The following is a 56884-nucleotide window of genomic DNA, read 5'->3' as shown; positions in this document are numbered from 1 at the left end:
TACAGTGCCCGGCTGGCTGAGCATCAGGGGCGGCTGTCGGCACGCATCGGTGATTTGTTCCAACTGGTCAGCGAGGCTGACTTTATTCGCCAGTTGGCCAATGAGACCGTGACTGATGTCGGCCATATCGAGCGGGCGCTCAAAGCCAAAGCCACGCGCACCGGGCGTGTTTCGGCGCGGATTATCGACGACATGCTGGCCGGGATCATTCTGATCGACACGGCCGGCGCGGCGGTCGGCAAGTGCAACGGGCTGACGGTGCTGGAAGTGGGTGATTCTGCGTTCGGCGTTCCCGCGCGAATTTCGGCCACGGTGTATCCGGGCGGCTCGGGGATTGTCGATATCGAGCGTGAGGTTAATCTCGGCCAGCCGATTCACTCCAAGGGCGTGATGATCCTGACCGGGTTCCTTGGCAGCCGTTACGCGCAGGAATTCCCGCTGGAGATTTCCGCCAGCATCGCGCTTGAGCAGTCGTACGGATACGTGGATGGCGACAGTGCCTCGTTGGGTGAGGTGTGCACGCTGATCTCAGCGCTGTCGCGCACGCCGCTCAAGCAGTGCTTTGCGATCACCGGCTCGATCAACCAGTTCGGTGAAGTTCAGGCTGTGGGTGGCGTCAACGAGAAGATCGAAGGTTTCTTCCGCCTTTGTGAGGCGCGTGGGCTGACGGGCGAGCAGGGCGCAATCATCCCGAGTTCCAACGTCTCGACGCTGATGCTCGACGAGAAAGTGCTGAACGCGGTGCGCGCTGGCCAGTTCCATATCTACGCCGTGCGTCAGGTGGATGAGGCGCTGAGCCTGCTGGCCGGTGAGCCTGTGGGAGAAGCGGATGAGCGCGGTCAATTCCCGGCGGGCAGCGTTAATGCGCGGGTTGTCGAGCGTTTGCGCGCGATTGCCGAAATGGGCATGGGCGAGGAGGAAAAAGACGAAAAACAGGACAAGGACGAAAAAGTGGTCAAAGCTGTAGAGGAGAAACCTCAAAAGCCTGTACCCGCCAAGGAGAAAAAGCCCCGGGCGCAAAAGTCCGAAGGTTGATTGAACAGGGGCGTCGGAGCCGCATCACATGCGGCGCAGTCGATGCTGGGGAAGCCCGCTGATTTGGACGTTTTGCGCGGCTTTCCCACGGTTCATCCACACAGTTATCCACAGGTTGAGTGAATAACTGTGTGACCCTCCTGCATGTCTTGGCGGTGACTGGCAAGTGGCCAATCTTGCGAGGGTTGCCGTCATGTCACGAAGCCTATGTCTCACCCGTCAATGCCTGGGCATGGTCACACGCATCGAGTGCGTGGTGCTGCCATTGGCTGGCGGTAATGGGCTCTGGACCCTGATTTGCGCGGCGGGTCTGTCCGGTGAGCAACCGACGGCCATAAAGGCGCAAGGCCCATTCTGCGGGCCTTTGGTGGCCGAAGGGGTCTTGGCTGGGATTGCCGATAACCTGATCGTGCACGGCTATTGTGAATGTTGTGACCTGCCTATCTGGCGTCTGCACATTCAAGCGCAGTTACGGCAATTGAACGGAGAGCGTAGACGTAATTTCGGCGATTACCAGTTTCATCCAGAAACTTAATTCGCTGTTGTACAGGGATGGCGCTACCCTTCGCGGGGCTTTAAATCAAGGCTTTTTACCGATTAAAGCGCTGCACTTGAAAAATGTTATCCACATTTGCCCAAGATAATTTTTTAAAGGTGTTTCAGCGCCTTTTTTGGCGGGACATGGCTGGGTATACTCCGCTCCGGTTCAACCTTTGTGAGACACCATGGAACGCTTAATTGAAAACGCGATGTACGCATCGCGCTGGTTGTTGGCGCCGATCTATTTTGGCCTGTCGTTAGGGTTGTTTGCCCTGGCGCTCAAGTTCTTCCAAGAAATTTTCCACATTCTGCCCAGCATCTTTTCGATGGCTGAGGCGGATTTGGTGCTGGTTATTCTGTCGCTGATCGATATGGCGCTGGTCGGCGGGCTCATCGTGATGGTGATGCTGTCGGGCTACGAGAACTTTGTCTCGCAACTCGACATCGAAGAAGGCCGCGAAAAACTCAGCTGGTTGGGCAAGATGGACTCCGGTTCATTGAAGATGAAAGTGGCCGCGTCGATCGTGGCGATTTCATCGATCCATCTGCTCAAGGTGTTCATGGATGCCAAGAACATCCCGGACAACAAGTTGATGTGGTACGTGATCATTCACATGACCTTTGTATTGTCGGCCTTCGCCATGGGTTATCTGGATAAGCTGACCAAGCACGACCACTGATCCGGCAGCAGTAAAACGCCCATCAAACCGCCCGGCCGTTGCAAAACGGACGGGCGGTTTGCATTTAGCCTTGAGCTTTTATTTATTTGTACAAGAATTAGATTTGTATAAGTTATGTATAGCTATCGAGGCGGCGATCATGAATCTTCAAGAATTGCGTGGGCATGCGTTGGCGGGTGAGGTTGATGAGCTCAACCTGATCTCCATCGAAGGCGGTATCTATGTGCTGGAGGTGCAGATGGATGGCATCGCCTATGGCTTTACCGATGCGTCCGGGAAATCGCAGCATATGCGCTCTATCGAGCATGCCCGTGATGTGCTTCACGAGTTGCCCAGGCTGCCTTTTAATCTGGTCCACGCGGTGGTGCATGATGAGATGTGCGGCATGCCGGACGGCCCTCAGGATACCTTGCGCGTGCCCATCTCGATGAACTCGCAGTGGTAGCCTTTCCAAAACGCGTTGCTGTGCTCCTGTGAACATTTGAACGGCGAGTGATCTGCGCCGTTCGGCAGATGGCTTTTGGCCCTCGGTAGCGCCCTTGGTTGTGATCCGGCCTGATCGCCAACTCATTGATCTGGCTCAAATAGATTTACCTTCGCGGTGTCGGGTGTTCGGCTGGGGCGGCCTTTGCTTCTGTGCTAGGCTGGCCGACCTTTTCAACCCCTCTGCGGAGCGTTACATGTCCGAACTTAATCTTGCTACTGATGAAACCCGCGTCAGCTACGGCATTGGCCGTCAGTTGGGTGGCCAACTGCGTGATAATCCGCCACCGGGTGTTAGCCTCGACGCTATTCTGGCGGGCCTGACCGACGCTTTCACTGGTAAAGAAAGCCGCGTCAGCGAAGCTGAGCTGAATGCCAGCTTCAAGGTTATCCGTGAAGTCATGCAGGCAGAAGCTCAAGCCAAGGCAGAAGCTGCTGCTGGTGCAGGCAAAGAATTTTTGGCCACAAACGCTGGCCGTGATGGCATCACCGTTCTGGCTTCGGGCTTGCAGTACGAAGTACTGACCACCGGTGAAGGCGCCACGCCGACCCGCGAAGACACTATCCGTGCGCATTACCACGGCACCCTGATCGACGGCACTGTGTTCGACAGCTCCTACGATCGCGGCCAGCCAGCAGAGTTTCCGGTTGGCGGCGTGATCGCCGGCTGGACCGAAGCCCTGCAATTGATGAAGGCTGGTAGCAAGTGGCGCCTGTACGTGCCGAGCGAGTTGGCTTACGGCGCGCAAGGCGTTGGCAGCATCCCGCCGCACAGCGTGCTGGTATTCGACGTAGAGCTGCTCGAAGTTCTGTAAGTCGAAGCGGCAGACGCTGTACAGGTCTGCCCGGAGATTCCCTGCCGACAGCGTTGCTGGCGGCGGGGCTCTCGTCTGTCAGCTCAAGGGTGCAATGCCTGCGAGTAGCAAAACAGAAACAGATTGCGCACCAACTCCTTGATCACCACTGGCTCGTTTGAACTGAGTTCATGCAAGTCCAGGCCGCCTTGTTCGCGGAAGGCTTCAAGTGCTTCATCTTCCAGGCTCGCACATACTTTGCCGGTGTCGCGTTCGAGAATACGCACATAAGGTTGTGGCCGGTCGAGCCATGCATCAATCAAATAGGTCATGAGTGTTCTCCTTGGGTACGCCAATGAGAATAATTCTTATTCAATAAATAGCAAGGGTCAATTGGACATCTATTGATTTGCGTCAGGCGCAGGCCGACGACTGGCAGTTCAGTTTAAGTTGGAGGCAGAGAGCGGCGCCTCGGTTAAGAGGTCGAGCGTGTGTGCAGGGAGAGAAGAGGGCGCCTGACGAGGCCGCAGATGCGACCTCGTCAGTCTATGTGCTTAGTGGGTGCGGGCTACAGCGAAATGGCTCAGCTCAATCAGCGCCTGGCGGTATTCGTTGTCTGGCAGTGCATCGAGGCAAGCGATGGCGCGTTCGGCGAAATCACGAGCTTTCTGGGCGGTGTAATCCAGTGCGCCAGCGGCTTCGACAGCATTGCGAATGCTTTCGAGGTCTTCGATGCCGCCTTTTTGAATCGCCTGGCGAACCAGAGTGGCTTGCTCGGCGGTGCCTTCGCGCATGGTGTAGATCAGCGGCAGGGTTGGCTTGCCTTCTGCAAGGTCATCACCGACGTTTTTGCCCAGCGCGGCCGCATCGCCACGGTAGTCGAGCAGGTCGTCAACCAGTTGGAAGGCTACGCCAAGATGGTCACCAAAGGTGCGCAACGCTTCAGTTTGCTCGGGCGTTGCCTGGGCAAATGCCGCTGCGCTGTGGGTCGAGGCCTCGAACAGCATGGCAGTTTTGCCGCGGATGACTTCCATGTAAATCGCTTCGGTGGTGCTGGCGTCGCGAACTTTCGACAGTTGCAGCACTTCACCTTCGGCAATCACGCGAGTGGCCTTGGAGAGAATCTTCATGACCGGCATCGAGCCCAGTTCGACCATCATCTCGAACGAGCGCGAATAGAGGAAGTCACCTACCAGAACGCTGGGTGCATTGCCCCATTGTGCGTTGGCGGTTGAGCGGCCACGGCGCATGTCGGACATATCGACGACGTCGTCATGCAACAGGGTCGCGGTGTGCAGGAACTCGATAGTGGCGGCCAGCAGGCGCAGGTTTTCATCCTGCACGCCAAGGGCTTTGCCGCTGAGGAGCACAAGCAGTGGGCGCAAGCGCTTACCGCCGGCCGAAATAATGTAATCGCCGATTTTCTCTACCAGCGGTACACGCGATACTAGTTGTTGGCGAATGATGCCATCAACAGCGGTAAAATCGTCCGCCACCACGCGGTAGAAAGCTTGGGGTTGCATTAGTTGCGCAGGCTCCTCGTATGTAGCGCGGCATGCTATGGGGCAGGCTAAGGCCTGTCAAGGCAAGAGCTTGGGGGACTTGCGCTGGTTAAGAAGCTTGCGTACAATCGCGCACCCTGAACTTCCCCCTGGGCATTTCCCTGCCTTACGCAATTGCAAGGGCGTCCTTCCGGCCCCAAGCAGCCATGCCAGTCAATAGCTATTCCTATAAAGCACTGGGTGAGCAGGATTAACGGAGATATACCATGTACGCTGTAATTGTTACTGGTGGCAAGCAATACAAAGTCACCGAAGGCGAATTCCTGAAGATCGAGAAACTCGAAATCGGCACTGGCGAATCCGTCACTTTCGATCGCGTTTTGTTGATCGGCAACGGTGACGACGTTCAAATCGGCGCACCAGTTGTAGATGGCGCTAAAGTTGTTGCAGAAGTTGTGTCGCAAGGTCGTCACGATAAAATCCGCATCATCAAGTTCCGTCGTCGTAAGCACCACATGAAGCGTCAGGGCCACCGTCAGTGGTTCACTGAGATCAAAATCACCGGTATTTCGGCCTGATATTAATCAAGCCAAGACGCCGCTGAAAATGCAGTGCTTTTAGTACGGTTTTCAGGGGTTTCTGACCCTTTATAGGAGTATTGACTCATGGCACACAAAAAAGCTGGCGGTTCCACCCGCAACGGTCGCGACTCAGAAGCCAAACGCTTAGGCGTTAAGATGTATGGCGGCCAGGCTATTAAAGCAGGCAACATCATCGTGCGTCAGCGCGGCACCCAATTCCACGCTGGTTACGGCGTTGGCATGGGTAAAGATCACACTCTCTTCGCTAAAGTCGAAGGCGTGATCAAGTTTGAAGTAAAAGGCGCCTTCGGTCGTCGTTACGTGAGCGTTGTCGCGGCCTAATCGCGAGAATGTGAAAAGCCCCGTCCATGCGACGGGGCTTTTTTGTTTCTGTATTCTAGGGGTTCTTGCCAAACTGTCCTGGCAGTGCGCTTATTATTAAGTGCTGAGCTTAATTGAGCTTTTGGTGCAGGCGACGTGCTGATTTCGGCACGCGATGCTTTCATTAGGGTTTAAGGGCAATTTTGCAAGCACCCAGTGTTCCTTGTTTGTTAACCCGCTTTTTTTGCGGGAGGCGTACCCATGAAATTCGTCGATGAAGTATCGATATTTGTAAAGGCTGGCGATGGCGGCAATGGCTGCATGAGCTTTCGCCGTGAAAAATTCATTGAGAACGGTGGCCCTAACGGTGGCGACGGCGGTGATGGTGGTTCGGTGTATATGGTTGCCGACGAAAACCTCAACACCCTGATCGACTATCGCTACACCCGTCGTTTTGATGCCCAGCGTGGCGCTAACGGCGGCAGTACTGATTGCACCGGGCGCAAGGGTGAAGACCTGTTCCTGCGCGTGCCGGTTGGCACCACCGTGATTGACTCCGGTACTCAGGAAGTCATTGGCGACCTGACCAAAGCCGGGCAAAAGCTGCTGGTGGCTCAGGGTGGCTGGCACGGTCTGGGTAATACCCGATTCAAGTCCAGTACCAACCGTGCGCCGCGCCAGACTACGCCGGGCAAGCCGGGTGACTCGCGTGACCTGAAGATGGAGCTCAAGGTGTTGGCCGATGTGGGCCTGCTCGGGCTGCCAAACGCAGGCAAGAGCACGCTGATTCGGGCTATCTCTGCGGCCAAGCCAAAAGTGGCAGATTACCCGTTCACCACCTTGATCCCGAACTTGGGTGTGGTCAGCGTCGATCGCTACAAGAGCTTTGTGGTGGCTGATATTCCGGGGCTGATCGAAGGCGCTTCAGAAGGGGCGGGTCTGGGTATTCGCTTCCTCAAGCACTTGTCGCGTACGCGCTTGCTGCTGCACCTCGTTGATATGGAGCCGCTGGATCTGACTGATCCGGTGGAGGCTGCACAGGTTATTGTCGACGAGCTGACCAAGTTCAGCCCGGCACTGGCCGAGCGTGATCGCTGGCTGGTGCTGAACAAGGCCGACCAGATGCTCGAAGAAGAGCGCGCGGAGCGCGTGGCTGACATCGTTGCGCAGTTGGACTGGAAAGGCCCTGTGTACGTGATCTCGGCTATTTCCGGCGACGGTACTCAGCGGTTGTGTCAGGACATCATGACTTACCTTGAGGCGCGTGCCGAGAAGATCGCCGAGAATCCGCAGTTCGCGTCCGAGCTGGCTCAACTCGATCAGCGCATCGAAGATGAAGCCCGTGCCCGCTTGCAGGAGCTGGATGATCAGCGTGCCCTGCGTCGTGCTGGAGTCAAGAGTGTCGATGATGTCGACGAAGACGACTTCGATGATGAAGATGACGACGACGGCCCGGAAATCATATACGTCCGGGATTAAGCAATTATTCAACGCCGCTTAACAGCGGCGTTTTTGTGTAGAGTTGATCCGTTGCAGGGCATGGGTTCTGCAAATCTGTAGTGCGCTTTTTGGTTGGGGTTGGAACAAATGCGTGACAAGGTGACGAGTGCGCGGCGCTGGGTCGTCAAGATCGGCAGTGCGCTGCTGACGGCGGATGGCAAGGGCCTGGATCGCGACGCGATGAGGGTCTGGGTGCGGCAGATGGATGCACTGCGTGCGTCTGGTGTTGAATTGGTGTTGGTCTCATCGGGTGCGGTGGCTGCGGGCATGAGCCGCCTTGGCTGGAAAACCCGACCGAGCGCCATGCATGAGCTGCAGGCTGCCGCAGCCATTGGCCAGATGGGTCTGGTGCAGGCGTGGGAGTCGAGCTTTGCCGAGTTTGATCGTCGCACTGCGCAGGTTCTGCTGACTCACGATGACTTGTCTGATCGCAAGCGTTACCTCAATGCCCGCAGCACGTTGCGTACGCTGGTCGAGCTCGATGTGATTCCGGTCATCAACGAGAACGACACGGTGGTGACCGACGAAATCCGTTTTGGCGATAACGACACACTTGCGGCGCTGGTGGCCAATCTGGTCGAGGCCGACTTGCTGGTGATCCTGACTGACCGCGACGGTATGTTCGATGCCGACCCGCGGCACAATCCTGATGCCAAGCTGATTTATGAAGCGCGTGCCGATGATCCGGCGCTTGATGCAGTTGCCGGCGGCGTTGGCGGTGCGTTGGGGCGTGGCGGGATGCAGACCAAGTTGCGTGCGGCGCGACTGGCAGCGCGTTCCGGTGCGCATACGGTCATTGTGGGTGGTGCGATTGATCAGGTGCTGGCGCGCTTGGGTGCGGGTGAGCGTCTGGGGACCTTGCTTGAGCCGGAGCGCGGCATGTTGGCAGCGCGTAAGCAGTGGCTTGCCGGGCATTTGCAGACCCGTGGAACTCTGGTACTCGATGAAGGCGCAGTGAAGGCCGTGGCCAAAAATCGCAAAAGCTTGCTGCCAATCGGCGTGAAGGCTGTCAAAGGCAGTTTCCGGCGCGGCGAGATGGTGGTGTGCGTGGCAGCGGATGGTCGTGAGATTGCGCGCGGCCTGGCGAACTACAGCGCCTTGGAGGCGCAAAAAATTATCGGTCAGCCGTCAGATGCCATTGAGCGTTTACTGGGCTATGTTGATGAGTCCGAGTTGGTTCATCGCGATAATCTGATTCTGGTTTAAAGGGAGTGCGTGCGGATGCTGGGATTTAGCAAGAAACTGGGCTTGTTCAGCGTTTTGCTGGCAGCGCCGCTGCTGGCATCCGCCGAGGAAATCGGTGAGGTCTCGACGGTTTTCAAATGGATGGGGCCGAACGACAAGATCGTCCTTGAAGCGTTTGATGACCCTAAAGTTGAAGGCATTACCTGCTACCTGTCGCGCGCCAAGACTGGCGGCATTAAGGGTGGCCTGGGCTTGGCTGAGGATCGCTCCGAGGCATCCCTTGCGTGTCGTCAGGTTGGACCGATCAGTTTCAAGGGTGAGTTCAAAGATGGCGAAGAGGTGTTCAAGGAGCGCACTTCGCTGGTGTTCAAGAGCATGCAGGTGGTGCGCTTCTTTGATCGCAATCGCAATGTGCTGATTTATCTGGTGTACAGCGATCGGGTCATTGAAGGCAGCCCGCACAACGGCATCACGGCTATTCCGATCATGCCCTGGCCAACTAAATAGTGGCAGGCTGTTGCGCGCGCAGGCTGAGGTTTGCGCGCTAATAGTGGATTTGACTTTATTGCAGGCAACAAAAAACCGGCCGAAGCCGGTTTTTGCAAGAACTTACAGCTTATTAAGCTGCAGCTTGGCTGAGTGCCTTGATGTGGGCATTCAGACGGCTCTTATGACGAGCAGCTTTGTTCTTGGCAATGATGCCTTTGTCAGCCATGCGGTCGATGACCGGTACAGCTGCGGTGTAGCTAGTTTTAGCCAGCTCGAGATCTTTGGCGTCGATAGCCTTGACCACGTTCTTGATGTAGGTACGTACCATGGAGCGCAGGCTGGCGTTATGGCTACGACGCTTCTCAGCCTGTTTTGCGCGTTTTTTGGCAGAAGGTGTATTGGCCACCGTCAAGCTCCTCGAAAATGGGGGGTTACAAACAAATAAGGCCGCGAATCATGCCGAGATGAATCGCTGCTGTCAAGTCCAAAGACATTTCCTGGCGCTAGCCTGACAAGTGGCAGGCCGCTACACTCGATGCCTTCGTGAGCTTATGGATCGTCCACAGGCTCACTTGCTCTAGCGGAAAAATCATTATCTCATGAATTTGCTTAAGTCGCTGGCCGCTGTCAGCTCATTGACCATGCTTTCGCGTGTTCTAGGTTTCGTGCGCGACACCATCATCGCCCGTACATTCGGCGCGGGCGTGGCTTCTGACGCATTTGTGGTGGCTTTTAAGCTGCCAAATTTATTGCGAAGAATTTTTGCGGAAGGCGCCTTTTCGCAGGCATTTGTGCCTATTTTGGCTGAATACAAGACCCAGCAAGGCGAGGAGGCGACCCGAACCTTCATCGCGTATGTCTCCGGTTTGCTGACATTAGTGCTGGCGCTGGTCACGCTGATCGGAATATTGGCCGCGCCCTGGATCGTGTGGATTTCAGCGCCGGGTTTTGCCGATGAGCCGGATCGGTTCAATCTGACCACCGATCTGTTGCGGGTTACCTTCCCTTATATATTGCTTATATCGCTGTCGTCGCTGGCGGGTGCGGTGCTCAATACCTGGAACCGCTTCTCGGTGCCGGCGTTTGTGCCGACGCTGCTGAATGTCAGCATGATAGTGTTTGCGCTGTTTCTGACGCCGTACTTCGATCCGCCGATCATGGCGCTCGGCTGGGCGGTGCTGGTCGGCGGCCTGTTGCAGTTGTGCTACCAGTTGCCGCACCTGAAGCGCATTGGCATGTTGGTCTTGCCGCGCCTCAACCTTAAAGACATGGGCGTGTGGCGGGTGCTCAAACAAATGGGGCCGGCAATCTTCGGGGTATCTGTCAGCCAGATATCCCTGATCATCAACACCATCTTTGCCTCGTTTCTGGTCGCCGGTTCTGTTTCATGGATGTACTACGCCGACCGTTTAATGGAACTGCCTTCCGGTGTGCTCGGCGTGGCGCTGGGGACAATCTTGCTGCCGGCGCTGTCGAAAACATACGCCAGTGCGGATCACGGTGAGTATTCACGGCTGCTCGACTGGGGGCTGCGCCTTTGTTTTGTGCTGGTGTTGCCGAGTGCGGTGGCGTTGGCGCTGCTTGCCGAGCCGCTGACGGTTTCACTGTTTCAGTACGGTAAGTTCAGCGCGACGGATGCGCTGATGACCCAGCAAGCGCTGATCGCCTATTCGGTCGGTTTGCTCGGGATTATTCTGGTGAAGATTCTGGCGCCCGGGTTCTATGCGCAGCAGAACATCAAAACGCCGGTAAAAATTGCCCTGGTAACATTGGTGTTCACACAGCTGATGAACCTGCTGTTGATCGGCCCGTTGGCGCACGCCGGATTGGCGCTGTCGATTGGTCTGGCCGCTTGCCTGAACGCCGGTCTGCTGTTTTGGCAGTTGCGCAAACGCAATATTTTTCAGCCGCAGGCGGGCTGGCTGGTGTTTCTGCTCAAGCTGGTGGTCGCTGTGCTGGTAATGGCGGCGGCGTTACTGGGCGTAATGCATTACATGCCGGTCTGGTCGGAGGGTACGATGCTCTGGCGGCTGCTGCGTTTGGGCGTGCTGGTGGCGGCAGGTTTAGCCAGTTATTTCGCGACCTTGCTGCTCTTGGGCTTCCGTCTGCGCGACTTCTCCCGCCGAGCGGTCAGTTGAATGGCAACAGGGTTTATTTGGTGCCTGTTGTCTGCGGGCGCGTGAAGGTATAATCGACCACTTTATGAGCAAGAAGCGCGTTATGCAGCTGGTTCGAGGCCTCCACAATTTACGGCCCCAGCATCGGGACTGTGTCGCCACTATCGGCAACTTCGACGGCGTCCATCGTGGCCATCAGGCTATCTTGGCGCGCCTTCGCGAGCGTGCGTCCGAATTGGGCGTGCCCAGCTGCGTGGTGATTTTCGAGCCGCAGCCGCGTGAATTCTTCGCCCCAGACACAGCGCCAGCCCGCCTCACGCGGCTGCGCGACAAGCTTGCCTTGTTGGCGGCTGAAGGCGTCGACCGCGTACTGTGTTTGGCTTTCAACCCGCGCTTGCGTGAGTTGAGTGCCGCAGAGTTCGTGCAAAAAGTGCTGATCGACGGTTTGGGCGTGCGTCATCTCGAAGTGGGTGACGACTTCCGCTTTGGCTGTGATCGTGCCGGCGACTTCGCGTTTCTTGCCGATGCGGCCGCGCGTGAAGGTTTTACCGTCGAGGCGGCAACTACCGTCGAGCTGGACGGTATTCGCGTGAGTAGCACCCGCGTGCGCGAAGCGCTGAGCGTGGGTGATTTTGAGCTGGCTGAACACCTGCTCGGGCGTCCGTTTCAAATTGCCGGGCGCGTGCTGCATGGGCAAAAGCTGGGGCGCCAACTGAACGCGCCTACAGCCAATATTCAGCTCAAGCGCCGTCGTGTGCCGCTGACCGGTGTGTATATGGTCAGCATCGACATTGATGGCCAGACGGTTGCTGGCGTCGCCAATATCGGCGTACGCCCAAGCGTCAAAAGTGACGGCTGTGCCCACTTAGAGGTGCACCTTCTGGATTTTGCCGGTGATTTGTATGGCCGGCGTTTAACGGTGGCGTTCCACCGCAAGCTGCGTGATGAGCAGCGTTTTGCCTCGCTCGAGGCGCTGAAGACGGCAATTGCTGCCGATATTGCCGCCGCCCGTGCCTATTGGCAGGGCTAACCGCTAAAGTGAAGAGCCTCTGATGACCGACTATAAAGCCACGCTAAACCTGCCTGATACCCAGTTTCCGATGAAGGCTGGCCTGCCGACGCGCGAGCCGCAAACCCTGCAGCGCTGGAACGATATTGGTCTGTATCAGAAGCTGCGTGAAATGGGCGAAGGCCGTCCAAAATTCCTCCTGCACGATGGCCCTCCCTACGCCAACGGCAGCATTCACATCGGTCACGCGGTTAACAAGATTCTCAAAGACATTATCACCCGGTCGAAAACGCTAGCCGGCTATGACGCGCCTTACGTTCCGGGCTGGGATTGCCACGGCCTGCCGATTGAGCACAAGGTCGAAACCACCTTCGGCAAAAACCAGCCAGCAGACCTGACCCGCGAGCGCTGCCGTACGTATGCCGGCGAGCAGATCGAAGGCCAGAAGGCTGACTTCATTCGTCTTGGCGTTCTTGGCGACTGGGAAAAGCCCTACCGCACCATGGACTTCGCCAACGAGGCGGGCGAAATCCGTGCGCTGGCTGAAATGGTCAAGCAAGGCTTTGTATTCAAAGGCCTGAAGCCGGTTAACTGGTGCTTCGATTGCGGTTCGGCGCTGGCTGAGGCCGAAGTTGAATATCAGGACAAAAAGTCCGACGCCATCGATGTTGCATTCGTCTGCGAAGACGCCGACAAGCTAGCCGCCGCATTCGGTCTGGCCAGCTTGCCCAAGGCTGCAAGCATCGTTATCTGGACCACTACGCCGTGGACCATTCCCGCCAACCAGGCACTCAATGTGCACCCCGAGTTCAACTACGCGCTGGTTGATGTCGGCGACAAGTTGCTGCTGCTCGGCGAAGAGCTGGTTGAAAGCAGCCTTGAGCGTTACGGCCTGCAAGGCAGCGTTATCGCCACAACCACCGGTGAAAAACTCGAGCTGATCCGTTTCCGTCACCCGTTCTATGAGCGTCTGTCGCCGGTGTATCTGGCTGACTACGTCGAAATGGGCTCCGGTACTGGCATCGTCCACTCGGCTCCGGCTTACGGTGAAGACGACTTCCGCTCGTGTAAAGGCTACGGCATGAGCAACGACGACATTCTCAGCCCGGTGCAGAGCAATGGCGTTTACGTTGAATCGCTGCCGTTCTTCGGCGGCCAGTTCATTTGGAAGGCCAACCCGAACATCGTCGCCAAGCTTGATGAAGTCGGCGCGCTGCTCAAGCATCAGCCGATCCAGCACAGCTACATGCACTGCTGGCGTCACAAAACTCCGCTGATCTATCGCGCGACGGCGCAGTGGTTCGTCGGCATGGACAAGCAGCCCAACGAAGGCGGCACATTGCGTGAGCGCGCACTGGGCGCCATCGAGAAGACCGAATTCGTTCCGGCCTGGGGTCAGGCGCGTCTGCACAGCATGATCGCTGGCCGTCCGGACTGGTGCATCTCGCGTCAGCGTAACTGGGGCGTGCCAATCCCGTTCTTCCTGCATAAGGAAAGCGGTGAGCTGCACCCGCGCACCACTGAGCTGATGGAAGAAGTTGCCAAGCGCGTTGAAGGCGAGGGCATCGAGGCCTGGTTCAAACTAAACGCCGCCGAGTTGCTCGGTGACGAGGCCAACCAGTACGACAAAATCAGTGACACGCTGGACGTCTGGTTCGACTCCGGGACCACCCACTGGCACGTGCTGCGCGGCTCGCACAACATGGGTCACGAAACAGGCCCACGCGCCGATCTGTACCTTGAAGGCTCGGATCAACACCGTGGCTGGTTCCACTCATCCTTGCTCACCGGTTGCGCGATTGACGGCAATGCGCCGTACAAAGAGCTGCTGACCCACGGCTTTGTGGTGGACGAGAACGGCCGCAAAATGTCCAAGTCGCTGGGCAACGTGGTCGCGCCGCAGCAAGTCAACGACAGCCTGGGTGCGGACATCATGCGCCTGTGGGTATCGTCGACCGACTACTCCGGCGAGATGGCTGTGTCCAACGTCATCCTCCAGCGCAGCGCCGACTCGTATCGCCGTATCCGTAACACCGCACGCTTCCTGCTCTCGAACCTGAGCGGCTTCGATCCGGCGCAACACGCGCTGCCGGTAGACGAAATGCTGGCGCTGGATCGCTGGGCACTGGATCGCGCATTGCTGCTGCAGCGCGAAATCGAAGAAGCCTACGAAAACTATCGTTTCTGGAACGTGTACCAGAAAGTCCACAACTTCTGCGTGCAGGAACTGGGCGGCTTTTACCTCGATATCATCAAGGACCGTCAGTACACCACCGCGGCAGACAGCGTGGCGCGTCGCTCGTGCCAGACTGCACTGTTCCATATCGCAGAAGCGCTGGTACGCTGGATCGCGCCGATTCTGGCCTTCACCGCCGACGAAATCTGGCAGTACCTGCCGGGCGAGCGCAATGAGTCGGTCATGCTCAATGGCTGGTATCAGGGCCTGACCGAGCAATCGCAGGACGTCGAGTTGAATCGCGAGTTCTGGGAGCGGGTCATGGCGGTCAAGGTCGCGGTGAACAAGGAGCTGGAAAATCAGCGCAAGGAAAAAGCCATCGGCGGCAACCTGCAGGCTGAAGTGACCGTTTACGGTGAAGAGAGTCTGATCGAAGCCTTGGGCAAGCTGGGTAATGAGCTGCGTTTCGTACTCATCACCTCCACCGCAAGCCTTGCGCCGCTCAGCGCTGCTCCGGCAGATGCGGTTGAGACTGAAGTGGCTGGTCTCAAGCTTAAAGTGGTGAAGTCGGCTCACGCCAAGTGCGCCCGCTGCTGGCACCACCGTGAAGATGTCGGCGTGAATCCGGCGCATCCGGAAATCTGTGAGCGCTGTGTCGATAACATCGAAGGCGCTGGCGAGGTTCGTCACTATGCCTGATGCCAGCCGTTTCGGCAGATTGGCTTGGTTGTGGTTGAGCTTGCTGGTGTTCGTTATCGATCAGGCCAGCAAGTTCTACTTCGATGGCACGCTCGAGATGTACGAACAGATTGTGGTGATCCCGCAATATTTCAGCTGGACGCTGGCCTACAACACCGGCGCTGCTTTTAGCTTTCTGGCCGGTGAATCCGGCTGGCAGCGCTGGCTGTTCGCCTTGATCGCGTTAAGCGTCAGCGCTGTGCTGGTGGTCTGGATGAAGCGTCTGAAAAGCGATGAGACCTGGCTGGCAATCGCGCTGGCACTGGTGCTGGGCGGGGCGATCGGCAATCTGTTCGACCGCATCGTGCTTGGCCACGTAGTCGATTTCATTCTGGTGCATTGGCAAAACCGCTGGTATTTCCCCGCGTTCAATATTGCCGATAGCGCCATTAGCGTAGGCGCAGTCATGCTTGCGCTGGATATGTTTAAAAGTAAAAAGTCCGGAGAAGTAGCCCATGACTGATGTACGTATTGGCCCGGACAAGGAAGTTACCCTGCACTTCGCCATCAAGCTGGAAAATGGCGATGTTGTGGACAGCACGTTCGAGAAAAAGCCTGCGACCTTCCGCGTTGGCGATGGCAACCTGCTACCCGGTTTTGAAACCTCGCTGTACGGTTTCAAGGCGGGTGACAAGCGCGTGGTCGAGATTCTGCCGGAGCAGGGCTTTGGTCAGCCTAATCCGCAGAACCTGCAAGTGATGCCACTGAGCAACTTTGCCGATATGGAGCTTTCGCCCGGTTTGCTGGTGATCTTCAACGACGCCGCCAATGCCGAATTGCCTGGCGTGGTTAAAAGCGTTGAAGGCGAGCAGGTGACCATTGATTTCAACCATCCGCTGGCTGGCAAGACGCTGAGCTTTGAAGTCGAAATCATCGACGTCAAAGCGGTTTAAATAGCCTGCCTGCAACCGCAGGTGCGCTCCCGTTAAGCAAGGCTGCCGATAACAGCGCAGCCCTTGCAAGCGGGCCAACTGATGCACCGCGTGCCGAGAATTATTATGCATATCAAACTCGCTAATCCTCGTGGTTTCTGTGCTGGCGTAGACCGCGCCATCGAGATTGTTAATCGCGCGCTCGAAGTGTTCGGGCCGCCGATTTATGTGCGCCACGAAGTCGTCCACAACAAGTTTGTGGTCGAGGATTTGCGCGCACGCGGCGCGGTGTTTGTCGAAGAGCTGGATCAGGTGCCAGACGATGTTATCGTCATCTTCAGCGCCCACGGCGTCTCTCAGGCTGTGCGCAACGAAGCCGAGCGCCGCGGCCTGAAAGTGTTCGATGCAACCTGCCCGCTGGTGACCAAGGTTCACATGGAAGTCGTGCGCTACAGCCGCGAAGGCCATGAATGCATCCTCATCGGCCATGCCGGCCACCCGGAAGTCGAAGGCACGATGGGCCAGTACGACGCCAGCAACGGCGGCGCTATTTATCTGGTTGAAGACGAAGACGACGTAGCCAGGCTTGAGGTGCGCAATCCCGAGTCCTTGGCGTTTGTCACCCAGACGACGTTGTCGATGGATGACACCAGCAAAGTGATCGACGCCCTGCGCCGCAAGTTCCCGAGCATCGGCGGCCCGCGTAAAGACGACATCTGCTACGCCACCCAGAACCGTCAGGACGCTGTTAAGCAACTGGCTGATGAGTCGGACGTTCTGTTAGTGGTCGGCAGCCCCAACAGCTCCAACTCCAATCGCCTGCGCGAGTTGGCCGAACGCATGGGCACGCCCGCCTACCTGATCGACGGCGCCGAAGACCTCAAGCAAGAGTGGTTTGCGGGTGCAGGCAACGTGGGCATAACTGCAGGCGCCTCGGCCCCGGAAGTACTGGTGCGCGGCGTGGTTGATCAGTTGAAGGCCTGGGGCGCCAGCGCTGAAAGCGAGTTGGACGGGCGGCCGGAGAACGTGACGTTCTCGATGCCTAAAGAGTTGCGGGTCAAACAGCTTTAAACAATCGAGCGTTGACTCGAGGTTAACCTGAAAAGCAAAAGGCCAAGCGAAAGCTTGGCCTTTTTGTTTGTGTACGAAGCGCTTATTTCCAGCAGTCGTTAATCGAACTGGCGCTGCCGGTTTTGCTTCTTTCAGCCTTCTGGTTCAAACCCAGCGTGCCGCACTTGGTGTCTTTGGTTTGCTGGTTCTGTGGCACCACAGTCAGCGTGTAGGTATTGCTGGTCACATCAGCAATGTTCAGCTGATAGAGATTATTGGTCGAGTTCACTGGCACGTTGAGCTTTGCAGCGGTATCGGCATAGGTGTTGTTCTGCGCAAAGTAACGCTCTTGGCGTGCAGCCGCCTCGCTCAGAAGCGCTAAGCCTTCTGAGCGATTACCGCGCAACACATACTCGGTGTAGCTGGGGTAGGCAATCGCGGCAAGAATGCCGATGATTGCCACCGTTATCATCACTTCAATCAGCGTAAAGCCAGACTGCTTTGCTTGTTTCATTTCTTGGCCTCAGGGCTGGTTTTCAGGTTGTACACGCCACAGTTGGCGGCCGCTCGAGTTGCTGCCCGCAGCGATTGCGGTAGAACTGCCGTCGGTGTGGTACTGCAAGCCATCGTTGATGCTGGTGCCGCCTGCTGGCGTTTCGTGGCCAGAGACAACATCACCGTTTAAGCTGTCGTTGGCGTTCACCTTGCCATCGCCGTTCATGTCGAACACGTTATACAGCGTGCGTTGGCCGGTGGTCGGGTTAATACCATACGTGAAGCCGTCAAGGCCCGCTGCACAGGTGTCAGGGTTCGGCGTGATGGTCGAGAAGATCAAGCCGTCGCCGTAAATCGTCATGTTGGCAACCACACGCTCACCTTTGGCTACACCGGAGGCTTTAAGGTCGAGGTACCAGCCCCAGGTTTTAACGTCTGAATCTGATGTGCTCGTGGCGCCATCGTTGTACCAGGAGATGCTGTTATCGCTGAGCACGCGCACAGCTGTCGGCGTGCCATCCACCGACATACTTTTTTCTGTCATTGTCTGTTGCTGCAGGTTCGAACGGTCGAGTGACGGCATGCTGCTGACGTTTTGACCCACAGTGTTGCGATCCCAGATGCCATACACCGTTTGGGTGTCATTGGAGATCTTGTCGTTACTGTTGAGATAGCTACCGGTGCCGAACGTCACCAGGTAACCGACAGACGTCGGGTGCCTGGCCAGTGTCGGGGCACTGGTGATCGGCTGGCGCTTAGCCGAGCTTGTGGAACCGTCCTTGGCAACGTAAAGCGGCGCGCCGCCAAAGGAGACACGGAAGCGATTGCTGATGCCGCTACAGCTGCTGGTGCACTTGTCGAACGGCGCACTGGCACTGGTGTCATAGAGGTCGAAGCGCCACATGTTGCCTTGCAAGTCACCGGCGTAAACGTAGTCGGTGATTCCGTCGGCGTTGAAGTCCGCCGTGCGCACACTTGAAAGCCCGTTGGTGTAAGCCTCGCCTTGAGCTGTGAGGTTCTTGATCACTTCTCCAGTTTCAATGTCCTTGAGGAACAGCACAGCGCGGCCATTGTTGTTGTTGGCGCTGTTGTAACCGTTGGCGAACACAGCTGCCCACTGGCCACTGTTGAGGCGGGTGATAATCGGTTTAGGAATGCTGTAGCCCATGTTGTTATGGCCATCACTGGTGAACTCCCAAAGCAATTTAGGCGCGCTTGGGTCAGTGATATCCAGAGCGAACACTTCACGGCCACCCGCGCCCAGGCTGCCGACAAGTACCGTGTGCCAGGCATTGCCGTAATACACATCGGCAACTGTCGGTGTGCCGTCCACGAAGTATTGGTGCACGCCATCCGTGCCGCCGTACTCAGGCGATGTCAGCTTGTTGAGGTTATTGATTACGGCCGTTGGAATGAAGGCGAAAACCTCTGCGCCGGTGTCCGCATTGAAAGCATGCAGCATGCCATCGTTGGCGCCGACATAGATCATCGGCGTGCGGTCTTTCACCGAGGCCTGGAAGGCGGCATAGGTTGATGCGTCACCGTCCAGCGCGCCGGCGCGGTAGGCCAGATATTGAGCGCCTTTCACCAATACAGGAGATGAGTTGACGATGTCGCCCAGTTTTGTGCTGCGCACGCGGAAAGTGCTGCAACCCGTCTCTGTCGCGCAGCTTTCGCCTTTGATGTACTTCACTCGCGCCCGGCCGTAGTTATCGACTGTGCCGGTGATGCCGTCTTTATTGAGTGCGGTCTGGAAGTCGATGGTTTCAAACGACTTGTTTGCCAGACGATCCCAGGTGAAGTCACCCAGTTTTGTGGTTTGGCTGCTGTCAGCCATGTAGATCTTGCGCGTGGACGGTATTTTGCTGGCCGCATTCCACACGGTTTCCTTGACCAGTTGGCCACTGACCTCGGTTTGCTTTTCCTTGATCAGGTCGCCGGTCCAGCCGTCGATGTTGAAGTCCGTGCGATACACAAATGCATCATCTGTTGTTGTGCTGTCGCGCGGCACTTCAACTGTCGGGCTGCTCACCGAGCTGTTCTTTTGCGTGATGTCGTTGAATGCCTTGTCCAACTGCGCTTTTAGTGTCAACGCGTTGGTTACCAGGAAGTAGTTGTCAGGCACGCCGTCGTTGTCTACGTCCGGGCTGCCATCGGTGCCGTATTTCGCGGCGTACCAAAGCGGTCCTTCGAGGAAGTTCGCCGAAGCACCGGTTGGGGTGAATGTACGGCTGGAGGTAAGGTTGCTCAGCGTTGGGCAGTTGGCTCCGGACTTGGCGCACACACCTGCATCATAGCCGGGCGGAGTGTCGAGCTTGTAAGCGACGTTTGCACCGCCCTGGTCTTTAACATCCAGATAAATGCCGTCTTTGGTGGTGCCCGAGATTACATAACCCATGTGTTGGTCGATGCTACCTGCGGCGTATTCAGAGGTCAGGTTGATGACCAATTTGCCATTGGCGTCCAGCAGCAGTTCATAGAGCACGATGGCGTCCATGTCATGGTCTGCACCTTGCTCGACGTCTTCATAGTTGATGCGGAACTTGGCGTAAGGGCGCCCATTGTTAACCGAAGCATCGCAGTCTTTGCCAGCAGCAGGGCAGTTGGCATCGGTGTTGACGATGGTTTCAACGTAGTAGTCGACGATCTGGTCAGTCGGCTGGAAGTTGCTGGTGGCGCTAATGCCATAAGCGCCGCCAACAGACTTGGCAAACGGCACCACTGTGACCGACTGGGTTGTACCGTCGGCTGACTTGCCCACCGGGAATTTGATCGTCGGCAGGGGCGATGCCAGCGCCACGGCGTAGGTTTGCAGGTTCTTGTCGCCGCCGATTGGGTTGTTGGCGCCGAAGTTAGCCAGTGCTGCCGAGTAATAAGTACCTTGTTTACTTGGCTCTTCCGGAGCGAGACCGCGAACCGTGGACAGCTTTGTCACGGTCTTTTCAGTCGGCGCGCCATCTTCGTTGGTGGTCGTTGAGGCGCCGATGAAGACTTTTCGGCTACCACCGCCTTCTTTGGCCCAGACCTTGTCAGCCTCGGTCGAAACATTCAAACCGCTGAGTGATGCAGGATCACCCGCGCCTGTAACCGCAGTGCTCCATGCACTGCCAGGTACGTCGCCATCGTAAGACGGGTTGATGTCACTGATCACCGTCATTACAGGTACCGCACATTTTTCATAACCACCGTTAGTTGCTGTGGTGGTCTTGTACGGTGGCAGCCAAGTGTCGACAACCGGCAAGTTGAGCGGAGATTTGGCATCCACTGCGCTTGAGCTGTACTTGTAAGAGCTGGTAGGTGCAGTGGCCCCGGAGAAATAACGCATGGTTTCGTACATCATTTCGGCGACGGGGTTGCCCCACATGTAGCAGTTGTCGCTTTGCTGCATAGCGCGACCGGCGATCCAGCCGCAACCGTAACTCTGGTTGCTGTAATTGAAGTCGATGATGCGGAATTTATTGATGGTATCGACAATGCCATTGGCAATGCTGCCGCTCGCGCAATTGCTGTTGCTGCTGGCGCAGAATTGGCCGGTAGAGGCGTTGAATTCTTTGGTGAAGCTGCCGAGCTGACGACGCAAAACGCCACCACTCATGTTGTTCTGGAACGAGCCCGATGTGAGGCCGAAGAACATTTTATCGGCACTGCCGTAGTCATGCAGGATACCGGTTGGCTTGGCGCCATTGGCGTAGGCAACGCAGTTATCTTCACGCAGGGTTGCATCGGTTGGGCACACCTCAACCTTGATGTTGGCGTTAGTCAGCGTGCTCACCCCGGTGTCCGGGGTTTTCCAGTAGAGGAAAAAGTTGGAGCCGCCGGAGACTTCTTTATGGCGGAACTCAATGTCGTAGGTGACGCCTGCAGTCAAAGCCCGGTCGTTACTCGGGGAGCCAGCGCCGCCTGAACCTTGTTTGGAGTGTGCGCCGTAGTAAGACGCGATCACGGTGCCGTTGAGCTTAACGTCAACTGCGTCGTCGCCGTCTACCGAGAACTGATACATGCCTGTTTCGGTTGGCGTCAGCTTGGCGGTAATGCGGGTGATGTAGTTGTCTTGGTTTTGGTTCGACGAACATTGATTCGAGGAATACGGGTTAACGAAGTCCGTCGTAGTGTTGATATTGGTGAAGTTTGGCGTGCCGCTGCCGCAGAGTTTGTTCGGGTTGTTGAAGCGCGTGTTCATCTGCGATTCATTGGTGGGTGCACTGTCGGTGTCACGCCAAGTTGTCAGAGCCAAGTTGGACAACACGCTTGCTGGCACAATCGACCAGCCGCCGCTCGGGCCACGCGAAGTACAGGCGCCGCCGTCACACGCATCGCCAGCCACAGGGCGTTCCTTGGATACCCAGTTCCAAATACGGAAGGTGGTATTGGTAAGTGTGCGCAACTGCGGTACGCCACCGTCGGTGAGCGAGACCACGGCAAACAAGTGGCGATAGCCATTGGAAGGCTGGTTCAGCGGGGTGTAGTCGGTAATACGATAACCGTCTTTGCTCAGGCTCTGGTATTCCTTACCCCAGGTGTGTGCATCCTGGGGCACGAATGCCGCTTGTAACACTGTTTTAGTCGGCGTGTTGGTGCTGCCAGCGGTGTCCTCTACGCGGTAACCGCCGTAGAGAACTTTGCGCAGTGCGTCCATCCGTGACGTGGCCAGGTAGTTGAGAAAGTCACCGCTCCATTTACCCGAGCACTTTTTGTCGTTGGCCACGCTGGACGGTACGAATATGCCGTCGGTGTAGGTGTAGCAAACGTTGGAATTGAAGTAGCCGTAGTAGTCGATACCGCCGTTGGCGGCCGTCAAGTAGCCCTTGTAACCCACATCCAGTACACCGTCGCCGTTGAGGTCAGAGGCATCGTTGTAGGCTTCGTAAAAAAGCTTGTGGTCGCGGCCCATCACCAACATGTTCAGTGGCGGTACAGACTCACTGACGAACAATGGAACCTGATCAATATTGGTGTCGGCCTGTACGGCTTGGCTGGCAGCAAGCAGCCCGAAAATCAGAGCGGTGGTGTGCTTCATGTGAATCTCCAATTCGGGCTTCAGTTGAAAATGGCGGCAATAACGGAGCGGATACACAGGGCATCCGGGCCACACTCTTTACCGGCGGTGTTGTTGTCGTTAAACGCCTGGCCATTCACTTCGTAATAGTTGGTGCAATTCTTACCGCTGAGAATGTCTTCAGTCTGGGTGCAGTTAGCCTGCACGCTGCCAACGTTGGTGGCATCACGTACATACCAGCGCGCGCTGCGTTCAAGCGTGGTGGAGCCATCGGCACCTTTATAAGCAGTGGAAACAGAAAAATCGGTGTCGTAAGTGTTGGCGATTTCGGTGATGCACAGCGTCGTGGGGTTGCTGCCTGTGCAAACATCCGGTGGCACGCCATTGTTTTCGAGCCGCCACTCCGCTTCACGCAGGGCCGACTCGGCGGTGCTGCTCAGGCGCTTTTGCTCCATGAGATTGCCGGTAATCTGCGACTCGAGCGCCACTTCGCGCATGCTGCTGACGGCTAGCAAGGTGATAACCAGCAGCATAATCAGGGCGACGAAAAGCACCGCGCCGTTCTGTTTCTTGGGTAGGTCGTATGTGCGATGACTTCTCACGGCATTAGATTCCTGAGCATGATGCCGCTACTGGCAATCTGGTAAAGGTTGTTGTCCGGCGGTGTGCAAGGGTCGGTGTTGCCCATCAGGGTTTGCCAGTCGCAATACGCTTTACTGGTCATGCCTTGCGACAGGTTGTTTTGATCGGTAGTCAGCAACAGTGAATAGCGCACGCTGCGAATTGTGCTGGTGCCAGGGGTCTTGGTGTACGACGACACCTCACGTTCGCTGGCCGGCCCAATACCAAAGGTGTACAGCACCTGGCTGACGCCGTCTGCCAGAACCGCGTCATTGCAGACCAACTCGGCGTTGTTGTTTACGCTGAATTTCTCGACGAATTCCTGGCTTGATGTTGTGTAAGGCGTGGCGAAGTCGGCAGGCGTGGTAACCCCGGTGCCAGCGCAATCTACTTCGGTCGCATCGCGCGGCTCGAACCGCAGGCAAATGGTTGAGTCATCCACTTTAGTGACCACTTGCCCGGCTCTGAAGGTGCACGTGCCAGCGCCGGTAGTGGTATTGAAGGTGCCGGCAGCAAAAGCCTGCTCCAGTGAGTCGTCCGGGCGTCTGCGAAAGCCCGCTTTGGCCAGATGCTGTTCAAGCACCATCAGGGAGAAACGACCGTTCTCCTGATTTTGTGCTTGTCCTTGCTGGAACAGGTAGCTGGTTTTGTTATCAATGTAAATTTGGGTCACGCCCAGAATCAGGAAGCTGCTGATCGCCAGCGCGATGAGCAGTTCCACCATCGACAGACCTGCCTGCTTATTAACGGTGTTCATACAGGCTCCTAAAGCTCGGCGCGCAGGTGATAGTGGCAAATAGTCAGGTCATCGCCCGCTTGAGCGTTGGCGTCCATACATTCGTTTTCCTTGACCCGCCAGGCGAGCTGAATCTCGATGGCGGCGCCTTTGTCAGGGCAAACTGCCGAACCATCTGTGCGGCAAACATAGAAGTCGCTGGTGAGCAGGGCGCCCGCATCCGGCAAGGTCTGCGCTGCTTTTGCCGCCCAGCAGCCGAGGCGATCTTCAGCCGACGCTGGCAGCGGGTTGCAACTGGCCGGTGCATCCGGGAACGCCGTACCTTTTTTCTTGTAATAGTCTGAAGTGCTGGTAGGAACACCCTTCACATCGAGGATGGTCTGCCGGTCGCTGCGCAGGATTTCCATCAGCTCATCGGCGAGCAGCGCCGCCTGATTACGGACTACGGAGTCTTGGGTGTAGGTGATCCCTTTGGCTTGCATGGCGACCATGCCAAGCACGCCAATGCTGATGAGCACCAGGGTGACTAATACCTCGATCATGCTGAAACCGCGATTGCGCACGCGTGAAATCATGTCAGTCAGTCCCTGTTGTCGCCGCAGAGTGAGAGATACGCAGGCTGCCGGCATTCTTCACGGCAATCGAGTAGGTGTTGCTGGCATCCGCACCGCTGATGTTGATGTCGGAATTTGCGGCCGTTCCATCAGGCTTGAAGCTGATGGTGTCGAGGCTTGAGGTCACGGTGATATTGCTCGGAAAGGTCACGGTGCGGACAGTTTCGTTACCGTGTTTGGCGCTCCAGTTGCTGGCGTCGACCTTGCTCACCGACACGGTCATACGCTTATTCACGGCATCGCTGCGAGCGCTTTGCAGCAAGCTGAACAACTCTTCAGCCGAGCTTTTTACGCGGTTCGATTGCATCAGGTTGTTGAAGCCGGGTAGGGCCACTGTGGCGAATATCCCCAATATCACCACCACAATCATCAACTCGATGAGGGTGAAACCCGAGGCGTGTCGTCTTGCGTGCATAAAAACCTGCTCCTTTGCCGAGCTTTAAGGTTTGCATAGCACACAGACAACTGTCCTATATAACGGGATGAAAGGAGGTGGAACGCCGATGATCGGTTTCGGGCTGTTTTATGGGGGGACTTTACGCGGACGCCGCAGAGATTTTTGGCAGCGATTCAGGCCCGGATTGCAGGCGTTGAGTCATCATTGAGGGGGCGTTTCACAGGGTGACTATTAGCGTTTCGACTGATAAGGCTGAGCACAGCTGCGCCCCCATTTAGGCTTAAATTCCGTTGCAGCTACTCCACGCGTCAATTTCCTCAAAGCGGCCCGTAGCGCTGCGCTCACCGGTCGACTCCAGCTTCAAGAGGCCTTTGCCGTTGAGCATTGCTGTGGGGATGGCGATTATTCTGTAGCGGGTAGGCGATGAAGTGGTCAGCGCAAGGGTGAATTGCTTGCTGCCATCGGTCGGGCTTTGGGCGTAGCGGCCGAGGCTGGCATTTATATACGTGTTGTTTTGTGCCCGGTAGCGTTCCATCAGATTGGCGGCGCCGAGCATGGTTGCCTTGGCATTTTCGCAATGGCTGCGGCGGATGTAGCTGTTGTAACTGGGCAGGGCGATGGCTGCCAAAATGCCGATCACCACGACGGCGATCATCAACTCAATCAGGGTAAAGCCGGCTTGCTTGCGCATGAGATCCTTCTCTTGGCAGTTGCGCTTTCTGGCGACGCGCTGCGCGTCGCCAGAAAGCATCATTACAGTTGGGTGTTGTCCATCCAGTAGGTTTTGCCCAGCGGGATCATGTTGGCTGCCGTGGGCTCGACTGATGGATCGGGCAGCACCCAGCAGTTATCGCCGCTGCAAAACAGTTGCGGGTCGCCAGCAATGCCACTGCTGTTGCTTTCGGTTGAGCGGTCAGCATGGCTGCCGGTTTCGCCTACACCGACCAGTGTCGGTGTGGCGTCGCGTAAGCGCACCGAGTAAGCGCGGTTCCTGCCGCTCGAAGGGCGACAGCCATTCGGTAGCGTGGGCTCGTAGGTGTTGAAATTGACCGTCCCTCCCGCCGTCAGCGCTCTGGAAAGGATCTTTTCGCCGGTGTTGCCCATGGCGATGAACCAGCCTCGATCCGGATCGCTAAATGCATCCAGCGCCGTGGCCTGCTCCTGAGCGCTGCCCTGCTGCACCAGGTTTTGAGTCGCGTTATACAGCTTCCTTTCAGTCAGCACGCTTTGCGAGTCATCCGCAAAGACCGCAGAGGTTCGCAGTGAATAGAAACGGTCGCGAATGGTTTTGTTCAGCGGATGGCTGCGATAGCCGCTGCCAATGTTGATGCTGAGTGAACGCTGACCGTCCACATCCAGCACCGCAACATCTGGCGCACTGAAGAACTTGCGTGCATCTTCGGCGGCGCTTGCATTGCCCAAGCTGGCGAGTACACCGCCATTGCTGCCTGCGGTCACAAGGTTGGCGGCGCTGTTGCCATTATTGATGAAGAAGCGCCAGACCTGGCCACCCGTATCACCGACAAAGAACTGGTCGGCGAGTTTCTCGTCGTCACTGACCAATTCGCCGTTGGTCTCCTGAATATCGATGACGCGGATGTTTGAAGGGATGCTGTACTGCATCTTGTCGAGTTTCAGGGTATGCCCTGAGCGGTTACTGGCGGACCAAATCAGGCTGCCCGTTTTAGCATCGACGATGTAAATCGAGTTGCCCACGGCATCGGCGGTATAAACGCTGGTTGTGTAGTTGAGTTCATCCTGATTCTGGTCATAGCCCCCCGCAAAAATCAGCACATCACGAATCTCATCACCGACTTTGATCTTGGTTTTCTGGGGCACCGACCAGGTTTGTCCAAGTTGGCTGAAGCCGGGATACGAGTCGTTGATTTGCCAGAGAAGTTTAGGGCTGTTACGCCGGGTGATATCCAGTGCGTAGAGGTTGTTGCCGCCACGACGCTGGCTGGCGTAAGCGTATACAAACTCGCCTTTATTGAGCCCAGCGGAGCTGCCTGATGCAGGGTCGCCAAAAATCACCCCGTTATTGTTGAGGTCGTTGAACCAGATGGTTGCTGTGTTATCCATTCCATAGAGGTGAGGCGTGTCATTGGTGGATTGCTGGTCGGCGCGCAGAAAGCGGATATTGGGCAGCAACTCTTTAGGCATAAACCCAAATTGCTCGATGCCGGTGGCCGTATCAAAACCATGGATGAACCCTTCATTGGTGCCCAATATCGCAGTGATGTCAGGATCGCTGCAGCGGCCGTTGCTGTAGTTGCCTTTACAGCCATAAGTGACCTGGCGAGGCGATGAGTGCAGGGAGTCACCGAGTGCAAAACGGATCGTGCGGTTGTCACGCTCATACCCGTTGATATATTTCACCAGGTTGTCTCGTGCGCCCGCTTGAGTGGATTGAAGCCCGAACAGGGTAGGCGATATGTTGCCTGCATGTGCTGTTCTTAATGAGTGCAGTGTGTTGGCCTGGCCGTTAACCGGAGTGTTTTTGAAGGTGAAAATATTGCGATCGCCGGGTCTGGGCAGTTTTGCCGCCGCGCCGCCGAGTGTGACGTCTGAGCCATCCTGAATGCTATTCCAGAAGCTACGTGCGCTGTCATAGAAAAAACCGGTGTTCAAGTCGACTGCCGGTGCATCATCCGCATCGACGATAATCGCTTTAGTGCCTTCGGTCTTGAGGCGATAGCGCTTGAGATTGCCGGCCCATCGATTGGTGTTGCCGGGGCGGAACATCGAGAAGTACAGCTGATCGAGATTGTCTGAGCGGTTAAGGCTATTGATCGGCGCACTGGCATTTACAAAAGTGGTATCAGCCGACATTGCGGTGCTCAAAATGTTATTGAATACATCCGACAAACTGCTCGCGTTATTCGCGCTATAAGCGGTGCCGCCGCCCAAGCTCGCCAGCTGGCTGAGAAACCGGGTGGGGCCGGTATTGACCCCAGTGGAAAAGCCGATGGTGTGAGTGATTATGTTGTTAAGACCTTCGAGCGGTGATTGGTCCTGCTCATGCATCCAGCGGGCGAGGGTACGTCCGCACTTTTCAGATATTTTATTGCTGTCGCCCCGACACGCTCCCGCAAGCCTTTGGATGCTGGCGCGTGCAGCTTCACCAATGGTGTTCTCGGCAGGGCCGTTGAAGGCCGCACCGTCAGTGAGCAGGACCACATAATTGGGCTGACACGAGCTTTCAATCGGGCTTGGATTCTTGCCAAGGTGCTTACCCGGTATCTGTGTGTAATACCGCGCGGCTTCGTTAAGCGCGGGCACAATTTGAGTGCCCAAGTGCAAAGTCAGGGCGTTCACATGGCCACGCATGAAGTCACGCGAGGTGTATTTGTTTTCCCCCAGGCCGCCGTGACGCAACTTGATGCGTAATTGCACGGCAGACTCGGCGCCATGTTCGCGGCTCTTCAGTTGCGCTGAGCCGCTCACCGGTCTAAGCAGAAGAGCAAGGGCGTTATCGTCGCTCCACCTCGAATGATTGAAAACTGCCTGTAGCCGGTCTTTAAGCTCTGTAGTCGTGCAACGCTGTTGCACGCCGCTCGTGCCCACACCGCCAAAATCACAAGCGCCTGCTAGCTGGCCATACGTGCGTCTACTTAAATTATTGGTGTTCAGAGCAAGGGCCGCAGAGTTGCCAGTGTTCTCGAAGAAGACTTGAGTCCTGCCCGGAGCGTCAGTATTGGGCGTCGCCAGAATTTCGGCACTCATCACCTGGGCGTTTTTCTTCACCGGGACATGTTGAAAGCGACTGAGGAGAAACCTATGCGCAAACGGCAAGTGATTGCTGGTGATGCTGACCTGCCCACCGCTGCAGTTATTTGCATTGACGCAGGAACGCGGTCTGTTCTGCGAGCCGTCGTCTTTCTTGTTGAGCACTGAGATATTGATGATCGGGTTCAAGCAACCCTCATCGCCGTCGGAGAACGCCAGTCTCAGCACGGGCTTGAGGTCTTCTCCGTGATCAAAGCTGTAAGCCGTGCGGCTGCCTTCCCCGGCAGTTGGAGACAGGAAGAATGCCAGTGAGTTGTTGCCACACCAACCAGGCCTGTCGACGATGCCTTGAACCAGTTCGGTGACATCGGGGCCTTCAATGTAATTGTTTTCTGCGCTTGTTCGCCACGCATCCGGCGTCCAGTTGATCGACTTGGTTTTACTCCTGTTCATGAAGTTCTCCGTGCTGCCAAACACCTCAGTATCGGTGCCGTTCTGCGCAGCGATGGCGAAGGTAACCGGACGATCATCTGAGCTTGCGGGCACAAAGTCGATTCGTGCCGAGGTGAGGCGGGCGCCTTGTGGGATCGCCACATCCTCGAACCGCAGCCCTGTTGCTCGGTTGCTGTCTTCATTGCCTGACCAGCTGATTTCCAGGCGAGGGGAGTCGGCTGCACCGTCACCAATGTGCCAGGGATAACTTGCAGGCGTAGCCCCCCGCACACGCAAAGCGACATCGCCAATAGGATTGAGTGCAGGCGCTAGTTGCTGAAGCTTTTGTAATTGGCGGGTGAGGTCGAATGTAATCGTGTCGTGGTTGCGAGACGGGATTTGGCTGAGGTGCAGATCGGTGTTGCTAAAGTTGCGGCGACTTAGAGGGTTGCCCGCATTGATGGCGCTGGCCGTCTTGCTGTTTTCAAGCTTGATATTGAATCGGCTGGGGGATTGGGTTGAGGTGCCTTTGAGGATCAACTTGGCTGACTTGATCGTCACACCCTGTGGAACGTTGAGGTTGCGAAACAGTAGCAAGCCATCGTTACCGGACGCACCGTTGCTACTTTCAAGCTGGGTTTTAACGCCGCCCGGACACTCAGTGCTGGTGGCGTCCAGTTTGGCTGAGCAAGCAACTGAGTCGCCATTCTGATTGAGCACAAAGTACGACGAGAAATCGCTGTTGTAACCTGCGGATGCTCCCAGTGAGCGGCTGATACTGGATGGATCCAACTGTTGGCCAGTGGGCGCTTTAATGAAGCCCATAACCAATGTTTTATCACTGGCGCGGGTGGTTCCGTTGCTCAAGTAGCTTGAGTCGTCTCCACTTTGGCGCAAAGCCGGCGTGGCCAGTTTGTTGTTCATGGGCTGGTCGATATGCTGGACTTTCATCAGCATCCGCGACTTGGTTTTCGGGTTCGGCTGAATGGTCATCAGGCCGATATTGATGTCTTCAGCCGTATTGAGAAGGCCGCGGAACGCTTGCTTCATCTGCACCAGTCGCGAGCTGTTTTGGCCTCTGTCAACTGCGCTCATAGAGTCTGAGTTATCCAGAATAAACATCACGTTTGGGCGCGCTGTTGATTCAGGTGGCGGCTCGCCAAAGAAAATTTCAGTATCGTCGCCAGCGCTCAGTGGAATTTGCAGCGCCAATAAAAATGCAGCGGTGGTTGTGAGTGCGCGCGGGCGATTATTCGAGCAATTCATGCTGCTCTCCTTGATTAGTAGCGGACCAGATGACCTTGACGGTGCTCGGCTCGTGCGGGGTGCTCAGCGGGTGAGCAGCTGATATCCGTATCAACGCACGTATTGCTGCGACTGATGATGTTGAAACAGGCGAATTGAAAGGTGCTCGAATCTTCGGCTGCGTCCAGCGAATAGGCGGGCACTACTTTTTCGCAGGTTCCGGGGCTGGCGGCCTTGGCAATGAATTGCGCCACCTGGGTTTCATTGCTGCCATCGCTGCTGCGTATAAAGCTGACTGTGCCCAGCACATCGGGCGAGGCGGCTATCGTCAGGGATTTCTTGAAGTTTTCGATCCACGCCTGAATGCCATTTTCTGCAGCTTGAAAGGCGGTGTTTTGTTCCTGGCTGTTGGTGGCCATGCGTACCTGTAGCGACGACTGATACGCCGCCGCAATGGCGATAATGGTGAGCAGCAGCAACAGCGACAGACTGATCAGCAAGGCCGCTCCGGTTTGTTTATGGCGAGCATTCATCAGAGTCGATTCCTCAACTGATAGGTGTTGCTGTAGGTGCGGGCGACCTCGTCACGTGCATCGTTAATATCCAGGCTCACGCGCACGGCGCGGGTGTCAGCAAGCTGTTCGGGCGTCACTTCGCTGCTTTCAACCCACAAGGTTTTGCTGTCGGCCACAACGGCGAACTCAATGGCGTTGATGTGTGCGTGATCGAGCACGGGTTCGTCGTCCATGCACAGGCGGTTGGTTTCGCATTGGCTGTAGGTCACGCGCTTGAGAAACAGCGCTTCGCCTTGGCAGGTTTTGTAGTACGAGAACGGCACACCGGTGTCTTGCGTGGTGGCGTAGTTGAACGTAATGCTGCGGTCGCCCGCTTCAATGGCATCGTTGGGCAGGGTCAGGCCCTTGATTTTCAGTGTGCTTCTGGCCGAGCGGCACCCTTGATACCCGGCTCTGCGGGCATCGCTGCCGATAATCTCCAACGCGATCCGACCGCTTTCCTGTACGCGTGCAACCGCAACATTTGTGCGGTTGGAGGCCGATGTGCTGGCGAACAATTCGATTGCCCCGAGAATCAGCAAAGAGCTGATCAAAATGGACACCATCAGCTCTATCAGGGACATGCCCGTTTGCTTGCTCATAAGTCAAAACTCACGGCAAAGCTGGAGTCACCTGTTACGCCCTCAAGCGCGGAGGATTCCACCCAGATAATTTCGATGCTGTACTGGTTGTCGGTGCGGGTAATGTTGGCCCGAGCCCCGGGAATACTAGAGGCCAGCATGGTTTGCCATTGGTGCAGATCAAGCTGCGCCTGCTCAGTGTCCGTACAACCGTCGTCGCCACACTCGGGGCGTTCGCCCAGGCTGTAGTCGACCTCGAGTTGAGCGTCAGCGTCGAGCAGGTAGTCATCGGCGCTGCTGGCTAACGCATGGTTGAGGCGGGTGCGTTCCGAGAAGTCATACGCCAGCAAGCTGGCCTGGCCGCGTAAGTAAGCGCCTTGGCTGGCCTGTACGCTAGTCATCATCAACGTTGCCATGCCCAGTAAGCCGATGGATAAAATCACCACGGCGATCAGCACTTCAAGCAGGGTGAAACCGCGTTGCCCAGTGAGTCTTTTCATGAGCAAGACGCACCGCTGCAGGCCTGGCCGATGGCATTAATCTGGATCTTTCGCGCGAAGGCATCGCCGCGTGAATCGTTGAGCGTGAAGGAGGCCGCAGTGGTTTTACCGTCACCGCGATAGTCGATGCGCGGCCGTGTACTGGTGATGGTTACACCGGCGCTGCTCAACGGCACCACGCGCAGAATGTCGCTGCCCTGCGTGATTAAAATACCGGCGCTCCAGTTCGCATCATCTACGCAGGCGCTTTGATCACGGCTGGCAGCGCATACCGTGATGGTGCTGCGCAGCATGGCCGCTTCACTGCGGGCCATTTGCATCACACCGAGCAGGCTATTGGCGGTGCTGCTCAGGCGGTTATCGAGTATCAGCGAGCGAAAGCTGGGAACGCCGATAGTGGCCAGAATCCCGATGATGGCCACCACCATCAGTAACTCGGCCAGGGTGAAGCCTTTTTGAGTGCGCATTGGGTCTCCTCGGTTCCATCCGATAGCGCTAACCATGTCCATTAATTGCGCCACCCAATTCAACAGGTACGAGCGCAACGGTTAGCCAACGACGCCATTCAGCCGGATTTGGCCTGCGTGAGTGCGGTGAGGGTTCTCAATCCGGGGCGGCGAAAGGTCGGGAATTACTACAGGAAATTGCGTCAGGAGGATTTGCGCGACGCAGGTCGCAAATCTGCTTTGCGGCACCACCGTGATGATTGCGGTTTTGTTGCTGCCCCTCGCGGCGCTGACGGGCATAATTGGCCAATGTCGCAGCACATTTGTTCATACACAGCAACAAGAGAGGGTGCATGTCAGGGGTTGATGCAGTCGTAATTGGTGGTGGTGTAATCGGTTTGCTGACCACCCTCGGGTTGGCGCAGGCCGGCCAGAAAGTGTTGTTGCTGGAGCGCCAGCAACAGGTGGGAAGTGAGGCGTCGTGGGCCGGTGGTGGCATTGTCTCGCCGCTGTATCCCTGGCGTTATGCACCGGCTGTGTCGGCATTGGCGCACTGGTCGCAAGACTTCTACCCAAAGCTTGCCGAGCAATTACTGGCGGCTACCGGAATCGACCCCGAAGTTCATGTGACCGGGCTGCATTGGCTGGATCTCGACGACGAGGCAGACGCGCTGAGTTGGGCGCAGCGCAATCAGCGGCCCTTGTTTGCAGAAGATATCGACTCGGTGTATCGCGCCGTCCCGCCGCTTGGGCCTGGCTATCAAAGCTCCCTGCACATGCCCGGAGTGGCCAATGTGCGTAACCCTCGGCTGATTAAATCGTTGCGCGCCGCCTTGCAGGGATTGGGCAATGTACAGCTGCGCGAAGCCGCTGAGGTGACCGGCTTTGTCCGTGATGGCGAGCGGGTGGTTGGCGTTAAAAGCGCCGCAGGCGAGTGGCTGGCAGAGCGGGTGATTGTGGCAGCAGGTGCCTGGAGCGGCGATTTATTACGCAGCCTGAACATCGAGTTGCCGGTAGTGCCGGTCAAAGGCCAGATGATTTTGTTCAAGTGCGCCGATGACTTTCTGCCGAGCATGATATTGGCCAAAGGCCGTTATGCCATTCCGCGCCGCGACGGGCACATTCTGGTCGGCAGCACCCTTGAGCACGAAGGTTATGACAAGACGCCAACCGAGACTGCGCTCGCAAGCCTGCATGCCTCGGCGATAGAGTTGCTGCCCGCATTGGCGGATGCCGAAGTGGTCGGGCATTGGGCCGGGTTACGCCCAGGATCACCGGACGGTGTGCCGTTTATCGGGCCTGTTTCCGCGCATCCGGGCTTGTGGCTGAACTGCGGCCATTACCGCAATGGGCTGGTGCTGGCGCCAGCGTCATGCCAGTTGCTGGTCGATTTGCTGCTGGGACGCGCGCCGATCATCGCCCCCGATCCTTACGCCCCGGACAGCCGTCTGTAAACGTGGCGAGGCGACAGTCAACCTACGCAGTTGCTGTCGCCGTGATCATCGCTTTCGGGCTTTGGCGTTTGGGTTTAATCGATGCCCAGCTTCTTCAGACGGTAGCGCATGGACCTGAATGTCAGTCCCAGCCGTTGGGCCGCGGCGGTGCGATTCCAGCGGGTTTCTTCCAGCGCCTGCATGATCAATTTGCGCTCGATCTCTTCGAGGTGATCTTCAAGGTTGTCGATCTCGGCCAGGCTCGCCTCGCTGGCATCGCCGCCCGGTGAGGCGTCGGCAAGGCGCAAATCGCCGGCGCTGATCTCGTCGCCTTCGCATAGGGTGTAGGCGCGCTCAAGCATGTTCTCCAGTTCGCGCACGTTGCCGGGAAAACGGTAGCACTTGAGCTTGTCCAGTGCTTCGCTGGTAAGCGTCGCGGGGCTTGCGCCGGAGCCTGTGGCAAGTCTTGCAAGCATGGCATTTGCCAATTGGCTGATGTCTTCGCGGCGTTCACGCAAGGCCGGCACGCGCAGTTCGATTACGTTGAGGCGATAGAACAAATCCTGACGGAAGCGCTCGGCAGCCACTTCGGCGCCGAGGTCTTTATGGGTGGCCGAGAGGATGCGCACATCGACCACCACTTCCTGCTGACCGCCCACCGGGCGCACGGCTTTTTCCTGAATCGCGCGCAGCAGTTTTACCTGCATCGCCAGCGGCAGATCGGCGACTTCATCAAGAAACAGGGTGCCGCCGTTGGCCGCTTGAAAAAGCCCTTGCTTGTCTTCTATGGCGCCGGTGAAGCTGCCTTTCTTGTGGCCGAAGAACTCGCTCTCCATCAACTCGGAAGGGATGGCGCCACAGTTGACCGGCACGAACGGCTGTTCGGTGCGTGGGCCGGATTCGTGAATCAACCGCGCCACCAGCTCCTTGCCGCTGCCTGACTCGCCGCTGATGTAAACCGGCGCCTGACTGCGGGCCAGTTTGTGGATTTGCTTGCGCAGGCTGTTCATCGGCGGTGAGTCGCCGAGTAGACGGCTATCAACCGGCAACTTCTGATTATCGACTGAACCCAGGCGCAATGCGCTGTTCACCAACTCGCGCAGGCGGTTGAGATCTACCGGCTTGGTCAGGAAGTCAAACGCCCCGGCCTTTAGCGCGTTTACCGCTGTGTCGAGGCTGCCGTAGGCGGTAATCATCGCGACCGGCATCTGCGGGTGGCGCTGGCTGATGTATTGCACCAGCTCAATGCCGGTGCCGTCGGGCATGCGCATGTCTGTCAGGCACAGGTCAAACGGCTCTTTGCTCAGCCATTCACGCGCCTCCTTAACATTGCGCGCACAACGGGTGTCGAGCTTCATGCGGCCAAGGGTTATCTCAAGTAGCTCGCGGATATCGGGCTCGTCGTCAACGATCAATGCTCTTTGGCGGGTCATGTTCAGCTCAATTTACGCGGGTGGGCAAAGGTGATGCGAAAACAGCTACCACCTTCATCACGAGGTTTGTAATCCAGCCTGGCCTGATTGCTCTCGCACAGCTCGCGCGAAATATACAGGCCAAGGCCGGTGCCTTTATTCTCGGTAGTAAAGAAGGGTTCGAAGATGTGCGAGACCTGATCGCTTGGAACGCCACGCCCATCATCGAGAACCTCAAGTACCGGCAATTCGGTTTCATCGGCGCAGAACAAACGTAACCAGACCTGCGCCTGACTGTTGTTCTGAGCACTATAGCGCAAGCCGTTTTGCACCAGATTCGTTACCACTTGGGTCAGCTGGTTGGGGTCCATGCGGGTTTTGGTATTGCCCTTGAGCGTTTCTACGTGCAGCGTCTGCGAGCTTTTCAGGGTGCCGCGAAACTCGCTGGCGAAACGGTGAACCCAGTATTTAAGGTCGAGCAGTTGCGGCTCCGGCTGGCGACGGCGGGATAGCTGCAGCACGTTCTCGATAATCAGGTTCATCCGCCGAGACTGATCCTGAATAATCTGGATCAGGCGTTTATCGGGGGCCTGCAAATCTTCCGACTCATTGAGCAATTGCGAGGCGTGGCTGATGGCGCCCAACGGGTTGCGTATCTCGTGGGCGATGCCAGCAGTCAGGCGGCCAAGGGCAACCAGCTTGAGTTGCTGCGCCTGTTGGGCTAGCTCGGTGGTGTCATCCAGAAACACCAGCACGTTCTGCTGTGCGCCGTGTTGCACCTTAACAAAGCTTGGTTGCAACATCGGGCCATCCGGCTGAGCCCTGAACTCGGCCGAGCGCAGGGTCGGGTTGTAATGCCATTGATGCAGGCAGTTGATTAGCTCGGGGCAGTGCGGATCAACAATCAGCCCGGTAATGTCCGTGTGTCCCAGCAGGCGTTTGGCGCCATCGTTGGCCAACAGCACGCGGTTATGCGTATCCAGCACCAGAATGCCGGTGCGCATGCGCTGCAAAATCAACGAGTTTAGGGCTTCCAGGTTGGCGACTTCTTCAGCACGTTGCTCCGCCAGGGTCTCGCTCAAATACAGACGTTTGCTGATGCCCTGAACGAATAGCGCAGCGGCGAAACACAGGGTCCCGAGTGCCCCGGCCTGCACATACTGGCTCGATGCCGATGGGTGAATGATGCTCAGGTAGAACGTCAGGTAAATCATGCCGATGGTGGCAATGGCCGCGATCAGCAGGCCGATTCTGCCGCGCAGCAGAATATTGGATATGGCCACCGCCACAATCAGCAGGTTGCCGATACCGCTGGGCGTTCCGCCTGCGGCAAAGAACAGCGCGCAGAGCAAAATGACATCGACCAAGGCCAGGCTGAATATCTGCACCGTGCTGCGCGGGCGTTGCACGCTGACCGCAATGGTGATGTTGAGAATCAGGTAGAACCAGCTGCCGGCGCGAAATAGCGCCGGATGCACCATGTCGAGTAACTGGCTGTCGAGGTCGCTGGAAATAAGGAAGGCCAGCGCCAGGCCGATGATTACGCGGTAAAGGTTGTAGAGCTTGAGTATCCGTCGACCTTGAGCGCCGCGCAGGGTGAACTTATCAGCGATCACCGGATTTCGGGCCTTGCTCTAAGTGCTTTTTGCTGCAGTACCAACGGCTGTTTTGCTCAAGCGCCTGCTCTTGCGGCAAGTACAGATTGCAATGCGCGCAACGCACCATGGGCTTGGCCGTGTTGGCTTTGGTCTTGGGCCGGGCAGGGCGGGTGATTCGGCGGAACAGCCAGTAGCCGGCAGCTGCAATTGCAATAATCAGTATCAGGCGAAAAAGGCCCATAAAATGCTCTTCCAAAAGGGGTGCAGGCAGTTTAGCGAAGCTTGTCCGGTGCGCACAGCCGCTAATTTCGACTTAATTCGGCGGGCGAATCAGCGAATGCCTATGATCGGCGATTTTTAATCGTCTTACTGTCTATTGCTCGGCAGTGTTGCGCCTAAGATTACCCGCAATAGGTGACATTGCTCGCGCTAAATAGTGGGCTTGACGTTGTTCTCGGACGCGCCGATGCGGGACAATGCGCGCCATACGGCGATGAGCATCAGAATGCCATTGCACATGCTTTTTATTTGGTGGAGGCGGCCATGAGCCAAACCCTGCGGGTCGTGATGGCCCAATTGAATATGCGAGTCGGCGACGTTCACGGCAACGCCGAGCAAGTGATCGAGGCTGCGTGCAGCGCCCGCGACCAGTGGAATGCTGACGTAATTGTGTTTCCCGAGCTGGCGCTGAGCGGTTATCCGCCCGAAGACTTGCTGCTGCGTTCGAGCATGCAACTGCGCATCGAGCAGGCACTCAAGCGTGTGCAGGACGAAGTACGCGGCATATATGTGGTGGTTGGCTTCCCGTGGCTGGAAGACGAGGTGCGTTACAACGCCTGCGCAGTCATCGCCGATGGCCAGTTGCTGGCCCGCTATTACAAGCAGAAGCTGCCCAACTATCAGGTTTTCGACGAAAAACGCTACTTCATCCCGGGCGACCAACCGTGCGTTGTCGACATCAAGGGTATTGCCGTAAGCCTGACCATTTGTGAAGACATCTGGTTCGCCGAGCCCATGCAGCAGGCGCGTGACGCCGGTGCGCAATTGATGCTCAGCCTGAACGCCTCACCGTTCCATCTGGACAAACAGCGTGAGCGCGAAGAAGTGCTTAGTGAGCGCGCACGTGCCGGGCAGATGCCGATCGTCTACGTCAATCAGGTAGGCGGTCAGGATGAGCTGGTGTTCGATGGCGGAAGCTGCGTGGTTGCAGCCGATGGCACGGTGCATTCGCGAATTGCCGCATTCCGTGAAGGGCTGTATCCGGTCGATTTGCAGATTCTCGACGATCAACAAATTGTCCCGCGTGAAGCGGCCAGCGCAGCGCTGCCAGAACTGGAAGCCAGCGTATACGATGCGCTGGTTGTGGGCGTGCGTGACTATGTGCGCAAAAATGGCTTCAAGGGCGTGCTGCTAGGGTTGTCGGGCGGTATCGACTCGGCGCTGACGCTGGCGGTGGCGGCTGATGCGCTGGGCGCTGAGCATGTCGAAGCGATCATGATGCCTTATCACTATACCGCGCAAATCAGCCTGGAAGATGCCGAGGCCGAAGCGCGTGCGTTGGGCGTCACCTATCGGGTGCTGCCGATTGCGCCGATGGTCGAGTCGTTCATGACGACCCTGGCACCGGTATTCGAGGGCATGGGCCGCGACACCACCGAAGAGAACCTGCAAGCACGCTGCCGTGGCACGCTGTTGATGGCCATTTCGAACAAGAAGGGCTATCTGGTGCTGACCACCGGCAACAAGAGTGAAATGGCAGTGGGTTATGCCACGCTTTACGGCGACATGGCCGGAGGCTTTGATGTGCTCAAAGACGTGCCCAAAACCCTGGTGTTCCGTCTTTGCGAGTACCGCAATACGCTGAGCCCGGTGATTCCGCAGCGGGTTATTGACCGTCCGCCATCAGCCGAACTGGCGCCGGATCAAAAAGACGAAGATTCGCTGCCGCCGTATCCGGTGCTCGATGAAATCCTCAAGCTTTACATCGAATACGACCTGTCAGCCAATGCCATCATCGCCGAAGGCTTTGATTCCGACACAGTAAACCGCGTGCTGCGCCTGGTTGATCTGAACGAGTACAAACGCCGTCAGGCCGCCGTGGGCGTGCGCGTAACCCAGCGCGGCTTCGGCCGTGACCGCCGTTACCCAATCACCTCAGGCTGGCGTCGCGGGGATTAAGATCGATTGCTTCGCGTGAAGCGTGAGCAGGACGGGCCAATTCCTGCGGAGGATGGATAAACCGCAGGTTAATCCGTCATGGCGATTTCGCGGTCATGCGCGGTTTGGCTTTTGATTCGCGGGTGAATTGGCGAATTTTGGCGACGTTGTCGCGCGACGGATTGCCCCAGTACGGGGCTATCCATCCTCCGGTCGCCGTGTGGCGTGGTTTGGTGTGACGTGGAATGACGTGACGTGGCGCAATGCTGCGTGCCGTCACCCATGGAGGATGGAAAAACCGCAGGTTAATCCGTCATGGCGATTTTGCGGTCGTACGCGGTTTGGCTTTTGATTTGCGTGCGGACTGGCGAATTTTGGCGACGTCGTCGCGCGACGGATTGCCCCGGTGCGGGGCTATCCATCCTCCGATCGCCGTGTGGCGTGGTTTGGTGAGGCGTGGAATGGCGTGACGTGGCGCAATGCTGCGTGGGGCTTCTCCTGCGGAGGATGGATAAACCGCAGGTTAATCCGTCATGGTGGTTTCGCGGTCGTACGCGGTTTGGCTTTTGATTTGCGTGCGGACTGGCGAATTTTGGCGACGTTGTCGCGCGACGGATTGCCTCGGTCCGAGGCTATCCATCCACCGATGATGGTGTTGATTGAACAAATCGCAGGTACAAAAAAGGAGGCCTGAGCCTCCTTTTTTGTGTGACGCATTGGCGCTTAGTCAAACACGCCAAAGGTCATGTAGCTGAACCATGAGCGATCATCGCTCTCGACTTCAGGCTCTTCGACCGCGCCTTCACGGATTTCTTTCGGGATCTGGTCCTGGGCGTCTTGGTACTGGCGCTCAACATCCTGGCTGGCGCGGGTTTCACCTGGCGGCAGCGGAGCGTCGGTTTCAATCAGGCCCAGAGTCATCTTGGCCAGCCAGGAACGGTTGTCTTCCTCTTCTTCGAGAGGCACGAACTGGCCGTCTTCAAGGCTTGGGTGATCCGGGTAGTTGAGCTTCAGCGTTTCCAGGCTGGTGTTGGCCAGCTCGGTCAGGGTCAGGTGCTGATACGCCTCGGTCATTACCGCCAGGCCGTCACCCACTGCCGGGGTTTCCTGGAAGTTCTCAACCACGTAGCGGCCACGGTTGGCAGCCGCAACATAGGCGTGGCGAGTCATGTAGTAATGCGCCACGTGAATTTCGTAGGCGGCCAGCAGGTTGCGCAGGTAAATCATCCGCTGCTTGGCGTCCGGCGCGTAACGGCTGGTCGGGTAGCGGCTGGTGAGCTGGGCAAACTCGTTATACGAGTCACGGGCAGCGCCTGGGTCACGCTTGGTCATGTCCAGCGGCAGAAAGCGCGAGAGCAGGCCGACATCCTGGTCGAACGACGCCAGACCCTTGAGGTAATAGGCGTAATCGACGTTTGCGTGCTGCGGGTGCAGACGAATAAAGCGCTCGGCCGCGGCGCGTGCAGCTTCCGGCTCCGAATTCTTGTAATGCGCGTATATCAGCTCTAACTGAGCCTGCTCAGCGTAACGGCCGAACGGGTAACGCGACTCCAGCGCTTTCAGCTTGGTAACGGCGCTGGAGTAGCTATTATTGTCCAGGTCAAGCTGGGCCTGCTGGTACAGCTCGGTTTCACTGAGGTTCTCGTCCAGCGGTTCTTTAGACGAACAGGCGGCTGTTAGAGCGAGGATGGCGATCAGCAGCAGGTGTTTCACTTGCATGGCGGCTTGCGTCCCTGTGACGGCGGCTGTCTTGAGCTCAGCCGTCCTGTTATGATGAACGCCCCCGGTAGCCCTGGGGCAAAGTCGCCGTATTTAACCACAAGCGCGTAGCTGAAACCAAAGGCTATGCCCCCCGCTGTTGCAGAGTATGTCATCAATAATTAAGCAGGCCATTCATTTAAGCGCCGAGGTTCCATCCGAAATGGGTGGTCAACGCCTCGATCAAGTCGCCGCCCAACTCTTCGCGGAGCACTCCCGTTCGCGCCTTTCCGCCTGGATAAAAGAAGGCCTGCTGACCGTTGATGATCAGGTGGTGCGCCCGCGTGACATCGTTCACGGCGGCTCAGTGCTGGTTCTTAATGCCGAGCAAGAAGCGCAGGGTGAGTGGGTTGCGGAAGACATCCCGCTGGATATCGTCTACGAAGACGAACATATCCTGGTGATCAACAAACCGGCCGGACTGGTTGTGCATCCGGCTGCCGGGCATGCCAGCGGTACATTGCTGAATGCGTTGTTGCACCATGTTCCGGATATCGTCAATGTGCCGCGCGCCGGCATTGTCCATCGTCTGGATAAAGACACCACGGGCCTCATGGTCGTGGCAAAAACTATTCAGGCGCAGACGCAGCTGGTGGATCAGTTACAAAAACGTACCGTTAGTCGTATTTATGAGTGCATCGTTATCGGCGTAATTACCGCCGGCGGCACCATCAATGCACCTATCGGGCGTAGCTCGGCGCAACGCCAGCGCATGGCAGTGACGGATGGCGGCAAGCCGGCCACCAGTCACTACCGCGTACTGGAGCGTTTCCGCTCGCACACGCACACCCGGGTCAAACTCGAAACCGGGCGCACCCACCAGATTCGTGTGCACATGAGCCACGTTGGTTATCCGTTGGTTGGCGATCCGGTTTATGCCGGACGCTTCCGGATTCCGCCGGCTGCCAGCCCGACGCTGGTGCAAAGCCTTAAAGAATTTCCACGTCAGGCCCTGCACGCGCGTTTTCTGGAGCTGGATCACCCAGAGACCGGTAAGCGCATGAAGTGGGAGTCGCCATTACCGGATGATCTGGTATGGCTGCTGACATTGTTGCGCCAAGACCGCGAGGCATTTATCGGGTGAGCAGTTTTGCGCACGACTGGCTAACCCCGGATTGGCCCGCGCCAGCCTGGGTTCGAGCTTGCATTACCACACGCTCGGGCGGTGTCAGCTTGGCGCCGTTCGATACGCTGAATCTGGGCGAGCATGTTGATGATGATCCGGTTGCGGTGGCCAAAAACCGCCAGCGCCTGATCAGCCTGATTGGTTGCAAGCCTGCCTGGCTGAGCCAGGTTCATGGCGTTGCCGTGGTCGAGGCAGACCCGACGCAAGTGCTCAGCGCCGACGGCAGCTGGACTGCAACACCGGGCGTCGCCTGTACGGTAATGACTGCTGACTGTTTACCTGTGTTGTTCTGTGATCGCGCCGGCAAGCGCGTCGCCGCTGCGCATGCAGGCTGGCGTGGGCTGGCGGCTGGCGTGCTTGAAGCGACGCTGGATGAAATGGCCGTCGAGCCAGAGGAAACCTTGGTCTGGCTGGGGCCTGCGATTGGTCCGCAAGCATTTGAAGTGGGTGCCGAGGTGCGCGAAGCCTTCGTCGCTCAGCACGCCAATGCCGTGGAGGCATTCAAGCCCAGCGAGAATAGTGGCCGTTTCATGGCGGACATCTATCAGCTCGCGCGCATTCGCCTGGCTGCTCGCGGAATTACCGCTGTTTACGGCGGCGATTTTTGCACCGTGACAGATCCACGCTTTTATTCCTACCGTCTGGCCAATCGCACCGGACGCTTTGCATCAATGATCTGGCTGGCAAATTAACCGGCTGGATTGTCATGATCGTGCGCGGTCTGGCTTTGATTTGTGCGCGGGGCGGCGAATTTGGGCGACTTGGTCGCCTTGACGGATTGCCCCTTGCGGGGCTATCCATCCTCCGTCTTATGGTTTTGTCGAAATCTTCCGTGGAGGATGGATCAACCGCAGGCTGATCCGTCATTGCGGTGTCTTGGTCGTGCGCGGTCTGACTTTGATTTGCGTGTGATTCGCGGGTTTGGGCGATGGGATCGCCATGACGGATTGCCTCCTTGCGGGGGCTATCCATCCTCCGTGTTCCGGTTTTGTCGAAATCTTCCGTGGAGGATGGATCAACCGCAGGCTGATCCGTCATTGCGGTGTCATGGTCGTGCGCGGTCTGGCTTTTGATTTGCGTGTGATTCGCGGATTTGGGCGATGGGATCGCCTTGACGGATTGCCTCCTTGCGGGGCTATCCACCCTCCATTTTCCGGTTTTGTCGAAATCTCCTGTGGAGGATGGATCAACCGCAGGTTAATCCGTCATTGCGATGTCTTGATCGTGCGCGGTCTGGCTTTTGATTTGCGCGTGGATCGGCGGATTTGGGCGACGGGGTCGCCATGACGGATTGCCTCCTTGCGGGGCTATCCATCCTCCATTTTCCGGTTTTGTCGAAATCTTCCGTGGAGGATGGATCAACCGCAGGCTGATCCGTCATTGCGGTGTCATGGTCGTGCGCGGTCTGGCTTTTGATTTGCGTGTGATTCGCGGATTTGGGCGATGGGATCGCCATGACGGATTGCCACCTTGCGGGGCTATCCATCCTCCGTCTTATGGTTTGGTGTGGGGCGCGCGGCGTGGCTTTAATATCAAATCCTTCCTTCGTTGCTTGAATTTTGCACAATTGCCCCGATCTATTGTTCATCTCGGCAGGTTTTGTTTTTAGGTGCGGTTGTGTGCGCCGGCCTGCTTTTAAAGGAAGGGTGACGTTATGCGAATAGACCGTTTAACCAGTAAATTGCAGCTTGCCTTGTCCGACGCCCAATCGATGGCTGTCGGCCTCGACCATGCTGCTATCGAACCGTTGCACCTGATGCAGGCTTTGCTGGATCAGCAAGGCGGTAGCATCAAACCGCTGCTGATGCAGGTCGGTTTTGATGTGAACAGCCTGCGCAACGCATTGACCAAAGAACTTGATCAGCTCGGCAAGATTCAGAGCCCGACGGGCGATGTGAACTTGTCGCAGGATCTCGCGCGCCTGCTTAATCAGGCTGATCGCCTGTCGCAGCAGAAAGGTGATCAGTTTATCTCCAGCGAGCTGGTGCTGCTGGCCGCGCTGGACGATAAAACTCGACTCGGAAAATTGTTGCTCGGCCAGGGTGTCAGTAAGAAAGCCCTGGAAAACGCCGTGAACAACTTGCGTGGCGGCGATGCGGTGAATGATCCCAACGTCGAAGAGTCGCGTCAGGCGTTGGACAAATACACCATCGACATGACCAAGCTCGCCGAAGAGGGCAAGCTTGATCCGGTGATTGGTCGCGACGATGAAATTCGTCGCACCATTCAGGTGTTGCAGCGCCGCACCAAGAACAACCCCGTGCTTATTGGTGAGCCCGGTGTCGGTAAAACCGCCATCGTTGAAGGCCTTGCCCAGCGCATTATCAATGGCGAAGTGCCGGACGGCCTTAAAGGCAAGCGCCTGCTCTCGCTGGATATGGGGGCGCTGATTGCGGGTGCCAAGTTCCGTGGTGAGTTCGAGGAGCGCCTCAAGGCGGTACTCAACGAGCTTTCCAAGCAGGAAGGCCAGATCATCCTGTTTATCGACGAGCTGCACACCATGGTCGGCGCCGGTAAAGGCGAGGGCGCGATGGACGCGGGCAACATGCTCAAGCCTTCATTGGCGCGGGGTGAGTTGCATTGCGTGGGCGCAACCACGCTTGACGAATATCGCCAGTACATCGAGAAGGACGCTGCGCTGGAGCGGCGTTTCCAGAAGGTATTGGTCGATGAGCCAAGCGAGGAAGACACCATCGCGATTCTGCGTGGCCTTAAAGAGCGCTATGAAGTGCACCACCGGGTTGCGATCAGCGACAGCGCGATCATCGCGGCGGCCAAACTCAGCCATCGCTACATCACCGATCGGCAACTGCCGGACAAGGCAATCGACCTGATCGACGAGGCGGCGAGCCGTATCCGCATGGAAATCGACTCCAAGCCAGAAGTGCTTGATCGCATGGAGCGGCGCTTGATTCAACTCAAGGTTGAGCGTGAGGCGCTCAAGCGCGAGGAAGACGATGCAGCCTTGAAGCGTCTGGAAAAGCTCAAGGATGAAATCGGTCGTCTGGAGCGCGAATACGCCGATCTGGAAGATATCTGGAAGTCGGAGAAAGCCGAGGTCCATGGCTCTGCGCAGATCCAGCAGAAGATTGAGCAAGCCCGTCAGGAGCTTGAGGTTGCCCGGCGCAAGGGCGAGCTTGAGCAGATGGCGCGCCTGCAGTACAGCATTATCCCGGATCTTGAGCGCAGCCTTGAGATGGTCGATCAGCACGGCAAGACCGAGAATCAACTGCTGCGCAGCAAGGTGACCGAGGAAGAAATTGCCGAGGTGGTCTCCAAATGGACCGGCATTCCCGTGTCGAAAATGCTCGAAGGCGAGCGCGACAAGCTGCTGAAAATGGAGACGCTGCTGCACGAGCGGGTAATTGGTCAGGATGAGGCCGTGGTGGCCGTATCCAATGCCGTACGCCGTTCGCGTGCCGGGCTTTCTGATCCGGATCGGCCAAGTGGCTCGTTCCTGTTTCTCGGGCCTACCGGTGTGGGTAAAACCGAGCTGTGCAAGGCGCTGGCCGAGTTCCTCTTTGATACCGAAGAGGCTTTGGTGCGTATCGATATGTCCGAGTTCATGGAGAAACACTCCGTGGCCCGTTTGATCGGTGCACCGCCTGGCTATGTGGGTTACGAGGAAGGCGGTTATCTGACCGAAGCGGTGCGGCGTAAGCCATACTCGGTGGTGCTGCTGGATGAGGTTGAAAAAGCCCATCCGGACGTCTTCAACATCTTGCTGCAAGTGCTGGAAGATGGCCGGCTAACCGACAGCCACGGGCGCACAGTGGATTTCCGTAATGTGGTGGTGGTGATGACCTCCAACCTGGGCTCGGCGCAGATTCAGGAGTTGGTGGGTGATCGCGAAGCGCAGCGTGCGGCCGTGATGGACGCCGTGAGTACACACTTCCGGCCGGAGTTCATTAACCGGATCGACGAGGTTGTGATTTTCGAGCCCCTGGCCCATGAGCAGATCGCAGGCATTGCGCAGATTCAGTTGGAGCGCCTGCGTGGTCGTCTGGCTGAGCGTGAGCTGACGCTTGAGCTGAGTGATGAGGCGCTGGAGAAGTTGATCGCCATTGGTTACGACCCGGTATACGGGGCGCGGCCACTAAAACGTGCGATTCAACGCTGGATCGAGAACCCGCTGGCGCAGTTGATTCTGGCTGGCAAGTACCAGCCCGGCAGCCCGTTGATAGGCCGTGTCGAAGACGATGAAATCGTTTTTGCGCAGTAACCGGCTAGCGTGACATGAGCCCCGCCCAGTGCGGGGCTTTTTTTGCCTGCTTTTTGGCTTGCGCCTGACGTCAAAGGTGCTCGCCAAGCGTCTGGCTAAACATGCTCGGGCGTTTTAATGCAGCTTGAGCAGGGCTTGCAGGGTGGCCTCATGTTCCTCGGCCAGGTCGATAATGTGAAATCCTGCCCAGCCATGCTGGCCATCCGCGCCAGGACGGCTCCAGAGGCATTCTGCACCAAAGGTGATATCACTCAGGCCTTCGATGGTTTGCGCGCATTTAAGGCGCCCTGCGATGATGCTGTCTACGGCAATTTCAGTGTTGCAGAACAGCATGAAACCTTCGCTTGAAAGATCAACGACCCGCCCGAGGTATTCCTCGGAATGCAGGTCGTAAACTTCCAGTTGCAGCTCGGTGTTGTAGCGATTCTGCTGGCGACGCTCGTCCATGAAAACTCCTCAGGATGTCTCGGTGGTGCGGCCGCTAAAGCGCTGCATAATGCGGTAAATCGCGTTCAGGGCGCGATCCATGATCGGGCTGGCAGAGTCTGCCGGGATTATCCGCATCAGGCCTTTTTCGACCTCTTCGGCCAGTTCGCGCAGGGTTTTGATACTCACGCGCTGCCCGCTGTTATCCACAAACATGTAATTGCGGGTGGTGGGGCTGAACCATGAAAGTTTGAGGCGGCGCGACGGGGTGTTGGTCGTGCACTCGAACCATGTGCCGAACTCGATCAGTTCAAGTTCTTTGATCAGCGCCTTGATGCGTGGAGGGATTTCACTGTCCTCCGGTTTGGCGGCGGGTTGATCCTCGATCATTTTGCCCAATTGGCTTTCGAGTAAGCTCGGGTTGAGCTTCTCGGCCAGTTCCGGCTGGCGTGCCTGAACGGCATGTTGGCAGGTGACGATGTCCTGCAGCAGCCGGCGAATACCTTCTTCGTTGTATCCGCCCAGCAGGTTCAGGCCGTCGTGCAGTGATTCGAGTAAATGCACGCGCACTTCATGCAAGCGCTTGAGGCCCTGTGCTTCGAGTACGGTGCCGCTCCATGCCAGTTGCTCGGCGGCATTGCAGGCGCTTTGCCAGTCTTCGCTGTCCCGGCCGTGACGCAGGTAGATAAACACCAGAACATCGGTCCAGGTCAGCTTCAGGAAGTTGCGGATAATAGTGGGTGGTTCCCGGTCCGCAAGGCTGGCCGAGATCATTTCATTGGCAAACTCGCGGGCTTCGAGCAGCTTGTCGCGCCCCTTGATTGTCTCTACCGCGCGGCGTTCGCGCAGTTCTACCTTGCGCTTGAGGGTGTCGACGTAGGCGCTGAACTCTTCGGTCAATTCCCCAAATAGCGCCAGATCGCCGGTAAACCCGTTGATTACCTGTTCGACAACCTGCTGCATTTTACCCAGCAGGTCGCTGTCTTCACCTTCACAGCCATAAATCACCCCAGCCTGGGCCATGGTGTTGAGCAATTGACGGGCCGGGTGGCTGTGCTGGCTGAACAGCGCGCTGTCGAGCAGGGCGACCTTGAGGTACGGCGTATGCAAGTGCGAGAGCACGGTCTTGCAGGCGTTTGGCAGGTTTTCGTCATCAAGGATGAAATCGAACAGCATACCGACCAGATCAATGACGTTGGCTTGTTGCTCAGTCAGCTTGTGCTGTTCGGGCTCATCGCTATACGAAGACAGCTGCTGATGCAGGTCTGCCTTCAGCGCCTCTACAGGTTGCGGCGCCATCAGTCGCTTGGCAATGTCCTGCGCGGTGAGCTGCTGCATGCGGTTGAGGGCATCCAGTAACTCGCCTGCGCTGTAACTGCGTGTGGCGCCGGTCGGGGCAAAGTGGGCAATGCTGTGCGTGCCGCCGAGCAATGGATCATCGCGGTGTGAGCGGCGGTGTTCGGTCATCAAGCCGGCCAGACTGCTCAGCAGCACGTTGGGATCTGTCGGCGGAGTTGCGCTGAATGTGCCCGGAGTTTCAGGTACAGAGAAGCCCGAAGCGGTGCCGGGGTGCCCTGAACTGGGCGCGGCTTGCATGCCGGCAGGTGCGCCGGGCTGTGTTCCTTCGCCCGCATGCGCTGCTGGCGCGTGGCTACCGCCAGCGGGCCCGGTTGCGCCGGAACTTTTCGGTTTGCGGATGCTGTATTTAAGGTTCGGCAGAATCCCACCGTCTATAAGGAGCTGATTGACTGCCTGATAAGTGAGGTCGAGGCCGCTCATGACATGGCGATCGAACTGCTTATAAAGCACCACCTTTATCTGGATTTGCAGATCGTGGGGTTTCAGGGCCAGCTGAAAAGCCTCTGCGATCAAGCGCGGGCCGAGCGGATTGAGTTCTGTATCCGGCCTGACGCCACGGTTAAGCAACGCCAGGCGCTGCTCAAGTGCATATAGATGAGGGGCGCTTGCTGTGCTGACCCGGTTGACCATGTTGGTGATGTGCATGTTCTCTTCATACACATCAGGTTCAATCAGTGTGAGCGGTTGCTCTTCACTCGGGCTTTGCGCGCCGGGTGCTTTGATCCGTGCTTTGGCTTCAAAGAATTCGGTGAAGTTGTGGGAGATTTTCTGGTGGTAGTCATGCTCGATCTTTTTGCGCAGATCACGGATTCGCGATCTGGCGTCATAAAAGAGGGCTTGAGCATTAGGGGTGTGCTGAGCAGATGAAGCTTCGAGCAATGCGCTATCGGCCCAGTTGAATACCTCGGTAAGGTTTTCAGCCAGGTTGTTCATTAATAGCTTGCGGCAGCTGAGGGCCAATTCGCCTAGGCGTGGCTGTATTCCTCGGCGAGCAAGCGTCGGCTCATTTGCTTTTGGGCCCTTGGGGATTTCCTTGTCTGTCATTGTTGTCCTGGCCTGCAGCGATGAGTTCCTGCGGTGTCCGCGGGTGTTGTTTTCAGTGAAGATATAGCAGTGAAGCACTTATCTGCAAAGTATTGTCATAAAAGCAAAATAGGGTGTTGACAGGTAGTAAATAATCCGTAAAATGGCGCGCCTCAGATGAGGGAAAGCGCGAAAGCAAAAGCCCAAAACTGAGAACTTTGAAGGTGATAGTTCCGCGATAGCTCAGTTGGTAGAGCAAGTGACTGTTAATCACTGGGTCCCTGGTTCGAGTCCAGGTCGTGGAGCCAAATCTTCAATATCGGGGTATAGCGCAGTCCGGTAGCGCGCCTGCTTTGGGAGCAGGATGTCGGGAGTTCGAATCCCCCTACCCCGACCAATTTGGGTCGTTAGCTCAGTTGGTAGAGCAGTTGGCTTTTAACCAATTGGTCGTAGGTTCGAATCCTACACGACCCACCATTTTCGCTCTTGCTGTTCAAGAGTCGAATCTTAGGGAGCGATAACACGATTATCGCAACCGGTTAAAGAAAGCGCCTTAGGGCGCTTTTTTTATGCCTGCGATTTGTGTTGCAGGCCGCCATCCGCGTGCAAAAGGCTTTGATACTGGCAGGCCATACGCCGTTAAGCGCATGGCCTGCCGTGTTCTTCTGTCAGTGTAGCTTGAGTCGCGGCTCTGTGCTGCGGCCGATCAGGTCGCTGAGCATCAGCAGGGCGGTGCGCGTTACGCCGTATAGCGCCATCTGGTGCATCCGATACAGCGAGATGTAGAACATGCGCGCCAGCCAGCCTTCCAGCATGACGCTGCCGGTCAGATTGCCCATGAGATTGCCGACAGCCGAAAAACTTGCCAGCGAAATCAGCGAGCCGTAATCGCGATAACGATATTCCGGCAATGCCTGGCCTGCATCCTCAATGCGCAGCTTCAAACTCTTGGCTAATAATGACGCTTGTTGGTGTGCTGCCTGGGCGCGGGGCGGCACATTAGCGCCGACAGTACCAGGCTCAGTGCCGGGTTGCGGGCACGCGGCGCAATCGCCAAAGGCAAAAATATTTTCATCGCGCGTGGTTTGCAGGGTAGGGCGCACAACCAGTTGATTGATCCGGTTGGTTTCCAGGCCGGCAATGTCCTTGAGAAAGTCAGGAGCGCGAATGCCGGCCGCCCAGACTTTAAGCGAGGCGGTGATAGTGTTGCCGTCCTTGGTTTTCAGCGCATCGGCGGTGACTTCGCTGACTGCGGAATTGGTCAGTACGGTCACGCCGAGCTTTTCCAGCGTTTCATGCACCGGCTGGCCAATGCGTTCGGGCAGCGCCGGTAATACGCGCGGGCCTGCTTCAATCAAGGTAATGCGCATGTTTTCCGGGCGAATCCGGTCAAGGCCATAGGCCGATAGCTCATGCGCCGCGTGGTGCAGCTCGGCAGCCAGCTCAACGCCGGTTGCGCCTGCGCCAACAATCGCCACACAAATCTGTTCAGTGGTTACGTCCTGATTGGCGTGCGCGCGCAGGTAATGGCTGAGCAGCTGGCGATGGAAACGCTCGGCCTGCTCGCGGGTATCCAGAAACAGGCAGTTTTCAGCCGCGCCGGGGGTGCCAAAGTCGTTGGTGGTGCTGCCGACGGAAATTACCAGGCTGTCGTAACTGAGTTCGCGCTGGGGTACCAGAACCGCGCCGTTTTCATCCAGCGTGGCCGTCAGCGTGATGGTTTTGCTTTCGCGGTCCAGCGCGCTCATACGGCCGAGCTGGAACTGGAAATGGTTCCATTTGGCCTGCGCGACATAATTCAATTCATCTTCCGATGAGTTGAGCGAGCCAGCTGCCACTTCATGCAGAAGCGGTTTCCAGATATGCGTGAGGTTGCTGTCGACGAGGGTGATCTGCGCCTTGCCGCGTTTGCCCAGTTTTCTACCCAGGCGGGTAGCAAGCTCCAGGCCGCCGGCGCCGCCGCCAACGATCACTATTCGATGGGTCATTTAGAGTTCTCATAATGTTTTGAATAAAACAGGCAGAGATCGCGTGGGCGAGCGCAAGGCAGCTCATAGCACCAGTTGACCTAAAAGACGGCTGAGAATGCCGAGGGCGATGGTGATCGAGACAAGAATCAGTACCAGCCGCCAGCCACGAAACGGCTTGCGTTCAACTTGGTGCTGCGGCGCGCTGAGGTATTGATCAACACGCTTTTGGTCTTCGGGGCTCAATCTACTCGACATGTGCACCTCTTGGCAGTGGGCGAATGAGCACGGAGTGCATCTACGCCCTTCTCTTATAGGGGTATTCTAGCTGTGTGCTTCATAGCGGCTCAACGATCAGTTTGGCATCCAGGCGAATAACCCCGCCTTGCAGCACGCGAGCGGTAATGCCGCCGTGCCCGCGCATGGCTTGAAAGGTCCCGAGCCCGAGGTTCTGCTCAAGGCGCGCGCAGGGCTGACACCAGCCGGTGGTTTCGAAAATTGCCGAGCCAATACGAAAGCGCCGGCCTTTGAGGCTGAACAGATTGATACCGCTAATGGCTATGTTGCGGCGCAAATCGTGCGGGCGAATCGGGTTGTCTAGCGCGCGATCAAGCAGGGCGCTCACCACAGGCAGATGTTCCCACTGAATAAAAGTTACCTGGCGTGCATTGCGGGCGCTGGCACGGCTGTGGTCGCCGGTAAGGCCGGCATCAAGCCTGGCTTCTACTGCGTCCAGCTCAATCATCGGTGCGCGCGAGGCTGGGCGCACGCCAATCCAGCGCACACGGCCTTGTTGCGGCACAGCCGCGAGTAATTCTTGTAAAGGGCTCATTGCACTCCAGCGTAGCGCAGAACAAAGGGATCTAGTGTTTTACAGGGCGGCATTCTCAGCATGCGCTCACAGGCCGACGCCTGCATCAAACAATACTGTGCGACCACAGTTGCTGCGCAGAAAGTCTGGGGCATCGGAGTGGGCGAATAACACCCGGGCAAACGTTGGGCCTACCAAAGACAGCGAACGCCAGCCTTGGCGCAGGTATTCGGTGGGCGGTGGGAAATGACTGTTGAAATCCGGCACTGCGCGTTTAAGGCTGACGAATGCCAGCAAGTCCAGCTCGCCCGGGTCCAGCCCGCGTTCTTTGTAATTATGCGATTTCTTGCGCAACGTCGGCGCAAGCCTGGCAACAAGCTCGGCGGCCGGTATGCGCCGGGGTTTGGCCTCACGCCGGACCAGTTGGCTCAGCGAGAACGCTGTGCGTCGACGCTCCAGCTCCGCGCGCCATTCGTCATTCAGGCGGCGGCCTTCATCAAGCACAAAAAACACCTCAAAATTGGCATCGCGAAATAAGGCGTCGGGCGGCTCGTGATCGGGCGGGCTGAATTCATCTTGCCGGTAGCGAATATTCAAGGCCTGTAATAACCGCTGGCACACCCAGACTTCACGTTCCCATTTGCGTGAGTTGGATAAAAAGTCGCTGGCTTGCTCGGCTTGTTGCGTGAGCAGGCGTAAGTACTCTGCATCGTCCATGACAGCAGCTTAAGTTCTTGCACCGGGCGCGTCGAGTGGCTGTATCGGCAAACAGTAGCAACTGTCGGGATTTTACCGTCGGGAGTAGACTGCCAGTAGAGTTGGGTTGGGTGGAGTGGGTGATGATTGCTGCAGAGCTGCTTTCAACGACGAGCCAGGTAACCGGCTGGGTGATTTATGCGCCCGCGTTACTGTGGGCGATCTGGCGAGCGCCCTGGTTGCAGCTGATCAGTGACACGCGCCGCCAGCACTTGTTGTTCGGTACCGCGTTTGCGGTTTTTTTACTGTGGCTGGTGCGCAGAGATTTCGACTCAGGCCTGTCGTATCACTTTTTAGGCATGACCGTTGTGACCTTGCTGCTGGATTGGCCGCTGGCAATGCTGGTTGGCTTTGCGGCGCAATTGGGCATGCTGGCATTAGGGCGGCAGGACTTACCGGCGCAGGGCATGAATGGCCTGTTGTTGGTGTTGGTGCCCGTGCTCGTTACCGAACTCTGCGCGCTGCGCGTAGAGCGGGCGCAGCCGAAAAACCTGTTCGTTTACATCTTCTTCTGCGGTTTCTTTCCCGCGGCTTTGGGTACGCTGCTGAGCATTCTGCTCGGGCTTGGCGTGCTGTGGGTGGATGGCCTGTTCCCAATGCCGCCTTGGCTTGAAGACTTTATCGGCTACCTGTGGCTGGTGATATTCCCCGAGGCCTTTATTAACGGCATGTTGGTGACGGGGCTGGTGGTGTTCTACCCCGATTGGCTGGAAACCTTCAACCGAAGCCGATATCTCTCGGCCCCCTGGAACGAACCTTGAGTTGGGTGCACTGAAAGCTACTACGCTCCCGTCGCCCAAATCCCACGCCCACACGCAAACCAAAAGCCAGACCGCGAACGACCAAGACATCGCAATGACGGATCAGCCTACGGTTGATCCATCCTCCACGGAAGATTTCGACAAAACCGAAAGATGGAGGATGGATAGCCCCGCAAGGAGGCAATCCGTCATGGCGACCGCGTCGCCCAAATACCTCGATCCACACGCAAACCAAAATCCAAACCGCGCACGACCAAGATATCGCAATGACGGATCAGCCTGCGGTTGATCCATCCCCCACGGAAGATTTCGACAAAACCGAAAGATGGAGGATGGATAGCCCCGCAAGGAGGCAATCCGTCAAGGCGACCCCGTTGCCCAAATACGCCAATCAACACGCGAATCAAAAACCAGACCGCGCAAGACCAAGACACCGCAATGACGGATTAACCTGCGGTTGATCCATCCTCCGCAGGAGTTTGCAACAAAACCAGAAGACGGAGGATGGATCGCCCCGCAAGGAGGCAATCCGTCAAGGCGACACCGTCGCCCAAAGTCGCCGATCCACACGCAAACCAAAAGCCAAGCCGCGCACGACCAAGACACCGCAATGACGGATTAACCTGCGGTTGATCCATCCTCCACGGAAGATTTCGACAAAACCGAAATATGGAGAATGGATAGCCCCGTAAGGAGGCAATCCGTCAAGGCGACCCCGTCGCCCAAAGTCGCCTACCTACACGCGAATCAAACGCCAAACCGCGCACGACCAAGATATCGCAATGACGGATTAACCTGCGGTTGATCCATCCTCCACGGGAGATTTCTACAAAAGAGCTTGGGGTGCTTTTTGGGGGCTTGGCTTAGTGTTGGCGGGGTGTTGGGGTCAGGTTTTCGGAGAACAGGTCGTCTTCCAGCTCGTTGCCGGGGATGGCGTGCTGTTCAGATGCCCAGGCGCCGAGGTCGATCAGTTTGCAGCGCTCTGAACAGAACGGCCGGCTTGGGCTTTGTGGGCCCCATTCAACGGGAGCTTCGCAGGTTGGGCATGCGACGAGAGTTGGGCTGCTCATGGCTGGCCTCCTTTAAGGGTCAAATAAAAATTATGCAGGCGTGCGACTTCATCACGCAGCCACGCCAAATCGCGGTCATTCACCAATACGTCATCGGCGTATTTCAGACGTGCCTCGCGGCTGGCCTGCGCATCGAGAATGGCCTGCACTTGTGCGGCCGAGCTTTGATCGCGCTGCATGGTGCGCTCAATCTGCAAGTTCTCGCTGGCATCAACAACCAGAATGCGCTGAGTTAGTTTGCTTTGGCCGGACTCGACCAAAAGCGGCGAGACAAGAATCGCGTAGGGCGACTCGGCTTTGGCCAGATACTCCACAATCTCCTGGCCGATCAGCGGGTGCAGCAAGGCTTCGAGCCAGCGCCGTTGCTGGGCGTCCTTGAAGATCAGCTCACGCAATGCGGCGCGGTTGAGTTGGCCATCTGCCTGTAAAACACCAGCGCCAAAATGCTCAACAATTTTAGCCAGTGCCGGGCGTCCCGGCTCAACCACCCAGCGCGCAGCATGGTCGGCATCAATCAAATGCACGCCGTGCTCAATGAAGCACTGCGCCACTGCGCTCTTGCCGCTACCAATGCCGCCCGTAAGGCCAAGTATCCAGGGTTTCATGCGCTCGCAGCTCAAACAGATAACCAGCCCCGATTGTAAAGCAGCCCTCGGCTATTGGCGAACCCGCAGGTCAGTGGCAGGCCTGGCCAAAATGGCGAGGCGTAACGTTGCTTGCGGGTTACTGAGTGGATAAATAGGGAAATTGGAAGGTGCTGGAATTGTCAGAGGGACTTCGCCTGCTCGCCACGTATTGGGTGTTAGCGAGCGGTGAAGCAGGGTGGATGACGCTTGGTTCATCCACCCGACAGGTCATGCGCGACCCTTTGATGTATTGCTTTGCTTTATGCGCCGAAGCCGGCGAAGTGCAGGTAGGTCGAGGTGATTTGATCGCCCCAGATCAGCGCGATCCAGCCGGCGATTGCCAAATAGGGGCCGAACGGAATTGGTGTGCTGGTTTCGCTGTTTTGCAGGCGCAGCATGATCAAACCCAGCACCGCGCCTACCAATGACGAGAGCAATATTGTCAGCGGCAATATCTGCCAGCCACCCCACGCACCGAGCATGGCCAGCAACTTGAAGTCGCCGTAGCCCATGCCTTCCTTGCCCGTGATCAGCTTGAACAGCCAATACACCGACCAGAGGCTCAAATACCCCGCGACCGCACCCCATAGTGCAGAGTCCAGGTTGGTGAACAAGCCGAAGCTATTCACAATCAAACCGAGCCACAGCAGCGGCAATACCAGTGCATCCGGCAGTAGCTGGTGGTCTACATCAATCAGGCTCATTGCCAGCAAGCCCCAGCTCAATACGAGCATGGCGGCTGCTTGCCAGCCAAAACCAAAATGCCAGGCAATGAATGCTGAAAGCAGGCCGCAAGCTAGCTCCGCCAGCGGATAGCGCTTGCTGATGGGGGCTTTGCAGCTTGAGCATTTGCCGCGAAGAAACAGATAACTCACGATGGGAATATTTTCCCAGGGGCGAATTTCGTGCGCGCAAGAGGTGCAGGTCGAGTTCGGAAGAATCAGGTTGAAGGTTTTGCCTTTCGGCTGCTCGGGTAGTTCCAGCGCCTCGCGTGCCTGCATCTGCCAGTCGCGCTGCATCATGATCGGCAGCCGGTAAACCACCACGTTAATGAAGCTGCCAACCAACAAGCCAAGCAGCAAAATACACAAAGAAAAGGCCAGCAAATTGCTGGCCATAAAATCGATTATTGGCATGAGTTAGACGACTTGACCCAGTTGGAAGATCGGCAGGTACATGGCGATAACAAGGCCGCCAATCAGAACGCCCAGAACCGACATGATCAGCGGCTCCATCAGTGAGGTCAGGCCATCAACGGCATTATCTACTTCTTCTTCGTAGTAGCTAGCTACCTTGTCGAGCATTTCATCAAGCGAGCCAGACTCTTCGCCGATAGCGGTCATTTGAATTGCCATGCTCGGAAATACATCCGTTGAGCGCATGGAAAAGTTGAGCTGCATGCCTGATGAAACGTCCGCTTTGATCTTGTTGGTGGCGTTCTTGAATACGATGTTGCCTGTTGCGCCAGCTACGGAGTCCAGGGCATCAACCAGTGGTACACCTGCTGCGAATGTAGTTGCCAGCGTGCGGGCAAAACGTGCTATGGCGGATTTATAGATGATATCGCCAACGATCGGCATTTTAAGCGCTGTGCGATCAATCCAGTCGCGAAATTTCTCTGAGTGTTTGTGCAGGTTTTTGATGGCAAAAATGATTGCAAAAAGGCCTGCCAACATGGCGAGCCACCATTTTTGCACTACTTCGGATAGGGCAACCACCATCAACGTAAACGTGGGAAGGTCGGCGCCAAAACTCGAGAACACCGATTGGAACTGGGGTACAACTTTAATTAGCAAAATCGCCGAAACAATAAGTGCCACAACAATAACCGCAATCGGGTAGTTCATGGCCTTTTTGATTTTGGCTTTTAGAGCTTCAGTTTTTTCCTTGTAGGTAGCCACACGGTCTAGCAGTGTTTCCAAGGCCCCCGACTGTTCGCCAGAGTCTACAAGGTTGCAGTA

General features: G+C 57.0%; 51 protein-coding genes and 3 tRNA genes (2 of these 54 only partly in view). 25 read left to right on the top strand and 29 right to left on the bottom strand.

Translation table 11 applies throughout. The features are described 5' to 3' along the window. The 5 genes from PMYSY11_RS18680 to PMYSY11_RS18660 form a co-directional block, all read left to right on the top strand. Window positions 1-1035: the 3' end of a Lon protease family protein gene (locus PMYSY11_RS18680; RefSeq protein WP_150547696.1), read on the top strand. Its footprint begins 1461 nt before the window's first position; the window shows 1035 of its 2496 coding nt (coding positions 1462-2496); its start codon lies off the left edge, out of view; it ends in the stop codon at window positions 1033-1035. 193 nt (window positions 1036-1228) lie between these two features. Then, window positions 1229-1570: a PA4575 family protein gene (locus tag PMYSY11_RS18675; RefSeq protein WP_150547695.1), complete on the top strand. Its 342-nt coding sequence runs from the start codon at window positions 1229-1231 to the stop codon at window positions 1568-1570. A gap of 190 nt (window positions 1571-1760) precedes the next feature. Further along, on the top strand, window positions 1761-2255 hold the full coding sequence (locus PMYSY11_RS18670; protein WP_150547694.1) for a TIGR00645 family protein: 495 nt from the start codon (window positions 1761-1763) through the stop codon (window positions 2253-2255). A 139-nt stretch (window positions 2256-2394) separates the two neighbouring features. Next, on the top strand, window positions 2395-2700 hold the full coding sequence (locus PMYSY11_RS18665; RefSeq protein WP_069898134.1) for a DUF6482 family protein: 306 nt from the start codon (window positions 2395-2397) through the stop codon (window positions 2698-2700). 235 nt (window positions 2701-2935) lie between these two features. Then, entirely contained in the window at window positions 2936-3553 is a 618-nt protein-coding gene (locus PMYSY11_RS18660) for a BamJ family beta-barrel-assembly machinery protein (protein ID WP_150547693.1), read from the top strand. Between the two features lie 83 nt (window positions 3554-3636). Here the strand turns inward: PMYSY11_RS18660 and PMYSY11_RS18655 are convergent, their stop codons facing one another. Together PMYSY11_RS18655 and PMYSY11_RS18650 are read right to left on the bottom strand one after the other, a co-directional pair. Continuing rightward, window positions 3637-3864 (bottom strand): PA4570 family protein, encoded by a 228-nt coding sequence (locus PMYSY11_RS18655; protein ID WP_069898132.1) that lies wholly within the window; start codon window positions 3862-3864, stop codon window positions 3637-3639. 222 nt (window positions 3865-4086) lie between these two features. Beyond that, window positions 4087-5055, bottom strand: a complete 969-nt coding sequence (locus tag PMYSY11_RS18650; RefSeq protein ID WP_069898131.1) for a polyprenyl synthetase family protein — start codon at window positions 5053-5055, stop codon at window positions 4087-4089. 245 nt (window positions 5056-5300) lie between these two features. Between PMYSY11_RS18650 and rplU the strand changes: the two genes are divergently transcribed. The 5 genes from rplU (at window position 5301) to PMYSY11_RS18625 (ending at window position 9128) form a co-directional block, all read left to right on the top strand. Beyond that, complete coding sequence (gene rplU / locus PMYSY11_RS18645; protein ID WP_069898130.1) at window positions 5301-5612, top strand: 50S ribosomal protein L21; 312 nt, start codon at window positions 5301-5303, stop codon at window positions 5610-5612. A gap of 87 nt (window positions 5613-5699) precedes the next feature. After that, the gene (gene rpmA, locus PMYSY11_RS18640) at window positions 5700-5957 is read left to right on the top strand and encodes a 50S ribosomal protein L27 (protein WP_003281574.1); all 258 of its coding nucleotides are present in this window, start codon (window positions 5700-5702) and stop codon (window positions 5955-5957) included. Between the two features lie 240 nt (window positions 5958-6197). Continuing rightward, the gene (cgtA, locus tag PMYSY11_RS18635) at window positions 6198-7415 is read left to right on the top strand and encodes an Obg family GTPase CgtA (protein WP_069898129.1); all 1218 of its coding nucleotides are present in this window, start codon (window positions 6198-6200) and stop codon (window positions 7413-7415) included. 108 nt (window positions 7416-7523) lie between these two features. Further along, window positions 7524-8642 (top strand): glutamate 5-kinase, encoded by a 1119-nt coding sequence (gene proB / locus PMYSY11_RS18630; protein ID WP_090509485.1) that lies wholly within the window; start codon window positions 7524-7526, stop codon window positions 8640-8642. Between the two features lie 15 nt (window positions 8643-8657). Then, entirely contained in the window at window positions 8658-9128 is a 471-nt protein-coding gene (locus PMYSY11_RS18625) for a CreA family protein (RefSeq protein WP_069898127.1), read from the top strand. Between the two features lie 112 nt (window positions 9129-9240). Here the strand turns inward: PMYSY11_RS18625 and rpsT are convergent, their stop codons facing one another. Beyond that, on the bottom strand, window positions 9241-9516 hold the full coding sequence (gene rpsT / locus PMYSY11_RS18620) for a 30S ribosomal protein S20 (protein ID WP_069898126.1): 276 nt from the start codon (window positions 9514-9516) through the stop codon (window positions 9241-9243). Between the two features lie 193 nt (window positions 9517-9709). Here rpsT and murJ point away from each other — a divergent pair, with 193 nt between their 5' ends. The 6 genes from murJ (at window position 9710) to ispH (ending at window position 17093) form a co-directional block, all read left to right on the top strand. Continuing rightward, window positions 9710-11248: a murein biosynthesis integral membrane protein MurJ gene (gene murJ / locus PMYSY11_RS18615; protein WP_090509489.1), complete on the top strand. Its 1539-nt coding sequence runs from the start codon at window positions 9710-9712 to the stop codon at window positions 11246-11248. 82 nt (window positions 11249-11330) lie between these two features. Continuing rightward, window positions 11331-12257 carry a bifunctional riboflavin kinase/FAD synthetase gene (gene ribF, locus PMYSY11_RS18610; RefSeq protein ID WP_069898124.1) on the top strand — a complete coding sequence of 309 codons (927 nt, stop codon included), beginning with the start codon at window positions 11331-11333 and terminating at the stop codon, window positions 12255-12257. A 22-nt stretch (window positions 12258-12279) separates the two neighbouring features. Then, window positions 12280-15111: an isoleucine--tRNA ligase gene (gene ileS / locus PMYSY11_RS18605; protein ID WP_150547692.1), complete on the top strand. Its 2832-nt coding sequence runs from the start codon at window positions 12280-12282 to the stop codon at window positions 15109-15111. Beyond that, window positions 15104-15613: a signal peptidase II gene (lspA, locus tag PMYSY11_RS18600; protein ID WP_090509497.1), complete on the top strand. Its 510-nt coding sequence runs from the start codon at window positions 15104-15106 to the stop codon at window positions 15611-15613. Before ileS ends, lspA begins: the two co-directional genes overlap by 8 nt. After that, window positions 15606-16043, top strand: coding sequence for an FKBP-type peptidyl-prolyl cis-trans isomerase (locus tag PMYSY11_RS18595; protein ID WP_069898121.1), 438 nt, complete (start codon window positions 15606-15608; stop codon window positions 16041-16043). The genes lspA and PMYSY11_RS18595 overlap by 8 nt, the downstream gene beginning before the upstream one ends. Before the next feature lie 105 nt (window positions 16044-16148). Next, window positions 16149-17093: a 4-hydroxy-3-methylbut-2-enyl diphosphate reductase gene (gene ispH, locus PMYSY11_RS18590; protein ID WP_069898120.1), complete on the top strand. Its 945-nt coding sequence runs from the start codon at window positions 16149-16151 to the stop codon at window positions 17091-17093. An 82-nt stretch (window positions 17094-17175) separates the two neighbouring features. Here the strand turns inward: ispH and PMYSY11_RS18585 are convergent, their stop codons facing one another. The 12 genes from PMYSY11_RS18585 to PMYSY11_RS21995 form a co-directional block, all read right to left on the bottom strand. Beyond that, window positions 17176-17586 carry a type IV pilin protein gene (locus PMYSY11_RS18585; RefSeq protein WP_090509504.1) on the bottom strand — a complete coding sequence of 137 codons (411 nt, stop codon included), beginning with the start codon at window positions 17584-17586 and terminating at the stop codon, window positions 17176-17178. A gap of 9 nt (window positions 17587-17595) precedes the next feature. Next, entirely contained in the window at window positions 17596-22584 is a 4989-nt protein-coding gene (locus PMYSY11_RS18580; protein WP_150547691.1) for a PilC/PilY family type IV pilus protein, read from the bottom strand. 20 nt (window positions 22585-22604) lie between these two features. Next, window positions 22605-23165 (bottom strand): pilus assembly PilX family protein, encoded by a 561-nt coding sequence (locus tag PMYSY11_RS18575; protein ID WP_239655503.1) that lies wholly within the window; start codon window positions 23163-23165, stop codon window positions 22605-22607. Then, window positions 23162-23941, bottom strand: coding sequence for a PilW family protein (locus tag PMYSY11_RS18570; protein WP_150547690.1), 780 nt, complete (start codon window positions 23939-23941; stop codon window positions 23162-23164). Before PMYSY11_RS18570 ends, PMYSY11_RS18575 begins: the two co-directional genes overlap by 4 nt. Window positions 23942-23949: 8 nt before the next feature. After that, window positions 23950-24495, bottom strand: coding sequence for a type IV pilus modification protein PilV (pilV, locus tag PMYSY11_RS18565; RefSeq protein WP_150547689.1), 546 nt, complete (start codon window positions 24493-24495; stop codon window positions 23950-23952). A gap of 1 nt (window position 24496) precedes the next feature. Next, complete coding sequence (locus PMYSY11_RS22000) at window positions 24497-24949, bottom strand: GspH/FimT family pseudopilin (RefSeq protein ID WP_150547688.1); 453 nt, start codon at window positions 24947-24949, stop codon at window positions 24497-24499. A 262-nt stretch (window positions 24950-25211) separates the two neighbouring features. Further along, window positions 25212-25622 (bottom strand): type IV pilin protein, encoded by a 411-nt coding sequence (locus PMYSY11_RS18555; RefSeq protein ID WP_172970635.1) that lies wholly within the window; start codon window positions 25620-25622, stop codon window positions 25212-25214. 62 nt (window positions 25623-25684) lie between these two features. Beyond that, complete coding sequence (locus PMYSY11_RS18550) at window positions 25685-30358, bottom strand: hypothetical protein (protein ID WP_150547686.1); 4674 nt, start codon at window positions 30356-30358, stop codon at window positions 25685-25687. 14 nt (window positions 30359-30372) lie between these two features. After that, on the bottom strand, window positions 30373-30870 hold the full coding sequence (locus tag PMYSY11_RS18545) for a PilX N-terminal domain-containing pilus assembly protein (protein ID WP_150547685.1): 498 nt from the start codon (window positions 30868-30870) through the stop codon (window positions 30373-30375). Beyond that, window positions 30870-31493 (bottom strand): PilW family protein, encoded by a 624-nt coding sequence (locus tag PMYSY11_RS18540; protein WP_150547684.1) that lies wholly within the window; start codon window positions 31491-31493, stop codon window positions 30870-30872. Before PMYSY11_RS18540 ends, PMYSY11_RS18545 begins: the two co-directional genes overlap by 1 nt. Beyond that, a complete protein-coding gene (gene pilV / locus PMYSY11_RS18535; RefSeq protein WP_150547683.1) occupies window positions 31490-31972 on the bottom strand; it encodes a type IV pilus modification protein PilV in 483 nt (160 codons plus the stop codon). Before pilV (PMYSY11_RS18535) ends, PMYSY11_RS18540 begins: the two co-directional genes overlap by 4 nt. After that, window positions 31969-32439 (bottom strand): GspH/FimT family pseudopilin, encoded by a 471-nt coding sequence (locus PMYSY11_RS21995; RefSeq protein ID WP_172970634.1) that lies wholly within the window; start codon window positions 32437-32439, stop codon window positions 31969-31971. The genes pilV (PMYSY11_RS18535) and PMYSY11_RS21995 overlap by 4 nt, the downstream gene beginning before the upstream one ends. 332 nt (window positions 32440-32771) lie before the next feature. Here PMYSY11_RS21995 and thiO point away from each other — a divergent pair, with 332 nt between their 5' ends. Continuing rightward, the gene (gene thiO / locus PMYSY11_RS18525) at window positions 32772-33872 is read left to right on the top strand and encodes a glycine oxidase ThiO (RefSeq protein WP_150547682.1); all 1101 of its coding nucleotides are present in this window, start codon (window positions 32772-32774) and stop codon (window positions 33870-33872) included. Between the two features lie 74 nt (window positions 33873-33946). Here the strand turns inward: thiO and PMYSY11_RS18520 are convergent, their stop codons facing one another. From PMYSY11_RS18520 to PMYSY11_RS18510, 3 genes are read right to left on the bottom strand one after another with little or no spacing between them, the layout of a single operon-like run. Further along, a complete protein-coding gene (locus tag PMYSY11_RS18520; RefSeq protein WP_069898108.1) occupies window positions 33947-35284 on the bottom strand; it encodes a sigma-54-dependent transcriptional regulator in 1338 nt (445 codons plus the stop codon). Window positions 35285-35286: 2 nt separating this feature from the next. Next, window positions 35287-36879 (bottom strand): sensor histidine kinase, encoded by a 1593-nt coding sequence (locus tag PMYSY11_RS18515; RefSeq protein WP_150547681.1) that lies wholly within the window; start codon window positions 36877-36879, stop codon window positions 35287-35289. Then, a complete protein-coding gene (locus PMYSY11_RS18510; RefSeq protein ID WP_150547680.1) occupies window positions 36869-37102 on the bottom strand; it encodes a PP0621 family protein in 234 nt (77 codons plus the stop codon). Before PMYSY11_RS18510 ends, PMYSY11_RS18515 begins: the two co-directional genes overlap by 11 nt. A 302-nt stretch (window positions 37103-37404) precedes the next feature. Here PMYSY11_RS18510 and PMYSY11_RS18505 point away from each other — a divergent pair, with 302 nt between their 5' ends. Further along, entirely contained in the window at window positions 37405-39039 is a 1635-nt protein-coding gene (locus tag PMYSY11_RS18505) for an NAD+ synthase (protein ID WP_150547679.1), read from the top strand. 702 nt (window positions 39040-39741) lie between these two features. Here the strand turns inward: PMYSY11_RS18505 and PMYSY11_RS18500 are convergent. Then, window positions 39742-40737 carry an outer membrane protein assembly factor BamD gene (locus tag PMYSY11_RS18500; protein ID WP_069898104.1) on the bottom strand — a complete coding sequence of 332 codons (996 nt, stop codon included), beginning with the start codon at window positions 40735-40737 and terminating at the stop codon, window positions 39742-39744. A gap of 148 nt (window positions 40738-40885) precedes the next feature. On the opposite strand from PMYSY11_RS18500, the gene rluD reads away from it, so the two are divergent. The 3 genes from rluD (at window position 40886) to clpB (ending at window position 46124) form a co-directional block, all read left to right on the top strand. Beyond that, a complete protein-coding gene (rluD, locus tag PMYSY11_RS18495) occupies window positions 40886-41860 on the top strand; it encodes a 23S rRNA pseudouridine(1911/1915/1917) synthase RluD (protein WP_069898103.1) in 975 nt (324 codons plus the stop codon). Further along, window positions 41812-42594 (top strand): peptidoglycan editing factor PgeF, encoded by a 783-nt coding sequence (gene pgeF / locus PMYSY11_RS18490; RefSeq protein WP_150547678.1) that lies wholly within the window; start codon window positions 41812-41814, stop codon window positions 42592-42594. Before rluD ends, pgeF begins: the two co-directional genes overlap by 49 nt. Window positions 42595-43556: 962 nt before the next feature. Continuing rightward, the gene (gene clpB, locus PMYSY11_RS18485) at window positions 43557-46124 is read left to right on the top strand and encodes an ATP-dependent chaperone ClpB (protein ID WP_150547677.1); all 2568 of its coding nucleotides are present in this window, start codon (window positions 43557-43559) and stop codon (window positions 46122-46124) included. Between the two features lie 114 nt (window positions 46125-46238). On the opposite strand, the gene PMYSY11_RS18480 is transcribed toward clpB, so the two are convergent. Together PMYSY11_RS18480 and PMYSY11_RS18475 are read right to left on the bottom strand one after the other, a co-directional pair. Continuing rightward, window positions 46239-46571, bottom strand: a complete 333-nt coding sequence (locus tag PMYSY11_RS18480; protein WP_069898100.1) for a PilZ domain-containing protein — start codon at window positions 46569-46571, stop codon at window positions 46239-46241. 9 nt (window positions 46572-46580) lie between these two features. Further along, complete coding sequence (locus PMYSY11_RS18475; RefSeq protein ID WP_150547676.1) at window positions 46581-48953, bottom strand: DUF1631 domain-containing protein; 2373 nt, start codon at window positions 48951-48953, stop codon at window positions 46581-46583. Window positions 48954-49164: 211 nt separating this feature from the next. Here PMYSY11_RS18475 and PMYSY11_RS18470 point away from each other — a divergent pair. The 3 genes from PMYSY11_RS18470 (at window position 49165) to PMYSY11_RS18460 (ending at window position 49409) form a co-directional block, all read left to right on the top strand. Further along, window positions 49165-49240 (top strand) — tRNA-Asn (locus PMYSY11_RS18470). A 12-nt stretch (window positions 49241-49252) separates the two neighbouring features. Next, window positions 49253-49329: transfer RNA gene (locus PMYSY11_RS18465), tRNA-Pro, on the top strand. A gap of 4 nt (window positions 49330-49333) precedes the next feature. Then, window positions 49334-49409, top strand: a tRNA-Lys gene (locus tag PMYSY11_RS18460). A gap of 191 nt (window positions 49410-49600) precedes the next feature. On the opposite strand, the gene PMYSY11_RS18455 is transcribed toward PMYSY11_RS18460, so the two are convergent. From PMYSY11_RS18455 to PMYSY11_RS18440, 4 genes are all read right to left on the bottom strand, one after another. After that, on the bottom strand, window positions 49601-50920 hold the full coding sequence (locus tag PMYSY11_RS18455; protein WP_069898098.1) for an NAD(P)/FAD-dependent oxidoreductase: 1320 nt from the start codon (window positions 50918-50920) through the stop codon (window positions 49601-49603). A 63-nt stretch (window positions 50921-50983) separates the two neighbouring features. Beyond that, complete coding sequence (locus PMYSY11_RS18450; protein ID WP_069898097.1) at window positions 50984-51157, bottom strand: DUF3094 family protein; 174 nt, start codon at window positions 51155-51157, stop codon at window positions 50984-50986. Between the two features lie 79 nt (window positions 51158-51236). Further along, entirely contained in the window at window positions 51237-51731 is a 495-nt protein-coding gene (locus PMYSY11_RS18445; RefSeq protein WP_150547675.1) for an MOSC domain-containing protein, read from the bottom strand. A gap of 66 nt (window positions 51732-51797) precedes the next feature. Continuing rightward, window positions 51798-52427, bottom strand: coding sequence for a DUF1780 domain-containing protein (locus PMYSY11_RS18440; RefSeq protein ID WP_069898095.1), 630 nt, complete (start codon window positions 52425-52427; stop codon window positions 51798-51800). A 122-nt stretch (window positions 52428-52549) separates the two neighbouring features. Here PMYSY11_RS18440 and PMYSY11_RS18435 point away from each other — a divergent pair, with 122 nt between their 5' ends. Next, complete coding sequence (locus PMYSY11_RS18435) at window positions 52550-53227, top strand: energy-coupling factor ABC transporter permease (RefSeq protein WP_150547674.1); 678 nt, start codon at window positions 52550-52552, stop codon at window positions 53225-53227. Between the two features lie 863 nt (window positions 53228-54090). Here PMYSY11_RS18435 and yacG read toward each other — a convergent pair. The 4 genes from yacG to PMYSY11_RS18415 form a co-directional block, all read right to left on the bottom strand. Further along, entirely contained in the window at window positions 54091-54297 is a 207-nt protein-coding gene (yacG, locus tag PMYSY11_RS18430) for a DNA gyrase inhibitor YacG (protein ID WP_069898093.1), read from the bottom strand. Then, window positions 54294-54902 carry a dephospho-CoA kinase gene (gene coaE / locus PMYSY11_RS18425; protein ID WP_069898092.1) on the bottom strand — a complete coding sequence of 203 codons (609 nt, stop codon included), beginning with the start codon at window positions 54900-54902 and terminating at the stop codon, window positions 54294-54296. The genes yacG and coaE overlap by 4 nt, the downstream gene beginning before the upstream one ends. A gap of 281 nt (window positions 54903-55183) precedes the next feature. Beyond that, window positions 55184-56059, bottom strand: a complete 876-nt coding sequence (locus PMYSY11_RS18420) for a prepilin peptidase (protein WP_150547673.1) — start codon at window positions 56057-56059, stop codon at window positions 55184-55186. A 3-nt stretch (window positions 56060-56062) separates the two neighbouring features. Continuing rightward, window positions 56063-56884: the 3' portion of a type II secretion system F family protein gene (locus PMYSY11_RS18415; protein ID WP_150547672.1), read on the bottom strand. 396 nt of this gene lie beyond the right edge of the window; the window shows 822 of its 1218 coding nt (coding positions 397-1218); its start codon lies beyond the right edge, outside the window — the gene reads right to left on this strand; the stop codon is at window positions 56063-56065.

Source organism: Pseudomonas marincola (assembly GCF_900682675.2).
GTDB classification, from domain to species: domain Bacteria; phylum Pseudomonadota; class Gammaproteobacteria; order Pseudomonadales; family Pseudomonadaceae; genus Aquipseudomonas; species Aquipseudomonas marincola.
The sequence above is the reverse complement of the archived record's forward strand: the minus strand, read 5'-3'. Positions and strand labels throughout refer to the sequence as shown.

Coding starts and splice junctions, on each gene's coding strand:
- PMYSY11_RS18675 (WP_150547695.1), top strand. CDS start 1,229: ATGTCACGAAGCCTATGTCTCACCCGTCAATGCCTGGGCATGGTCACA.
- PMYSY11_RS18670 (WP_150547694.1), top strand. CDS start 1,761: ATGGAACGCTTAATTGAAAACGCGATGTACGCATCGCGCTGGTTGTTG.
- PMYSY11_RS18665 (WP_069898134.1), top strand. CDS start 2,395: ATGAATCTTCAAGAATTGCGTGGGCATGCGTTGGCGGGTGAGGTTGAT.
- PMYSY11_RS18660 (WP_150547693.1), top strand. CDS start 2,936: ATGTCCGAACTTAATCTTGCTACTGATGAAACCCGCGTCAGCTACGGC.
- PMYSY11_RS18655 (WP_069898132.1), bottom strand. CDS start 3,864: ATGACCTATTTGATTGATGCATGGCTCGACCGGCCACAACCTTATGTG.
- PMYSY11_RS18650 (WP_069898131.1), bottom strand. CDS start 5,055: ATGCAACCCCAAGCTTTCTACCGCGTGGTGGCGGACGATTTTACCGCT.
- rplU (WP_069898130.1), top strand. CDS start 5,301: ATGTACGCTGTAATTGTTACTGGTGGCAAGCAATACAAAGTCACCGAA.
- rpmA (WP_003281574.1), top strand. CDS start 5,700: ATGGCACACAAAAAAGCTGGCGGTTCCACCCGCAACGGTCGCGACTCA.
- cgtA (WP_069898129.1), top strand. CDS start 6,198: ATGAAATTCGTCGATGAAGTATCGATATTTGTAAAGGCTGGCGATGGC.
- proB (WP_090509485.1), top strand. CDS start 7,524: ATGCGTGACAAGGTGACGAGTGCGCGGCGCTGGGTCGTCAAGATCGGC.
- PMYSY11_RS18625 (WP_069898127.1), top strand. CDS start 8,658: ATGCTGGGATTTAGCAAGAAACTGGGCTTGTTCAGCGTTTTGCTGGCA.
- murJ (WP_090509489.1), top strand. CDS start 9,710: ATGAATTTGCTTAAGTCGCTGGCCGCTGTCAGCTCATTGACCATGCTT.
- ribF (WP_069898124.1), top strand. CDS start 11,331: ATGCAGCTGGTTCGAGGCCTCCACAATTTACGGCCCCAGCATCGGGAC.
- ileS (WP_150547692.1), top strand. CDS start 12,280: ATGACCGACTATAAAGCCACGCTAAACCTGCCTGATACCCAGTTTCCG.
- lspA (WP_090509497.1), top strand. CDS start 15,104: ATGCCTGATGCCAGCCGTTTCGGCAGATTGGCTTGGTTGTGGTTGAGC.
- PMYSY11_RS18595 (WP_069898121.1), top strand. CDS start 15,606: ATGACTGATGTACGTATTGGCCCGGACAAGGAAGTTACCCTGCACTTC.
- ispH (WP_069898120.1), top strand. CDS start 16,149: ATGCATATCAAACTCGCTAATCCTCGTGGTTTCTGTGCTGGCGTAGAC.
- PMYSY11_RS18585 (WP_090509504.1), bottom strand. CDS start 17,586: ATGAAACAAGCAAAGCAGTCTGGCTTTACGCTGATTGAAGTGATGATA.
- PMYSY11_RS18580 (WP_150547691.1), bottom strand. CDS start 22,584: ATGAAGCACACCACCGCTCTGATTTTCGGGCTGCTTGCTGCCAGCCAA.
- PMYSY11_RS18570 (WP_150547690.1), bottom strand. CDS start 23,941: ATGAACACCGTTAATAAGCAGGCAGGTCTGTCGATGGTGGAACTGCTC.
- pilV (WP_150547689.1), bottom strand. CDS start 24,495: ATGATTTCACGCGTGCGCAATCGCGGTTTCAGCATGATCGAGGTATTA.
- PMYSY11_RS22000 (WP_150547688.1), bottom strand. CDS start 24,949: ATGCACGCAAGACGACACGCCTCGGGTTTCACCCTCATCGAGTTGATG.
- PMYSY11_RS18555 (WP_172970635.1), bottom strand. CDS start 25,622: ATGCGCAAGCAAGCCGGCTTTACCCTGATTGAGTTGATGATCGCCGTC.
- PMYSY11_RS18550 (WP_150547686.1), bottom strand. CDS start 30,358: ATGAATTGCTCGAATAATCGCCCGCGCGCACTCACAACCACCGCTGCA.
- PMYSY11_RS18545 (WP_150547685.1), bottom strand. CDS start 30,870: ATGAATGCTCGCCATAAACAAACCGGAGCGGCCTTGCTGATCAGTCTG.
- PMYSY11_RS18540 (WP_150547684.1), bottom strand. CDS start 31,493: ATGAGCAAGCAAACGGGCATGTCCCTGATAGAGCTGATGGTGTCCATT.
- pilV (WP_150547683.1), bottom strand. CDS start 31,972: ATGAAAAGACTCACTGGGCAACGCGGTTTCACCCTGCTTGAAGTGCTG.
- PMYSY11_RS21995 (WP_172970634.1), bottom strand. CDS start 32,439: ATGCGCACTCAAAAAGGCTTCACCCTGGCCGAGTTACTGATGGTGGTG.
- thiO (WP_150547682.1), top strand. CDS start 32,772: ATGTCAGGGGTTGATGCAGTCGTAATTGGTGGTGGTGTAATCGGTTTG.
- PMYSY11_RS18520 (WP_069898108.1), bottom strand. CDS start 35,284: ATGACCCGCCAAAGAGCATTGATCGTTGACGACGAGCCCGATATCCGC.
- PMYSY11_RS18510 (WP_150547680.1), bottom strand. CDS start 37,102: ATGGGCCTTTTTCGCCTGATACTGATTATTGCAATTGCAGCTGCCGGC.
- PMYSY11_RS18505 (WP_150547679.1), top strand. CDS start 37,405: ATGAGCCAAACCCTGCGGGTCGTGATGGCCCAATTGAATATGCGAGTC.
- PMYSY11_RS18500 (WP_069898104.1), bottom strand. CDS start 40,737: ATGCAAGTGAAACACCTGCTGCTGATCGCCATCCTCGCTCTAACAGCC.
- rluD (WP_069898103.1), top strand. CDS start 40,886: ATGTCATCAATAATTAAGCAGGCCATTCATTTAAGCGCCGAGGTTCCA.
- pgeF (WP_150547678.1), top strand. CDS start 41,812: ATGGCTGCTGACATTGTTGCGCCAAGACCGCGAGGCATTTATCGGGTG.
- clpB (WP_150547677.1), top strand. CDS start 43,557: ATGCGAATAGACCGTTTAACCAGTAAATTGCAGCTTGCCTTGTCCGAC.
- PMYSY11_RS18480 (WP_069898100.1), bottom strand. CDS start 46,571: ATGGACGAGCGTCGCCAGCAGAATCGCTACAACACCGAGCTGCAACTG.
- PMYSY11_RS18475 (WP_150547676.1), bottom strand. CDS start 48,953: ATGACAGACAAGGAAATCCCCAAGGGCCCAAAAGCAAATGAGCCGACG.
- PMYSY11_RS18455 (WP_069898098.1), bottom strand. CDS start 50,920: ATGACCCATCGAATAGTGATCGTTGGCGGCGGCGCCGGCGGCCTGGAG.
- PMYSY11_RS18450 (WP_069898097.1), bottom strand. CDS start 51,157: ATGTCGAGTAGATTGAGCCCCGAAGACCAAAAGCGTGTTGATCAATAC.
- PMYSY11_RS18445 (WP_150547675.1), bottom strand. CDS start 51,731: ATGAGCCCTTTACAAGAATTACTCGCGGCTGTGCCGCAACAAGGCCGT.
- PMYSY11_RS18440 (WP_069898095.1), bottom strand. CDS start 52,427: ATGGACGATGCAGAGTACTTACGCCTGCTCACGCAACAAGCCGAGCAA.
- PMYSY11_RS18435 (WP_150547674.1), top strand. CDS start 52,550: ATGATTGCTGCAGAGCTGCTTTCAACGACGAGCCAGGTAACCGGCTGG.
- yacG (WP_069898093.1), bottom strand. CDS start 54,297: ATGAGCAGCCCAACTCTCGTCGCATGCCCAACCTGCGAAGCTCCCGTT.
- coaE (WP_069898092.1), bottom strand. CDS start 54,902: ATGAAACCCTGGATACTTGGCCTTACGGGCGGCATTGGTAGCGGCAAG.
- PMYSY11_RS18420 (WP_150547673.1), bottom strand. CDS start 56,059: ATGCCAATAATCGATTTTATGGCCAGCAATTTGCTGGCCTTTTCTTTG.